43 protein-coding genes, 1 tRNA gene and 3 pseudogenes (1 of these 47 only partly in view) are annotated in these 57671 nt (G+C 65.2%); 20 read left to right on the forward strand and 27 right to left on the reverse strand.

Features of this window, described 5'->3' with window-relative positions:
* Positions 1-2276, reverse strand: a 2276-nt coding sequence (locus tag QQS52_RS03530; protein WP_472772599.1) for a putative Ig domain-containing protein, incomplete at its 3' end; no start/stop codon positions are given.
* A gap of 334 nt (positions 2277-2610) precedes the next feature.
* A complete protein-coding gene (locus QQS52_RS03535; RefSeq protein ID WP_472772600.1) occupies positions 2611-3909 on the reverse strand; it encodes an adenylosuccinate synthase in 1299 nt (432 codons plus the stop codon).
* Positions 3910-4016: 107 nt separating this feature from the next.
* Between QQS52_RS03535 and QQS52_RS03540 the strand changes: the two genes are divergently transcribed.
* A complete protein-coding gene (locus QQS52_RS03540; RefSeq protein WP_472772601.1) occupies positions 4017-4889 on the forward strand; it encodes a hypothetical protein in 873 nt (290 codons plus the stop codon).
* 3 nt (positions 4890-4892) lie between these two features.
* On the opposite strand, the gene QQS52_RS03545 is transcribed toward QQS52_RS03540, so the two are convergent.
* The 10 genes from QQS52_RS03545 to QQS52_RS03590 all read right to left on the reverse strand — a co-directional run bounded on the left by QQS52_RS03545 (position 4893) and on the right by QQS52_RS03590 (position 17723).
* Complete coding sequence (locus QQS52_RS03545) at positions 4893-6083, reverse strand: FUSC family protein (RefSeq protein ID WP_472772602.1); 1191 nt, start codon at positions 6081-6083, stop codon at positions 4893-4895.
* A 50-nt stretch (positions 6084-6133) separates the two neighbouring features.
* Positions 6134-7168 carry a class II fructose-bisphosphate aldolase gene (gene fbaA, locus QQS52_RS03550; RefSeq protein WP_070768390.1) on the reverse strand — a complete coding sequence of 345 codons (1035 nt, stop codon included), beginning with the start codon at positions 7166-7168 and terminating at the stop codon, positions 6134-6136.
* A 153-nt stretch (positions 7169-7321) separates the two neighbouring features.
* On the reverse strand, positions 7322-8521 hold the full coding sequence (locus QQS52_RS03555; protein ID WP_472772603.1) for a glycoside hydrolase family 76 protein: 1200 nt from the start codon (positions 8519-8521) through the stop codon (positions 7322-7324).
* A 97-nt stretch (positions 8522-8618) separates the two neighbouring features.
* Positions 8619-9305 (reverse strand): TrmH family RNA methyltransferase, encoded by a 687-nt coding sequence (locus QQS52_RS03560; RefSeq protein WP_472772604.1) that lies wholly within the window; start codon positions 9303-9305, stop codon positions 8619-8621.
* Positions 9298-9843: an orotate phosphoribosyltransferase gene (pyrE, locus tag QQS52_RS03565; RefSeq protein ID WP_472772605.1), complete on the reverse strand. Its 546-nt coding sequence runs from the start codon at positions 9841-9843 to the stop codon at positions 9298-9300. Before pyrE ends, QQS52_RS03560 begins: the two co-directional genes overlap by 8 nt.
* Positions 9844-9970: 127 nt before the next feature.
* On the reverse strand, positions 9971-11443 hold the full coding sequence (locus tag QQS52_RS03570; protein WP_472772606.1) for a hypothetical protein: 1473 nt from the start codon (positions 11441-11443) through the stop codon (positions 9971-9973).
* Positions 11444-11482: 39 nt separating this feature from the next.
* Entirely contained in the window at positions 11483-12337 is an 855-nt protein-coding gene (locus tag QQS52_RS03575) for a sulfurtransferase (protein WP_472772607.1), read from the reverse strand.
* 128 nt (positions 12338-12465) lie between these two features.
* Positions 12466-15042 (reverse strand): ATP-dependent chaperone ClpB, encoded by a 2577-nt coding sequence (gene clpB, locus QQS52_RS03580; protein ID WP_472772608.1) that lies wholly within the window; start codon positions 15040-15042, stop codon positions 12466-12468.
* Positions 15043-15159: 117 nt separating this feature from the next.
* Positions 15160-16218, reverse strand: coding sequence for a hypothetical protein (locus QQS52_RS03585; protein ID WP_472772609.1), 1059 nt, complete (start codon positions 16216-16218; stop codon positions 15160-15162).
* A gap of 134 nt (positions 16219-16352) precedes the next feature.
* Positions 16353-17723: a sodium/glutamate symporter gene (locus tag QQS52_RS03590; protein WP_472772610.1), complete on the reverse strand. Its 1371-nt coding sequence runs from the start codon at positions 17721-17723 to the stop codon at positions 16353-16355.
* Positions 17724-17988: 265 nt separating this feature from the next.
* Here QQS52_RS03590 and QQS52_RS03595 point away from each other — a divergent pair.
* Positions 17989-19119, forward strand: a pseudogene (locus QQS52_RS03595) (FAD-dependent oxidoreductase).
* Between the two features lie 143 nt (positions 19120-19262).
* Here QQS52_RS03595 and QQS52_RS03600 read toward each other — a convergent pair.
* The gene (locus tag QQS52_RS03600) at positions 19263-20090 is read right to left on the reverse strand and encodes an endonuclease domain-containing protein (protein WP_472772611.1); all 828 of its coding nucleotides are present in this window, start codon (positions 20088-20090) and stop codon (positions 19263-19265) included.
* 247 nt (positions 20091-20337) lie between these two features.
* On the opposite strand from QQS52_RS03600, the pseudogene QQS52_RS03605 reads away from it, so the two are divergent.
* Positions 20338-21410 (forward strand): annotated as a pseudogene (locus QQS52_RS03605) (LLM class flavin-dependent oxidoreductase); the annotation flags it as partial.
* Between the two features lie 1242 nt (positions 21411-22652).
* On the opposite strand, the gene QQS52_RS03610 reads toward QQS52_RS03605, so the two are convergent.
* A complete protein-coding gene (locus tag QQS52_RS03610; RefSeq protein WP_472772612.1) occupies positions 22653-23468 on the reverse strand; it encodes a carbon-nitrogen hydrolase family protein in 816 nt (271 codons plus the stop codon).
* A gap of 104 nt (positions 23469-23572) precedes the next feature.
* On the opposite strand from QQS52_RS03610, the gene QQS52_RS03615 reads away from it, so the two are divergent.
* Together QQS52_RS03615 and QQS52_RS03620 are read left to right on the forward strand one after the other, a co-directional pair.
* Complete coding sequence (locus QQS52_RS03615) at positions 23573-23854, forward strand: hypothetical protein (RefSeq protein WP_472772613.1); 282 nt, start codon at positions 23573-23575, stop codon at positions 23852-23854.
* The gene (locus QQS52_RS03620) at positions 23851-25029 is read left to right on the forward strand and encodes an alpha/beta hydrolase (RefSeq protein WP_472772614.1); all 1179 of its coding nucleotides are present in this window, start codon (positions 23851-23853) and stop codon (positions 25027-25029) included. The genes QQS52_RS03615 and QQS52_RS03620 overlap by 4 nt, the downstream gene beginning before the upstream one ends.
* On the opposite strand, the gene exaC is transcribed toward QQS52_RS03620, so the two are convergent.
* The 5 genes from exaC to dnaK form a co-directional block, all read right to left on the reverse strand.
* Positions 25026-26546, reverse strand: a complete 1521-nt coding sequence (exaC, locus tag QQS52_RS03625) for an acetaldehyde dehydrogenase ExaC (protein ID WP_472772615.1) — start codon at positions 26544-26546, stop codon at positions 25026-25028. The two genes, QQS52_RS03620 and exaC, sit on opposite strands and share 4 nt — an antisense overlap.
* Before the next feature lie 267 nt (positions 26547-26813).
* Positions 26814-27224, reverse strand: coding sequence for a heat shock protein transcriptional repressor HspR (locus QQS52_RS03630; RefSeq protein WP_472772616.1), 411 nt, complete (start codon positions 27222-27224; stop codon positions 26814-26816).
* A 13-nt stretch (positions 27225-27237) separates the two neighbouring features.
* Complete coding sequence (dnaJ, locus tag QQS52_RS03635; protein ID WP_472772617.1) at positions 27238-28428, reverse strand: molecular chaperone DnaJ; 1191 nt, start codon at positions 28426-28428, stop codon at positions 27238-27240.
* 126 nt (positions 28429-28554) lie between these two features.
* Positions 28555-29292 carry a nucleotide exchange factor GrpE gene (grpE, locus tag QQS52_RS03640; protein WP_472772618.1) on the reverse strand — a complete coding sequence of 246 codons (738 nt, stop codon included), beginning with the start codon at positions 29290-29292 and terminating at the stop codon, positions 28555-28557.
* The gene (gene dnaK / locus QQS52_RS03645) at positions 29292-31154 is read right to left on the reverse strand and encodes a molecular chaperone DnaK (RefSeq protein WP_472772619.1); all 1863 of its coding nucleotides are present in this window, start codon (positions 31152-31154) and stop codon (positions 29292-29294) included. Before dnaK ends, grpE begins: the two co-directional genes overlap by 1 nt.
* Positions 31155-31572: 418 nt before the next feature.
* Here dnaK and QQS52_RS03650 point away from each other — a divergent pair, with 418 nt between their 5' ends.
* The 6 genes from QQS52_RS03650 to QQS52_RS03675 all read left to right on the forward strand — a co-directional run bounded on the left by QQS52_RS03650 (position 31573) and on the right by QQS52_RS03675 (position 39722).
* Complete coding sequence (locus QQS52_RS03650; protein WP_472772620.1) at positions 31573-31764, forward strand: hypothetical protein; 192 nt, start codon at positions 31573-31575, stop codon at positions 31762-31764.
* Between the two features lie 322 nt (positions 31765-32086).
* Positions 32087-33271, forward strand: coding sequence for a sensor histidine kinase (locus QQS52_RS03655; RefSeq protein ID WP_472772621.1), 1185 nt, complete (start codon positions 32087-32089; stop codon positions 33269-33271).
* A gap of 97 nt (positions 33272-33368) precedes the next feature.
* Positions 33369-33533, forward strand: coding sequence for a hypothetical protein (locus QQS52_RS03660; protein ID WP_168166941.1), 165 nt, complete (start codon positions 33369-33371; stop codon positions 33531-33533).
* Entirely contained in the window at positions 33518-34186 is a 669-nt protein-coding gene (locus tag QQS52_RS03665) for a response regulator (RefSeq protein ID WP_472772622.1), read from the forward strand. The genes QQS52_RS03660 and QQS52_RS03665 overlap by 16 nt, the downstream gene beginning before the upstream one ends.
* Before the next feature lie 651 nt (positions 34187-34837).
* A complete protein-coding gene (locus QQS52_RS03670) occupies positions 34838-38302 on the forward strand; it encodes a proline dehydrogenase family protein (protein ID WP_472772623.1) in 3465 nt (1154 codons plus the stop codon).
* A gap of 52 nt (positions 38303-38354) precedes the next feature.
* Positions 38355-39722 (forward strand): AI-2E family transporter, encoded by a 1368-nt coding sequence (locus QQS52_RS03675; protein WP_472772624.1) that lies wholly within the window; start codon positions 38355-38357, stop codon positions 39720-39722.
* Between the two features lie 73 nt (positions 39723-39795).
* Here the strand turns inward: QQS52_RS03675 and QQS52_RS03680 are convergent, their stop codons facing one another.
* The 4 genes from QQS52_RS03680 to QQS52_RS03695 all read right to left on the reverse strand — a co-directional run bounded on the left by QQS52_RS03680 (position 39796) and on the right by QQS52_RS03695 (position 43538).
* The gene (locus tag QQS52_RS03680) at positions 39796-40389 is read right to left on the reverse strand and encodes a nucleosidase (protein WP_472772625.1); all 594 of its coding nucleotides are present in this window, start codon (positions 40387-40389) and stop codon (positions 39796-39798) included.
* Positions 40390-40558: 169 nt separating this feature from the next.
* The gene (locus QQS52_RS03685) at positions 40559-41854 is read right to left on the reverse strand and encodes a sulfate adenylyltransferase subunit 1 (RefSeq protein WP_472772626.1); all 1296 of its coding nucleotides are present in this window, start codon (positions 41852-41854) and stop codon (positions 40559-40561) included.
* On the reverse strand, positions 41854-42753 hold the full coding sequence (gene cysD, locus QQS52_RS03690; RefSeq protein WP_070768415.1) for a sulfate adenylyltransferase subunit CysD: 900 nt from the start codon (positions 42751-42753) through the stop codon (positions 41854-41856). Before cysD ends, QQS52_RS03685 begins: the two co-directional genes overlap by 1 nt.
* Positions 42753-43538 (reverse strand): phosphoadenylyl-sulfate reductase, encoded by a 786-nt coding sequence (locus QQS52_RS03695; protein WP_472772627.1) that lies wholly within the window; start codon positions 43536-43538, stop codon positions 42753-42755. The genes cysD and QQS52_RS03695 overlap by 1 nt, the downstream gene beginning before the upstream one ends.
* Positions 43539-43739: 201 nt before the next feature.
* Here QQS52_RS03695 and QQS52_RS03700 point away from each other — a divergent pair, with 201 nt between their 5' ends.
* The 7 genes and pseudogenes from QQS52_RS03700 to QQS52_RS03730 all read left to right on the forward strand — a co-directional run bounded on the left by QQS52_RS03700 (position 43740) and on the right by QQS52_RS03730 (position 52119).
* Positions 43740-44159, forward strand: coding sequence for a methylenetetrahydrofolate--tRNA-(uracil-5-)-methyltransferase (locus QQS52_RS03700; RefSeq protein ID WP_472772628.1), 420 nt, complete (start codon positions 43740-43742; stop codon positions 44157-44159).
* 82 nt (positions 44160-44241) lie between these two features.
* Positions 44242-44418, forward strand: a pseudogene (locus tag QQS52_RS03705) (ABC transporter ATP-binding protein); the annotation flags it as partial.
* A gap of 199 nt (positions 44419-44617) precedes the next feature.
* The gene (locus QQS52_RS03710) at positions 44618-47239 is read left to right on the forward strand and encodes a (Fe-S)-binding protein (RefSeq protein ID WP_472772629.1); all 2622 of its coding nucleotides are present in this window, start codon (positions 44618-44620) and stop codon (positions 47237-47239) included.
* An 88-nt stretch (positions 47240-47327) separates the two neighbouring features.
* Complete coding sequence (locus QQS52_RS03715; RefSeq protein ID WP_472772630.1) at positions 47328-48797, forward strand: cation:proton antiporter; 1470 nt, start codon at positions 47328-47330, stop codon at positions 48795-48797.
* A 10-nt stretch (positions 48798-48807) separates the two neighbouring features.
* Positions 48808-49443, forward strand: a complete 636-nt coding sequence (locus tag QQS52_RS03720; protein ID WP_472772631.1) for a DUF1707 SHOCT-like domain-containing protein — start codon at positions 48808-48810, stop codon at positions 49441-49443.
* Positions 49444-49499: 56 nt separating this feature from the next.
* Complete coding sequence (locus tag QQS52_RS03725) at positions 49500-50732, forward strand: pyridoxal phosphate-dependent aminotransferase (RefSeq protein ID WP_472772632.1); 1233 nt, start codon at positions 49500-49502, stop codon at positions 50730-50732.
* Positions 50733-50859: 127 nt separating this feature from the next.
* On the forward strand, positions 50860-52119 hold the full coding sequence (locus QQS52_RS03730) for a YibE/F family protein (protein WP_472772633.1): 1260 nt from the start codon (positions 50860-50862) through the stop codon (positions 52117-52119).
* Here the strand turns inward: QQS52_RS03730 and QQS52_RS03735 are convergent.
* Together QQS52_RS03735 and dcd are read right to left on the reverse strand one after the other, a co-directional pair.
* The gene (locus QQS52_RS03735) at positions 52058-53374 is read right to left on the reverse strand and encodes a UDP-glucose dehydrogenase family protein (RefSeq protein WP_472772704.1); all 1317 of its coding nucleotides are present in this window, start codon (positions 53372-53374) and stop codon (positions 52058-52060) included. The two genes, QQS52_RS03730 and QQS52_RS03735, sit on opposite strands and share 62 nt — an antisense overlap.
* Before the next feature lie 70 nt (positions 53375-53444).
* Positions 53445-54008, reverse strand: coding sequence for a dCTP deaminase (gene dcd, locus QQS52_RS03740; RefSeq protein WP_472772634.1), 564 nt, complete (start codon positions 54006-54008; stop codon positions 53445-53447).
* A 115-nt stretch (positions 54009-54123) separates the two neighbouring features.
* On the opposite strand from dcd, the gene QQS52_RS03745 reads away from it, so the two are divergent.
* A tRNA-Gly gene (locus tag QQS52_RS03745) sits at positions 54124-54197 on the forward strand.
* Positions 54198-54281: 84 nt separating this feature from the next.
* Here QQS52_RS03745 and QQS52_RS03750 read toward each other — a convergent pair.
* Positions 54282-55973: a VanW family protein gene (locus QQS52_RS03750; RefSeq protein WP_472772635.1), complete on the reverse strand. Its 1692-nt coding sequence runs from the start codon at positions 55971-55973 to the stop codon at positions 54282-54284.
* A gap of 122 nt (positions 55974-56095) precedes the next feature.
* On the reverse strand, positions 56096-57370 hold the full coding sequence (locus QQS52_RS03755) for a glycoside hydrolase family 3 N-terminal domain-containing protein (RefSeq protein ID WP_472772636.1): 1275 nt from the start codon (positions 57368-57370) through the stop codon (positions 56096-56098).
* A 60-nt stretch (positions 57371-57430) separates the two neighbouring features.
* Between QQS52_RS03755 and QQS52_RS03760 the strand changes: the two genes are divergently transcribed.
* Positions 57431-57671 carry the start of a universal stress protein gene (locus QQS52_RS03760; protein ID WP_070768434.1) on the forward strand. It continues 266 nt past the right edge of the window, so only the first 241 of its 507 coding nucleotides appear in the window; it begins with the start codon at positions 57431-57433; its stop codon lies beyond the right edge, outside the window.

The following is a 57671-nucleotide window of genomic DNA, read 5'->3' on the forward strand; positions in this document are numbered from 1 at the left end:
TCCAGACCCTCCGGCAGGCCAGAAACCTCAACAGAACCACCCTCCGGAACATCCTGAGCAGTCTGGAACGGATCAACGTCCTGACCCTCAACCACAGTCACCGGATCGGCAACAACAGAAGCCTCAACCACAACCGGAGTGCTATCCGGATCCTTCGGGTCAGTGCCGGCTTCCTCCTCCTGCTTATCAGTGAAGCCATCGCCGTCATCGTCAGTATCGGTGACATCCGGCTCACCATCACCATCAGTATCACGCTGAACAGTGATGACCTTCTCCTCAGAAGCAACATCGTTACCATCAGCATCCTTAACGGTCACCGTGGTGGTAACTTCACGCTCTTCTTCATCCGGACCCCAATCAGTCACCTCAGACGGAGTACCAGAAACCTCACCGGTACCCGGATCAACCTCCAGACCCTCCGGCAGGCCAGAAACCTCAACAGAACCACCCTCCGGAACATCCTGAGCAGTCTGGAACGGATCAACCTCCTGACCCTCAACCACAGTCACCGGATCGGCAACAACAGAAGCCTCAGAGGTCTCCACAGGCACTGCCTTGAAGGAATCAGCGAGCAGGAGGTCGTCGGAGCTCTTACGGATTTCTCCGTTCGCTGGATTCACAGGGTAGACGCCGGCGGTGAAGGTGGTATCTTCTTCCACATTCGGGACCGTTAGCGGGCAGGAGTCCTCGATATCACCGACCTCATTACTCTTCAGTACGCACTCTGTGCCTACCTCGGTCTTGTTACCTTCGGAATCGGTCTGGTACCACACAATTCCGTAGTCCTTGTTCGGTTGCAGCCCAGTCGCGCGGGTATTAGCTTCGTCTCCCGGATGGGCATCATTGCCGAAGCTGTCGTATTCCACAACGTCGAAGAACGGATTGGGCGAAAGAAGTGCGAAATTCACGCCATCAATGTTGGTGCCTGCCGTGATAGTAACGGGGTGGAGACCCTCATCCTCGCTACTGTTTTTAGCAAACTGGAAGATGTTGTCCTGGAACGGGCCCATCCATACATCACGGGAGTCCTCCACTACAGGGTAGACATACAGGTAATCCTCGTTGATGTGACGCTTCTTCTCCTCGTTGATAGCACCGCCGGTAAAGGCAGCATAGGTATCCTCGGCGTAGTCGGGCGCGACAGTACCAAACTCACCGGGCTCTAGCCGGTTTTGGGTCTGGCCAAGTTGGTTCTCCCTGTTACGACTATCACCGTAGGTCCCTTTAAACGGGAGGTAGTACTCACCTTCCGCATTGGTCGGCGCTGCTACTGTCTCCGCGATAGCCGAGCCAGGACCATTACCCTCCTCGGATTCATATTCCTTGATGATTCGTTCCTGAGCTGCAGTCAGCTGAGCTCGGGTATAGCCCCGATTCGCGTCCTTCCACTCATCAATCCGGCGCGCTACTTCATCATTCAGATACGAAGCAACTACGGTGACTCCTGGAGCGACGCTGTCTCCCCTAGAGGAATCGTGTTTGAGGTAAAGAGCCAGAGCTCCATTTGCTTCCCGCTCCTCAAACCAGACTTTTCCAGCAACCTTGCCTTGAGCACCCTTATCGGTGAACTGACCGTCCGGGGTCAGTTCACCGGTCTGATCGTCGGTCGCTCGCTGCCATTGATCCTCGGGCTTAGCCAACCACCCCTTCACGTTGGGGCGCTCCTGGAGAGAGATCTGCTGGCCCGTTACGGTGTTGATCCCTACCGTCTGGTTCCAACCCTCGAAGACTCGCTGCGTCGCCAAGTGGAAGCGCCCCTGCGCCGCATCGCCACCCAAAACGACGGAGTAGTTCTCCGGATCCGGGTTCTTGACCCAAGTCCTGATCTGGTAATTAGTCTTAGCGATGTTGAATTGTGGAGCGCCGTAAGGATCGGTCTTCTCCGGCCGCAGGTCGAAGATATAATTACCTTCGGCATTGGTAGTAGCAGAAAAGACCGGCGAAACTTCACCATTATTTGTCATGTACTGCAAATACACGGTCATACCTGCAAGTGGCTCATCACCCATTCCGGGTTGAAGCTCACCGTAGCGACCAGCACGATCGATAAACGCCGTGCCGCGCACCTGCCAGTTTCCCTTTTCGGAACCGGTGACATCTATGGCGGTTTCTTCCGAAGCACCTACCCCCCCGGGGGTGGCAGACTGTGCATAAGCAGCTGGGACTGGGTCAACAAAAGTAGGCACCACGGTGCCGGTGACAGCCAATGCAGACGTAACGCCTGCAGCAATGTAAGTACGCATACGCGGCTTCAGGAACAGGCCATTCATTGCCATGGCGGTAGCGCTCCTGAAAACGCGCCGAGAACTCCCTTTCACCTTACTTCCTCTCTTTAAGCCTCAGTTAGAGGGCTATCAGTAGACCGCTCGAGACCACGCTTCCAAACCTTTTTAAGCTGGCCCCAAGCTTGTCATTATCTTAGCAGACGTCTGTACACTTTTTACTATCCCCAAAGAGGGAAGAGCCCCCAAAAAACGACTGAAACTGTCCAAAAACAACTAAAGCCCCCCAGATCACTACGGAAGTTCTGCGGGTTTTCAAAAGTCCCCCAGTCGATCAAACCTTTGCCTAAATATGTACATAAATCGTCCTTTATATTTCACTGCCCTCTCATACTTGGAGATCACTGAGAACGTCGTGGCGCACGATGGTCTGGTCGCGGCCGGGGCCGACACCGATGTAGGAGATGCGGGTGCCGGACAGTTCCTCGAGGCGCAGGACGTAGTCCTGGGCCTTCTGCGGTAGCTCCTCGAAGGTCTGGCAGCCAGTGATGTCCTCGTCCCACGCCGGCATGGTCTCAAAGATGGGCTCGGCGTGGTGGAAGTCGGACTGGGTCATGGGCATCTCGTCGAAGCGCTTGCCGTCCACGTCGTAGGCCACACAGATGGGGATCTCCCCAATGCCGGTCAGGACGTCCAGCTTGGTCAGGAAGTAATCAGTGAAGCCGTTGACGCGGGTGGCGTAGCGGGCGATGACGGAGTCGTACCAACCGCAGCGGCGCTTGCGGCCGGTATTGACGCCGATCTCCCCGCCGGTGGTCTGCAGGTACTCGCCCCACTTGTCGAAGAGCTCCGTAGGGAACGGGCCCGCGCCCACGCGGGTGGTATAGGCCTTGATGATGCCCAGGGAGGTGGTGATTTGCGTCGGGCCCACGCCCGAGCCCACCGAGGCGCCGCCGGCCGACGGGTTGGAAGAGGTCACGAACGGGTAGGTGCCGTGGTCCACGTCCAGCATGGTGGCCTGGCCGCCCTCCATGAGGACGTGCTTGCCGTTAGACAGGGCATCGTTGAGCTCAAGCTCGGCCTCGATGACCATCGGGCGCAGGCGCTCCCGGTAGCTCAGGAAGTACTCAACGACCTGCTCCGGGTCGATGGCCTTGCGGTTGTACATCTTGACCAGCATCTGGTTCTTGATGTCCAGCGCGGAGGTGACCTTCTGGCGCAGGATGGACTCGTCGAAGATGTCCTGGACGCGGATGCCGATGCGCGCAACCTTGTCCGCATACGCCGGGCCGATGCCGCGGCCGGTGGTGCCGATGGCGCGCTTGCCTAAGAAGCGCTCCTGCACGCGGTCGAGCGTCTGGTGGTACGGCGCCACCAGGTGCGCGTTGGCGGAGATCTTCAGGCGGGAGGCCTTCGCGCCGCGGGCTTCCAGCCCGTCGATCTCGTCAAACAGGGCCTCCAGGTTAATCACGACGCCGTTGCCCAAAATTGGGGTGGCGTTTTCCGACAGGATGCCGGCGGGCAGGAGCTTGAGCTCGTACTTCTCGCCGCCGACCACGACGGTGTGGCCGGCGTTGTTGCCGCCGTTCGGCTTGACGACGTAGTCGACCTCGCCGCCGAGGATATCCGTCGCCTTGCCCTTGCCTTCGTCGCCCCACTGGGCGCCAACAATGACGATTGCTGCCATGGTTGTTAATTCACTTCCCCATTTTAATTGGAGTCAAATACGCACTAACTCTACCTGCTTAGCCATCCGCGTGGGCGCTCCTACCCCGGCGAAGTAGCATAGAAAACATGCGTGTAATGATCCTGCGCTGCGGAGCGCCCCAGTTTTTGCTGCCCCACGATCCGCAGTCCAACTGGGAAATCCTGGATTGCGCGGCCGTACCCACGCGCAAGGAGCTCAAGGCGGTAGACGCCGCCGCCCGGGAGATCCTGCCTGAAGATCCCACGCCGTCGCTCGACGAGATCGCCGCCCAGCCCGACGTGGCTCACCTGGGCGCGCCGGTGCCTGCGCCCCAGCCGGTGTCAGAAGCGCTGCGCGTAGTCGTCATCGGCACGGATGCGGCCCTGTCCGCGGTGATTACCCGGCTCATGCGCGCCGACACCATGTGGGTCGAGGTCGCCTACGTGCCGGTAGAAGATTCCTCCGCCGCCGCCCAGAACTGGGGCCTGCCGCAGCGGGCGGATGATGCCTTCCGTCTGGCGCTGGACGGTGCGGTCGCGCCTGTGCCCACCATCCGCAACGACGCCGGCCAGGCCGTGGCGGGCTCGGCCACCATCAGCCAGTGGAACCCCGGGGCTATGACCGGGGAGATCATCGTCGACGACCACGTGCTCGTCCGCCAGGACGGCGAGGCAGTGGGCGCGACGCAGACGGGCGTCTACGGCGCCAAACTGGTGCCCATGGTGGACGCCCCCGGCATCGTCGCCGCGGCGGCGCCAGTGGCCCGCCAGGGGCTGCTAGAGCGCCTGCGGCGGAAGCAGGCCGCACCCCAGCCCGGCCCGGTGGATCCGTCCACCGTGGCCACCGGGCGCGCGGTCCAGGCCGGCGGGCCGGAGCTGCGCGTGACCGTGGACGGGGTCTCCCGCCCCCGCCCCGTCGACCGCGTGACCTTCTACCGGCACCTGCGCGACCTGCAGGTGGTGCGGGTGGCGCACCCCTAGCACCTAGAGGTCGTGCTCTTCCTCGTAGTAGATCTCCGGCGGGTAGGCCGGGGTCTGCGAGGTCGGGATGAGTACCGCCACGGCGGACTCGCGGGACATGCCGCAAATCATCAGCAGGTCCACCACGATGGAACGCGTCTGAGCCAGGATGGCATAGGCCGAAAGCTGGCTGCTCCCTGCTACGATGTCCATGCTCGCCCGCGCGCCCGCCCGCCGCAGACGCTGGACCAGGTGGGGCAGCTCTTGGGCCTCGTTGAGGCCGCGCCGGCTGACGTAGATTTCGGCCAGCTCCTCCATGACCGAGCACAGCTCCTCGATGAGCTCAATCTGGACCGGGGAGACGCTGTCCCCGTCCTCCGTAATCACCAGCGCGCGGCGGGAGAGCACGCGCACCCCGCGCACACCGTTATCCACCGGCACCAGGATGCGTTCCAGCGAGCGAATATTGCGCCTAGAACCCCACATGAGGGGCGAGACCTCCGAAGCCTCCCTGCCCTGCTTGGCGGCATCGGCCAGCTTCTCGATGTTGGTCTGCGTGCCGAAGACGGCCTGCCGGGCCTCCTCGATGATTTCGACGTCCTGCTTCTCTAACCCGCGGGAGACGTCGTAGAGCACGCTGGCGGCGATGCTGAGCACCTTGGAGACTTCCCGGCGCGCCTGGGCCAGCGGCGAGTTTGGGATGAGGGCGATGGTGATGACACCGATGACGGAGCCGATGAGGGCATCGATAGCGCGGTTTAAGCCCCCGGCGCCTTCCGTGGGCGGGAAGATGGTGGCAATCAGGATGGAGCCAAAGACGATCTGATTGGTCAGCAGCGGCGACTTCGTCATGAACGAGCCGAGCAACAGCGTCGCGCCCACGATCAGGGTGATCTGGAACGGCCCCTGGCCAACGAACTGGAAGAGGATATCCCCCACCGCCACACCGGTGATGCCGCCGATGGACATCTCCACCGCGCGCTTTAGCCGGTCGCCGCCGGACAGGCCCAAGATGATCACCGTGGAGATCGGCGCGAAGAAGGGCTGCGCGTGGCCCGCAATGTCATTGGCCACCCAGTAGGACAGCCCCGCGCCGACTGTGGCCTGCAGGATAAACACGAAGCGCGAGCGCACGCGGTTCAACCGGGCCATTAAAGACCGGTCAATACTGCGCAGGCGCTCGCGCGTGGTGAGTCGTTTTCGTTCTTCGGCCATGGGCGCCATTCTAGGACACTTTTATGGCGCCGCGGCCCGAAAAGACTGCTTTAGCGGGAAACCGTCTTCCCCACAGAATGCAGGTCCTGGCACGCCTCGATGACGCGTTCAGACATGCCCTGCTCCGCCTTCTTGAGGTAAGAACGCGGGTCGTAGACCTTCTTGTTGCCCACCTCGCCGTCGATCTTGAACACGCCGTCGTAGTTGGCAAACATGTGGCGGGCGACCGGGTTGGTGAACGCGTACTGAGTGTCGGTGTCCACGTTCATCTTGATAACACCGTAACGCAGGGCCTCCTCGATCTTTTCCTTCTCGGAGCCGGAGCCTCCGTGGAAGACGAAGTCGAAGGGCTTAGCGCCCTCGTCCAGGCCGAGCTTCTTCTGCGCGGTCTGCTGACCTTCCAACAGGACCTCCGGGCGCAGCTTGACGTTACCCGGCTTGTAGACGCCGTGGACGTTGCCGAAGGTGGCGGCCAGCAGGTAGCGGCCGTTCTCGCCGGTGCCCAGGGCGTCGATGGTCTTTTCAAAGTCTTCGACGGAGGTGTAGAGGTTGTCACCCGCCTTGGCTTCCACGCCGTCTTCCTCCCCGCCGACGACGCCGATCTCGGCTTCCAGGATGATGTGGGCCTTGCGGGCCTTTTCCAGCAGCTCCTGGGCGATCTCCAGGTTCTCATCGATCGGGATAGCGGAGCCGTCCCACATGTGGGACTGGAACAGCGGCAGCTCACCGCGGTCGACGCGCTCCTGGGAGATGGCGATGAGCGGACGGACGTAGTCGTCCAGCACCTCCTTCTGGCAGTGGTCGGTGTGCAGCGCGACGTTGATGCCGTAGTGCTTGGCGGCCTCGTGCGCGAAGGCGGCCAGCGCCTGGGCGCCCGCTACCTTGTTCTTGACTGCCAGGCCGGAACCGAACTCCGCACCGCCCGTGGAGAACTGGATAATGCCGTCGGACTCGGCCTCAGCGAAGCCCTTGAGTGCGGCGTTGATGGTCTCCGAGGAGGTGCAGTTGATGGCCGGGAAGGCGAAGCCAGACTGCTTCGCCTCATCCAGCATGGCGTTGTAAACCTCTGGGGTAGCAATTGGCATAGAAGTGAATCTTCCTTACTTGGTTCGCGTTTGACTTACTGCACTACCAAGTATGCCTGTGATTTGGCTTGCGCGCCGCAGGTCCCGGTTAAGGAAAGGTGTGAGTTTGTACCTAGACGGTGTCTGGTCCCGGCTAGGGCTGGCTCGTGCTTGCTAGGCCCGGCGGTCTGCGCGGTCGCGGGCGACGCGGGCGGCGGCCTCCATCAGCATCCAACCGGACAGCTGCACCGACAGGTCGCGTTCGGCGATGCGGATGACGCCGACCTTCTCGCCCAGGGTGGTTGGGCCCAGGCCGAAGTTGTGGGGTAGGCGCGCGTCCGCGGTCCAGTCCGTGCCGAAAATCGGCAGGCCGTCGACCTCCAGGCGGTGCTCCCAGACCGAGGCGGCTGAGGCCATCACCAGGCGGGCGGCGAGCTTCTTCGCCGCGCGGTTGGCGGGCGAATCCCCCGGCAGGCGCACTGCCGTGTCCGCCAGGTAGCGCACCAGGATGCCCTTGAACAGGCCACCGTCGCCGTCGCCGGTATCCCAGTCGATGACCCCGGCCGGAGTGGCCATGTAGGAGGCGATGGCTTGGATGAGCCCGCGGATGCGGGTCAGGTACTGCACGGTGTCCTCGGCGCGCTCGGCCTCCTGGACCGAGTCGAGGTGCTCCAGGGAGGAAAAACCGGCACGCTTGCGCAGGGCCAGTGCTATCTCCAGGCAGGCGCCCAAAACCACGCCCTGGCAGTAGGGGTGCAGGTTGCGCACCCACTCCGGGCCGTCCATGCGCATGCGGACGCCGTCCATGATAAGCCCCTGGTCATCGACCAGGTTCTCGTAGATCCACTCCACTATCTCCTGGGCCTCGGAAAGGTGCCCGGTGCGTGCCAAGAGGATCGCCGCCGGCCCGTTGGAGGGCACGTTGAAAAAGTTCTCGCCCTCGCGCCACGGCAGTACACCCAAGTGCTCGTCGCGGCCGGCGCGGATATCGTCCTGCAGCTCCGCGAGCTTCGAATAGGGCTTGACCTTGCTGAGCTGCCCGGCACGCTGCAGGGCGAGCGCCAGCCAGGCCTTGTCATCGAAGTAGCGGTTGTTCTTCAGCGGGCTGAGGTTGCGCACCCGGATGCCGCGTACGGTCTCTGCAATCCGCTTGCGCCGCATCTTGGTGTTGTGGCGCTGGGCGGCATCCACCAGGCAGTCCAGGTAGTGCGCCTGCCACCAGTAGTGCCAGTGGAGGAAAACCTTTTCCTTACCGGTAGGCGGCCAGCGCACAATGGCCAGGTTGGTCTTTGGCAGTCCCCACACGCGTGCCGCGTGGCGGTCATTGATGGCGGTTTCTGCCAGATCCGCGCGGTGTGCCCACTTTTCGTCCACTCAGGTGCCCTAAATTTAGTCGAACTATTACTCACAGGAATTCTAGCGCGCTCCCAGCTCACCCGTGCAATTATGCGCAACCGGTTGGCGCCCCCGGCTACCAGCTCTGAGCCAGATCCGCGTGCTGGCGGATCCAGGCGTGCATGGCGATGCCGGCCGCCACCCCCGCGTTGATGGACCGGGTGGAGCCGAACTGGGCGATGGAACAGGTCATCACGGCCCCGTCCTGGGCGGACTGGCTCACGCCGGGGCCTTCCTGCCCGAACAGGAGCAGGCATTTCTCCGGCAATACGGCAGTCTCCAGCGGCACGCACCCGGGCGTGTTATCGATGGCCACGACCGTGAGCCCCGCCTGCACCGCCCACTCCAGCAGCTCCTCTACCGTCTCGTGGTGGGCCAGGTGCTGGTAGCGGTCCGTCACCATAGCGCCGCGGCGGTTCCAGCGGCGGCGGCCGACGATGTGGACCGTGTCCACCGCAAATGCGTTGGCTGTGCGCACGACCGTGCCGATATTCGAGTCGTTCTCGAAATTCTCAATGGCAATGTGCAGGCTGTGGCGCCGGCTATCGATGTCGGCGACGATCGCCTCGCGCCGCCAGTAGCGGTAGGCGTCCACCACGTTACGGCGGTCACCTTCGGCCAGCAGCTCCGGATCGTAGCGCTCTGCCTCCGGGCCGGTGGGCCACTGCCCTTCCCACGGGCCGACCCCGTGCCGGCCCTCGTTCCATTCGGTGGGGCCGGGCTGTTGGTCGACTACGGTGCCGCGGGCGTCCGGCTTAGACAAGGTCGAGGTCCTCCAGACCCAGCAGGAAGCGGTACTCCAGGCCCTCTGCCGAAATCGCCTGGTCCGCACCGGTGGCACGATCCACGACGGTAGCAATACCGACGACCTCGGCGCCGGCCTCGCGCAGCGCGGCCACAGCGGTCAGCGGGGAGTTGCCTGTGGTGGTGGTGTCCTCGACGACCAGGACCTTCTTGCCTTCCACGTCGGCGCCCTCGATGCGCCGCTGCATGCCGTGTTTCTTGGCCTCCTTGCGCACCACGAAGGCGTCGATCGGGCGGCCGTCCGCGTGCATGATGGAGGTGGCCACCGGGTCCGCGCCCAGGGTCAGGCCGCCGACGGCGTCGAAGTCCCAGTCCGCGGTCAGCTCGCGCAGCAGCGCGCCGATCAGCCGGGAGGCCTCGTGCTGCAGGGTCGCCCGGCGCAGGTCGACGTAGTAGTCCGCTTCCTTACCCGAGGACAGAGTCACCTTGCCATGCACGACGGCCAGCTCCTTGACCAGCTCGGCTAGTCGGCTCTTCTTCTGCTCGTCCAGGTTCATGAGGTTTAAAAACTCCTTTACTTTGCCCGCGCGGGGGCGAAGAATGCGTCCGCTGCTCGCGCTCCTGCGATTTTCGTCGATTTCTAGCTTAAGACACCCGCGAGTGAAACCCACGCCGAGGGGAGCCTTAGGCATTGTGGCCGTCGCCGCTATCGATGCCGCCTTCGCCGTCGCCTGCCGAGCGAGCACCGTGGTCGCTGCGGTCGCTGACGGGGTGCTCCGGGATATCGCCGATGGGGCCCAGCTCGGCCTCGATCTCGTCGAAGATCGAGGAGCCGCGGCCCAGGTCGCGCGGCAGGCGGGCGACGGATTCGTCCGCCTGCGGGCGTTCCTGCCCGTCGGCGATAGCGTCCACTTCGTCCGCGCCCAGCGCGCGGTGTTCCATAGAGCCGTGCGCGGCGCCGGCGCGGCGGCTGGGCAGCACCATCGGTTCTTCCGGGCGCTGGACCGGCGGGCGCGCCATGTCCTCGGTCGGGTTCGGCACCGCGGTCGGGCCCGTCGGCGCGACCGGCTGCGGCGGGGGCACCACGCGGGTGGGATCCCCCAGTTCCGGGTGGTAGACCAGCCCGGCGGCCGGGGGTGGCGGCAGCACGCGGGCAACATCGGCCAGCACCGCCATCGGGGCGAGCATCTCATCCCACTCGGCGCTGCGGGCAGTCTTATCCGTTTGGCCCAGCACCCATTCGTTTTCCATCCACACCGCGGTCACTGCCTCCGGCAGGTACTCCAGCCCGGTGGCCAGGCGGTCGTCGCTCATGCGCTCGACCACGCCCGGTTCCGTGGCGTAGACGCTAAAGCCGGCGATCTCGGTCGCGGCAACCAAGTCCTCGGAGGCCTCCTCCGCCAGCGGCAGGCCCGTGCGGCGGAAGTCCACCACCACGTCGGAGCTCGCGCCGGTGCGCAGCGCCATCACGTTCACCCCGCCCAGGTCGAGCAGGAAAAGCTCGTGGCCGAAGACCGTGCCGTGGACGATGTCCCGGGGACGCGCGCCCCCGGCGGCCGCGCCCCGCGTCCACTCATCCGCCAGGTAGGAATCCTCCTTGGCGAAGTCGAAGCCGTGCTGGCTCGCCCAGGCCTTGCGCTCCCGGCGCAGCGCGCCCGGCAGGAGAGGACGGCCGATCTTCTTTTTCGGCGCCGTCTTCGTAGCAGACTCCGACTCCTCCGCGGCATCGGGAGCGGGCTCCACCTGCTCCTCGGCGGCCGGGGTCTCTGGCTCCTCGGCGGCTACTGCGCCTGTCTGTGCCCCCGCCTCCGGGTCTGCCCGGTCGGCCGTGCTGGCGTCGTCGGCATCCTCGGCGCCGTCGGCATCGTCGGCTGCGAATTCGTCTGAGGGGCCCGCGGGTTCCTCGTAGACGATGTCCGGCGCCGGCGAGGTATCCGGCTCCGGTACCTCGGCCTGGGCCTCGGCTGCCTCCGGGGTGTCGTGCTCGGGGGCGGCCGAGGAGGCATCGTCGGCGTCTTCAAGGCTGTCGTCGCGGTTGTCGTCGCGCTCGGCCAGCGAGCGCTGCTGTGCGGCCTCCTGGGTCTGGGCGGCGCGCCACAAAAAGACCGCGCCCGCGGCGGCCAGCAGGGCCAGGATCAAAAGCAAAATAGGTGTCATTAGCGCCCTAGTTTACTGCCTGACGCCGGGGCGCGGGTCTTAGACACCGAGGGAGACGCGGTCGCCGCGCTCGACCGGGTTGGTGGCATCCGCCGACCACTGCGACCAGCCGCCCACGTAGTGGCGCGCGCCGGTCAAGCCCACCCAGTCCATGGTGGCCAGGGCCAGGCCGGAGTGGTTGCCGGAGCCGGAGTAGACGATAGCGTCCTTGACGTTGTCCTCGTTGATGCCGGCGTTGTGGAAGACTTCGAGGATCTCCTTCTGGGTCTTCCAGGTGCGGTCCGCGTGGTGGAGGTAGCGCTCCGGCACGTTGACCGCGCCCGGGATGTGCCCGGCCTTGAGGTCGAGGTTCTCGCGGCGGCCGGCAAAGCGGTTGGGCTCGCGGGTGTCAATCAGGATGCCGTCATGCTCCTTGACCTCGTCGATGGTAGCGACCATGTCCGGGTTAGGGTCCACGGTGGTGTTGGTCTCCACGGAGATATTGCCCGGGCCGGTCAGGGTGGGCAGCTGCTCCCGGCGCCAGTGGGCCAAGCCGCCGTCGAGCACGCGCACGTCCTCGATACCCGCCCAGCGCAGGATCCACCACGCGCGGCCAGAAAAAAGCCCGCGGCCCTCGTCGTAGACGACGACCGGGCGGTCCTTGCGAAGCCCCCAATTCACGAACCATTCCTGCAACTTGTCCGGGTCCGGCAGCGGGTTGCGGCCGTTGCGGGAGCCCGGCAGGCCCGCCATTGCGGCGGAGACGTCGCAGAGCTGGGCGATCGGGATGTGGAGTGCGTGGAACTGGTTTCGGGCGCTGTTGGCGCCCGAGCCCCACAGGCAGGCCAGAACGGTGAGGCGATCGCCGGCGTAGATGGCATCGTAAAGCTCGCGGGGAGAGACCAAAATACTCATGTGTCCCACTCTAGAGCCAAAGCGGACTCCCCGCCCGCCGGGGCGCGTCGACTAGGCCGCTCGCAGGCGAAAGGCCCCGGCCACCCCGCCTTAAGAAGTGGGACGACCGGGGTCTTAACGCGTGTGTCTTAGTCCGCCAGCTGCTCGGTGGACTGCAGATCCAGGGACTCGCCGTCGGCGGCCACGGTGACCTGCACGGTGTCGCCGTCGCGGATCTCGCCGGCCAACAGCTTGCGGGCCAGCTTGTCGCCGATGGCCTGCTGGATGAGCCGGCGCAGCGGGCGGGCGCCGTAGTCCGGGTCGTAGCCGCGCTCGCCCAGCCAGGTCTTGGCCTCGTCCGCCACGTCCAGAGTCAGGCGCTTGGCGGCGAGCCGCTCGGCCAGGTTGGCCAGCTGGATGTCTACGATGCCACGCAGCAACTCAGTCGACAGGCTCTCGAACATCACCACATCATCCAGGCGGTTGATGAACTCCGGCTTGAAGGCCTTCTTCACCGCCGCCATGGTCTCCTCCTTGGTGCCGCCGGCACCCAGGTTGGAGGTCAGGATGATGACCGTGTTGCGGAAGTCCACCGTGCGGCCCTGGCCGTCGGTCAGGCGACCTTCGTCCAGCACCTGCAGCAGGACGTCGAAGACGTCCGGGTGGGCCTTTTCCACCTCGTCGAAGAGCACCAGCGTGTACGGGCGGCGGCGGACCGCCTCCGTGAGCTGGCCGCCGGCCTCGTGGCCGACGTATCCCGGAGGGGCACCGACCAGGCGGGAGACGGAGTGCTTCTCCCCGTACTCCGACATGTCAATGCGCACCATCGCCGAGGCGTCATCGAACAGGAAGTCCGCCAGGGCCTTGGCCAGCTCGGTCTTACCGACGCCGGTCGGACCCAAGAAGAGGAAGGAGCCGGTCGGGCGGTTCGGGTCCGCGACCCCGGCGCGCGAGCGGCGCACCGCGTCCGAGACGGCCTTGACGGCCTCGGACTGGCCCACCACGCGGCGGCCCAGGATCTCTTCCATGTTCAGCAGCTTCTCGGTCTCGCCCTCGAGCATCTTGCCGGCCGGGATACCCGTCCACGCGGAGACGACCTCCGCGATGACGTCCGGGCTGACCTCCTCGGTCAGCATGGAGTTGGTTTCCGACTGGGTATGCGCCCGGGATTCGGCATCCGCCAGCTGCTTCTCCAGCTCCGGGATGCGCCCGTAGCGCAGCTCCGAGACCAGCTCGTAGTCGCCGTCGCGCTCGGCGATCTCCGCCTTGCGCTTGAGCTCCTCGAGCTCCTCCTTGGCCTCCTGGACCTCGTCGATAGCCTTCTTCTCGTTAGCCCAGCGGGCCTTGAGCTCGCCCAGCTTCTCCCGCTCGTCGGCTAGCTCCTGCTGGAGCTTGGCCAAACGGTCCTGGCTGGCGGCGTCGGATTCCTTCTTCAGCGCCAGCTCTTCGATCTCCAGCCGGCGGACGACGCGCTCGAGCTCGTCAATCTCCTGCGGGGAGGAATCAATTTCCATCCGCAGGCGCGAGCCGGCCTCATCGACCAAGTCGATGGCCTTGTCCGGCAGGAAGCGGTTGGTGATATATCGGTTCGACAGCTCCGCCGCTGAGACCAACGCGGAGTCTTGGATGCGCACGCCGTGGTGCACCTCGTAGCGCTCCTTCAAGCCACGCAGGATGCCGATGGTGTCCTCCACCGAGGGCTCGCCCACGTAGACTTGCTGGAAGCGGCGCTCCAGGGCCGCGTCCTTCTCGATGTACTTGCGGTACTCGTCCAGGGTGGTCGCGCCCACCAGGCGCAGCTCGCCGCGGGCCAGCATGGGCTTAATCATGTTGCCTGCGTCCATCGAGCCCTCGCCCGTCGCACCGGCACCGACTAGGGTGTGCAGCTCATCGATGAAGGTGATGATCTGACCCTCCGAGGCCTTAATCTCATCGAGCACCGCCTTCAGGCGCTCCTCGAACTCGCCGCGGTACTTCGCACCCGCGACCATCGATCCGAGATCCAAACTAATCAGGGTCTTGCCCTTCAGCGACTCCGGCACGTCACCGGCCACTATGCGGCGGGCCAGGCCCTCCACGATGGAGGTCTTACCGACGCCCGGCTCACCGATGAGCACCGGGTTGTTCTTGGTACGCCGCGACAGCACCTGCACCACGCGGCGGATTTCTTGATCACGGCCAATAACCGGGTCGATCTTTCCTTCCCGCGCCCGGGCGGTCAGGTCGGTGGAGTACTTCTCCAGGGCCTGGAACTGGTCCTCCGGGTTTTCAGTGTTGACCTTGGCGGCCCCGCGCACCGACGGGAACGCGCCCTTAATGGCGTCGTAGGTAGCGCCGCGGCTGGTCAAAAGCTCCGCCGCGTCCGTCTTCGAGCCGGCGATGGCTGCCAGCAGCACCTCGGTCGAGACGTAGTCATCCCCTAGCTCGCCTGCCAACTCCTGGGCCCGGGTCAGCACGTTGAGCGCGTCCCGGTTGAAGTTCGGGTTGGCCATATTCGCCCCCTCGGCCTTCGGGTAACCGTCGACCAGGCCGCGGGCCTCCTGCAACACGGTCTGCGGGTCCACGCCGGTGGCCTTCAGCACTGGGGCGGCGATGCCGTCCTGCTGGCCCAGGATGGCCGCCAGAAGGTGGGCCGGGCGGATATCCGGGTTCCCGCCCGCGGAGGCGGTCTGCAGCGCCTGTTGCAGTGCCTCCTGAGTTTTCGTAGTTGGGTTGAATGAGTTCATAATCTGCTTTCTCCTTTAAGTAAATCTCCCTACCTCGGGGCAATGATCCCACTGTAGAGGCTTCACTAGATGTAACGCAGACAAACTTGAGTATATTCCACTCAACTTTCCGAGTTCTTATTTTTCTTGGGCTTCGGCCGCCTTCTTGGCTTCGTGACTGCCCTCGTACTCATCCTCGCGCCAGCCGCTGGGCTGCTCCTCGTCGCTGTCGCGGCGCTCGTTCTCACGGTCGGAAAACGTCGCGCGCCGCACCTTGGCCGAGCCGTCGAAGTTGGACCCCAGGGCGCCGCCCATGATGCCCAGCGAGGTGGTAAACCACGCGATGTCGACGTAGTCGCGCCAGCCGACGGCCTCGCCGAGCTGCTCGGTCAGGTAGTCCGGCGGGATGACCACCACGGTCAGCGCCGCCATGCCGCAGAAGGTCACCGCGAACATCATCAGCACGGTCACCAGCACCGTCAGCCCCGTCGAGGCGTTGTCCAGCCGCGCGCGCTGCCGGGAGGTCTGGTGGGAGACCCGGTGCCACATGCCGTTGTAGATGACCAGCCAGGTGGACAGCACCATGATGGCCACCACGCTGACCAGTGCCAGGCGCTGGGGGCTGAGCGCGTGCGCCATCTGCCAGACCGAACCGTAGAAGATACCGAACCCGCCGGTGGCAACCGTGACAGCCAGGCAGCTGGCCAGGGCGGTCAGCATTCGGCCGGGGCGGTTGGTGCGCACCATGCCGCCGACGAAGCGGGCGCGCTGGCCGGTGACGAAGGTGGCATCGGCGTGCTCATCCGCGCCGTCGACGTGCGACGGGCTGACCGTCCTGCCGGGCCCCGACCACTGGCCGCTTTGCCCGAAGGCCCGGACCCGCTCGGCCAGGTTCTGGCGGCCGAGCCGGAAGCCGAAGGCCGGCAAGCTCACGATGGCGGCATCGCCCGCCTCTCCGACCACCTGCGCGGCCACCGGGTCACCGTCCGCGGTCATCGACATATCCGTGATGTATACGAACCGGTCCCAACCGTAGCGGGCACGGATCGCCTCGGCCGAGGCCGATAGCGCGATGTTGCCGGAGCCATCCGTGGGCACCGACTCCACCACCACGTCCGCATCACTTAGTTCTTGATTGACCACTCGGGCGGGCAGACCATTATCGACCAGCACTCCCCACTTGGACACACGCGTCACGCACCTTTTCTCTTCATATATTCGGGGAGGCTTATTCTACGCGCGGGGCCGGCCGCGGGTCGACCCCTGGATCTACAAAGCCGCCGCGACCCCTTTTGCGGACTTGGGGTGCGGCGGCTGGCGGCGTAGGAGCTTTAGGACTTCTGCCCCACGTGGCCGATGCCTTCCTTCAAGATGGTGCCGCGCGGCGGCAACCAGCCGGCAAACCGGAAGGTGAGGTAGATGCCGACGGCAATCGCCAGCGAGATCCAGCCCAGCCCGGCGGTGAAGCCGTAAATCACGGCGATCGGGGCGACGACGGTCATACCAATCTCGAAGGGACCGAAGCCCACGTAGGCCATGCCGTATTCCGACAGGGTGCCGGACTCCAGCTTCGGGTCGACGATCTTGAGGATGGCGATACCGGTGGCGACGGTGGCCGTCGCCCAGCCCCAGCCGAAGATGCCGCGCTCAATCCAGCGCTCGCCGAAGAACTCGGCCGGGAACCACAGCAGGTAGAAGGTGCAGTAGATGGTACCCAGCACGAACAGGACCAGCAGCGGCACCCAGTAGCTCGCGATGGCGGCCGGCACAATCGCAGCGATACCGAAAGCAATCAGGTAGTCCGTAGCAGCACCGGAGACCGTGGAGATGGCCTCGCGGTCCAGGTAGTCGTTAGCACCCACAGCGTTCATGATGGCGCGGATGATGAGGCCGACAACCATGGACATGGCGAACAGCGGGATGGAGACGTTTTCCCAGACCGAGGAGATAGCCGAGTTGATAAGGTAGGCAATCATGACGGTCAGAACGATGAAGCCCAAGTGCAGGGTCAGCGGCTCAATCGCGGATGGGTTGGTGGTCGCCCGCCCCAGGGACGGGCGGTCCTCCACGTTGCGGATGTAGCCGCGGCGCAGCTCCTCCGGCAGCTCCTTCGGGACGTGGGAAACCTTGCCGCGGCGAATGCCCCAGTTGCCGGCGACGACGCCGCCGATGATAGCGGCCAGCGTACCCACGGTAGCCGAGGTGAAGCCCAGCGACGACGCGGCCTCTGCGCCGACGCCCTCCAGCGCACCGCCGACCGCCGCGGCGGTGCCGAAGCCGCCGGTGAAGCCGACCGGCAGCATCATACCGAACCAGTTCGGGGTGTCAAAGACCGGCATGAACAGGAAGACGCCCAGCAGGATGAACAGGCCCCACTGGCCCGTGAACATCATGGTGGAAAATCCCCACATGTTGCGCGCGCCCTTGCGCATGGAACCGCCGACCTCCATGGAATACGCCATGGAGGCGAACACGACGGCGATCAGCAGGGAGGTGTAATCACCCAGCGTGTCGGAGAAATTGATCCAGCCAAGCACCTCGGGGCCCAACAGCAGGCCCAGCAGGCCGGCCGTGATCGGGGCGGGCAGGAGCAGGTCCTGGAAAATGAACTTGACCTTGTGACGCAGGACGTTGCCGATCACCATGAGCAACGAAATCCAGCCCACGTCCAACATCAGGGAATAAGCAGAAAACTCTTCCACCGGCTATCCTTTCACCTTCATCGTGGATTGCCGCCGCCCACCGTGGGCCGCGGCCGCTCCCCGCGGGGCGCCGGCCTGTGAATTCGCCGTGGAACCGCTGTCACCGCGGCACGCCAAATTCGAAAAAGCTGACTTTTGGGGGAGGTCTGTCCGTGAACACATTACTTGCTTACGGGTGATCTACAACATACCGGGGTGTTTTATTAGGACCCATTACCCCCGAATAAAAAGGGCCAATCCTCGGCAAACCATTAGACTAGCTGGTATGCACTCAGCCGAAGTTGTGGTCATCGGCGCCGGTCAGGCCGGGCTCGCGTCCGCCCAGCAGCTAAAGCGCCGCGGCGTGTCCACCATCGTCCTCGACGCCAACCGCGGCCCCGGCGGCGCCTAGCGCCACCGCTGGGATTCGCTTACCCTGGGCAAGGCGCACGGGATTGCCAATCTTCCCGGCCTAGCCGCCCCGGCCGGCGACGACTCCACGCCGGCCTCCCGCGTCGTCGCCAACTATTACGGCACCTACGAAGACCACTTCGGCCTCGACGTGCGCCGCCCAGTTCGGGTGGAAACCGTGCACTACGGCGCCACCTCGCGTATCTTCCACCTGGCGACCACCGCGGGCAGCTTCCAAGCGCCGGTACTCATCAATGCCACCGGCACCTGGGACAGCCCCTTCATTCCGCACGTTCCCGGCGCGGCCACGTTCCGGGGCCGCCAGCTGCACACCAAGGACTTCACGCGCGCGGCCGATTTCGCTGGCCAGCGCACCCTCGTCGTCGGCGGCGGCCTGTCCGCCGTGCAGTTCCTTCTGGAGCTCGAGGGCATCGCGGACACCATCTGGGCCACCCGGCGCCCGCCGGACTTCGTATTCACTGCCTTCGATGCCCGCTGGGGCCGCGCCGTCGAAGACAGCGTGCGCGCCCGCACCCAGGACGGCAAGCGCCCCGCTTCCGTCGTGTCCACCACGGGGATTCCGCCGTGGCAGGACTACCTGGACGCCGTGGAGCGCGGCCTCCTGGTCTCCAGCGGCATGTTCAGCGCCATCGATGCCACCGGCGTGATCTCCTCCGCTCCCCGCGGCTCCGCGACAGGCGGCCCGGTGGCCCACAACGCGGACGCCGAGACCCGCGCCAAGGCCTGGCACCCCTTCCCCGCCGGTACACACATCGAGGTCGACACGATCTTCTGGAACACCGGCTTCCGTCCGCACCTGGGCCACCTGGCTGGGCTGCGGTTGCGAAGTGCGCGCGGCGGAATCGAGATGCTCGACGAGGTCACCCCGGCCGCCAACCCGCGCGCCCTGCTGGCCGGCTACGGCTCCACTGCCTCGACCCTGGGCGCCACCCGCGCCGGCCGGCTGGCCGCCAACCATGCGGCGGACATTTTGTGCGGGGCTTAGGGTTTCGGGCTCGTTTCGGGGCGGTTTTGGGCTGGTTCTGCGAGTTCCGATCAACTTTTGGTCCACCGACCCACTCTGGGAGCGCAAACTTGACCGGAACTCTCGCGACCGCGGGCCGGCCGGCTCGCGCCTACTCGCATCTGCTAGCGATAGCGCGCCCAGGACACCTCCCGGATAATGCCCGAGTGCCAGTTCCACACCCCGTTGGATGACATGGGCGCCGGCCGCGGCTGCGTCACCTGCCTGACCACCCGATTGAGGTGGTAGTGCACACAGCTGCCGCTGTAGCGCAAGACGGTGTACCCCGCCAGCGTGGCTTCGTTGGCCTTCCACCGGTCGCGGATAAAGGTATCGGGCGACTCCGCGGTGTGAAACTGGTAGCCGTCCACCTCGATGAGCATCTTCAGCTCCGGCAGGTAGAGGTCGAAGAAGTACTGCCCTACCCGCACGTTGGTCTCCACCCGGTGCCCGGCGTCCCGCAAGGCCCGTACGAGTTTGCGCTCGAGCGGGGAATCGCTGCCGATCGAGGCCCGGCCAATGAGGCCGCGGGCCCGCCGGCTCAGCCTTCGGCCGGAGTTGTGCTGCTCCAGCACGCTCTTCGCCTTTCTACCCTGGTAGGCCTGCTCCAGCAGCTCGATGGCCTCGTCGTCAGCGCAGTGGTCAATCGCCTGCGCGGGTATATGCACCCGCGCCTGCTTAACCTGGAGTGCCGGCAGCCGCTGAGTGCGGTAGCCGGCCACGTACGCAGAACGCGGGAGCTTGCGCGGGGCCGCCAAGTGTAGCGGAAAGCTGAGCGGCTCGCCCAGGTAGATCTCGCGGGCGGTCGTCCCGGTCACCACCGCTTGCGGCCAGCGGCGCATGACTATCGCCAGCAGTTCCCCGGGCGTCGGCTCCCGCGTCAGGTACAGCCCCTTGGCAATCTTGATGTAAACTCCGGCCGCCGCGCGCCGCCACAGCGTCTTAGCGTCCACGCCGGAAACGACGATGTCGTCCATAAAATATTCCCCCCTGCGCTACAGGCTAGCAGCGGAGAGCGCGTCGCCGAGGCACGCGAGAATCCTGCCGGGGCGCGCGAGAGTTCCGATCAATTTTTCGCGACGGGAGCACGCCTGCCGGCCACAACTTGCCCGGAACTTTCGTTGCGTCCCGCTTGCGAGCCCCTACGCCCCCTGCACCCCTGCGCCCAGCCCCTTTCTCTTTGTTGACACGTCCACTACAATGGCGGGCACGAAAGCCTTCGGATTCTTAAGCTTCGGACACTACGCATTCGGCAACCAACACGGCCCCTCGACCAGCAAGGTCGCCCGCATCCACCTCGACCTCCCCCAGGCCGCGAACGAGCTGGGCGTGAACAACGCCTCCTTCCGCGTGCATCACTTCGTGCCCCAAGCCTCCGCCCCGATGCCCCTGCTCGGCGCGGTGGCCGGCAGCACCAAGCGCATCGAGGTGGGCACCGGCATTATCGACATCCGCTACGAAAACCCGCTCTACCTAGCCGAGGAGGCCGCCGCCCTGGACCAGATCGCCGACGGGCGCGTCGCGCTGGGCATCTCCCGGGGCGCGCCAGAGGTCGCCGAGTGCGACTGGGAGGCCTCCGGCTACCGCGCGCAGCCCCCCCCAACGGCGCCGACCTGGCGCGGGTGAACTTCGAGCGCTTCCTGGCCGGCATCGATGGCGCGGGCATGGCCACCGCCGCGCCCCTGGACCGCCGTTACCCGAACATGTTCCAGCCGGGCTCGCAACTGCCCGTCTTCCCGCACTCGCCTGGGCTACGCCGCAATATTTTCTGGGGCTCGGGCACCTACCAGTCGGCGGAGCAGGCCGCCCGCGACGGGGTGAATCTGATGCAGTCAACCCTGGTCTCGGAGACCTCCGAGCACACCCTGCGCGAAATCCAGGCCGAGCAGATCCGCTGCTACCGCGCGGCCTGGGCCGCGGCGGGCCACGATTGGGCCCCACGCGTGAGCATCTCCCGGTCCATCTTCACCATCGTCGACGGCGCCGACCACCAGCTGTTCGGCATGTAGGCCACCAGCCACGATCAGGTCGGCATCCTGCCGGACACGGGCGCGTCCACCTTCGGCCGCACCTACGCGGCGGAGCCGGACAAGCTCATCGCCCAGCTGCGCGAGGACCCAGCCATCGAGGCCGCCGACACCCTGCTGCTGACGATCCCGACCGCCATGAGCCTGGAGCCCAACGTGAAGATCCTGGAGAACGTCGCGAAGCACGTCGCCCCGGAGCTGGGCTGGCAGCCCAACACGGAAGGCCCAGTCACCGGCTACGAGATCGAGCCCGCCCGCGCCGGCCGGCCGCGCCGACCCAGTAGACTGAGGGGCATGAATTCGCGTGTGGAGATCTACGGGCTAGCGGCTGCGTTTTCCCTGGAGGAAGCCGCGGAGCTTATCGAAGCCGGCCACCCGGACGCCGAGCGCCTCCACCGCGCGGTGCACGAGAACTTGTTTGTCGACGTGGTTGAGTCGCGCCAGGTCTTCTCCTGGAACCAGCACCGCGTCCACGCAAACTTCCTGCCCGCGCTGGCCTGGCTGATGCGCTCCGTGCGCGTCGAACCGGGCGAGCTGGTCATCCCCGCTGCGGTCACGAAGCGGCTCGAGGACATGGCCCGCGCGCACCGCCGTCACGGCTTCCCCGCCGAACTCTATTCCACGCTGGCTAGCGCCTTTGAAAAGGCGCTGCGGGATGTGGGGGCGTCGACGACTATTTCGCGGCGGCTTTCCAGCGTCTTCACGCAGGTCTGCGAGGTGATGCGCGCGGCCCACCACGCCGCAGACGTCGCCGGCGTCCCACCGGCCTACGCGGGCCGCGTGGTGGCGGTAGACAAGCCCAACCGGGCGACCGCCATCGTGCACGTGGAAATCGGCACGGCCCTGGACTGTGCACCCGGCCAGTCCGTGCCCGTGACCTCCTCCCTGTTGCCCGGCACCTGGCGGGAGATGACCCCGGCCTCCCCGGTGGATGCGACCGGACAGCTGGAGTTCCACCTGGCCGCGGCCGGCGATGCCTCCACCTCCCTCATCCGTTCCCACCCAGGGGATTGGTGGACGCTCGGCGCCCCGGCCCAGGATTTTCCCGCCGGGGCCGGCAACGCCGAAGTCCTGGTCAGCCGCAGTACCGGCTGGGCCGCGCACAAGGCCCACCTCCTGGCGCTGTGGACCGACGTCGCCGCGGGCAAGGTGCCCGAGCCCGCGCGGATAGATGTCATTCGCCTGGCAGAAAGCCCCGGCGCCTTCTACGACACCCATTTCCAGGAGAACTTCGCCGCGTTGGCGCCCTGGGTGCGCTTCCACCACCTGGCCGAAAGCCCGCGGGATCCGTGGCTGCTGAGCCCGGCGGATCCGGCGCAGTCACTCGACGTCGCGGTCACAGACGATGCCGCGGCGGCCATCACCGCCATCGCCGGCGGGCGGCCCACCCACGTGGCCGGCCCGGGCATCACGCGGCTAGCCAGCCGCGTCGGGGGCGAAGCCGCGGACTGGCAGCCGACGGGTTTCCAGGCCTAGCCGCCGGCTGGCCTACGTCCGCGACTCCAGCACCGGCAGGGAGCGGCGCACCTCCGCGACCTCGTCGGCGTCGATGTCGGCGTAGATGGTTTCTTCCTCGTAGCCGGCCTCAGCCAAGCGCTTACCCTGCGGGTCCACGATGACCGAGTGGCCGATGCCCGTGGGCCCGGAGGGGTTGCCCGCCTCCTCGTTGCCGCCTGGGCGGGCCTGGCCGGCCGCGCACAGGTAGCTGGTCGAGTCCAGCGCGCGGGCGGCTGAGAGCAGGCGCCACTGCTCAAGTTTGCCCGGGCCGTCGGCCCAGCTGGTGGGCACGACGATGAGCTGCGCGCCGCGCTGGGCCAGGGCACGGAACTGGTCCGGGAAGCGGATGTCGAAGCAGACGGCCACGCCGACGGTCCACTCGCCCACCTCGAAGGTCACGAGGTCGACGCCGGGGCGCACGGTGTCGGATTCGCGGTAGTCGAAGGCGTCGTAGGTGTGGATTTTGGCGTAGCCGCGGTGGATATCCGGGCCGGTGATCAGCGCGGTGTTGTAGACGCGGTTGATGGTCTTGCCGCCCTTGACGTAGCTGTCGGCGGGGCTGAACATGCCAGCCACCACGGTCACGTTCAACTCCTTAGCGAGCGCGTGCAGGCGCTGAGCAAATTCACCATCTAGGTCTTGGGCGCCCTCATCGAGGCGGCCCGTGGCGAAGGCCTGCATGGTCGCCTCGGGAAGCACCACCAACTGCGCCCCCTCTACCGCCGCTTTGCGTACCTGACCTTCGGCTTTGGCGAGGTTTTCCGCCCAGTCGGGCCCGGTGGTTACCTGGACTGCTGCAATCTTCATGGTCTCCACACTAGGGGGATATCCGCCGGGTTGCGAGAAAACTCCTGGCCCGCGATCCGTGACAGCCCTAGCGCCGGCGTGGACGAAGCCTTCAGACTAAAGGCATGAACCAGTTAACTATTAGTAGCTCTGCCCGTGAACTAGTCCGCCGACAACTATCCGCCACCTACCCTTACCCGGCGCAAGAGACCTTCCCGCCGCTGGGGCGCTACGGCGCCCGGACGGCGGCGGCGCTCCACCGCGCACACGCCGCCTGGAACGCCCGCACCGCCGGCTGGGAGGCGCGCCGCCAGGAACAATTGACCGACCTCTCCCGCTTCCTCGACCACGCGGCAGGCATCGATGAGATCCTAGCCTCCGCCTTCGAAGGTGGGCAGCACCGATGACGACCTCGCTCGCTCTCCGCCGCGCCGCCGGGGCCCTGGACACGGCCAGCGGGACACTGAGCAAGCGCTCGGAACGCCTTACCCATGATGGGGCTGCGCTATTGTGGGCCGACCTAAGTGGCGAAGCACCGCTGGTGGCCAGCCGAAACCTGCAGCACTACGCCCGGCAGCTCGATCCCGAAGCGCAGCAGATGCGGCTGGCCGCCGGACTCCTGCACACTTACGCGGAACTCCACGCCCGCCTGGAAGACCTGGAAGGCCGCGCCGTCCTGGCGCTAGGCGGGGCTGCAGCGACGCCGCTATTAATTGCCCTGCGCGGCATCGGCGACGGGCTGGACTGGGCGTGCGCACGCAGCATCGACGCGCTGTGCACGGGCACGCTGCCGGAACCACCAAAGTGGCTGGGTGATTTCGAGGACCTAGGCGTCGATGCCATACACGAGCTCAACCTGGTGGCCTCCTCCGATTTCGTCCAGGAGCTGGCCCGGGCTAACCCGGATATCCGGCTGCTGGAGGTCTCGGAAGGCCGGATGGTGGCAATCGTCCCCCCGCCCGGAGAGCCGGTAGCAACCGAGCCGGCCAGCGTCACCACCTTCATCGAAGGGGTGGGCTCGGCCGAGCCGGAGCAATGGCAGCGCACCATCGACAGGACGCGCCAGATAGCCCAGGCCACGGGCGGGCCGGCCATCGCCTGGGCCGGCTACGCCGCCCCGCCCGGCCTAGCACACGGGGTCCACGCAGAACCCGCCCAGCGCGCCGGCCGGGACCTGTCCCGCTTCCAGCGCTCGCTGCGGCAGCGCTACCCGGAGGCGCGGCAGACGGTAGTCGGCTATTCCTACGGCAGCGTCGTCGCCGGTTCCGCCGCCACCCAGCCGGAGGGCCTAGCGGCGGACGACCTGGTCCTGCTCGGCAGCCCCGGCGCCGTGGCCGAAAGCGTGCGGGACTATCGCCTGCACGGTGACGCCCCGCAGGTACATGCGCTAACTGCGAAAGGGGATCCGATCGACGCAGTCGCCTCACCGTGGGGCGGTATCCACGGCCCCGATCCCACCAGCCGCGGTTTCGGGGCGAGCCCCTGGCCCGACTCGGTCTATGGCGATCACGGTTCGTATTTCTCGGATCCGCGGTTCTTTTCACACCTCGGCTACATAGCCCGTGGGAAGGCAGGAGGTTAGAACAGGCCAGTCGGTTTCTCGGAGTAGGACACGAGCATATTCTTGGTTTCCTGGTAGTGATCCAGCATCATCAGGTGGTTCTCGCGGCCCAGGCCGGACTCTTTGTAACCGCCGAAGGCGGCGTGCGCCGGGTAGTTGTGGTACTGGTTAATCCACACGCGACCAGCCTGGATGGCGCGGCCGGCGCGGTAGCAGATGTTGTGGCTGCGCGACCACACGCCGGAGCCCAGGCCGAAGTTGGTGTCGTTGGCAATCTGGATGGCTTCGTCGAAGTCCTTGAAAGTCGCCACGGACAGCACCGGGCCGAAGATCTCCTCCTGGAAGATGCGCATGTCGTTGGTGCCCTTGAAGACGGTCGGCTCGATGTAGTAGCCGTTTTCCAGGCCGTCGAGCTGGTTGACGTTGCCGCCGATAAGGGTCTCGGCCCCTTCGTCCGGGCCGATCTTCAGGTACTCGGTGATCTTGTCCATCTGCTCCTGGGAGGCCTGCGCGCCCATCATGGTCTCAGTGTCGAGCGGGTGGCCGATCTTGATCTTCTTCACACGCTCGATAGCCAGCTCTAGGAACTTGTCCGCGATGTCCTCGTGGACTAGGGCGCGCGACGGGCAGGTGCAGACCTCGCCCTGGTTCAGCGCGAACATGACGAAGCCCTCGACGCACTTTTCCAGGTAGGAGTCGTCCTCGTCCATGATGTCCGGAAGGAAGATCGACGGGGACTTGCCGCCCAGCTCCAGGGTGACCGGGATGACCTTGTCCGCGGCGGTCTTGTTGATGATCTTGCCGACTGGGGTGGAGCCGGTGAACGCGATCTTGGCGATCCGGTCGGAGCCCGACAGCGCAGCGCCGGCCTCGTCTCCCAGGCCGTTGACCACGTTGAGCACGCCTGCCGGCAGGATGTCTCCGATGAGGTCGAGGAGCAGGAGGATGGAGGCCGGAGTCTGCTCGGCGGGCTTGAGGACAATGCAGTTGCCGGTAGCCAGGGCCGGGGCGATCTTCCACGCGGCCATCAGGAGCGGGAAGTTCCACGGGATAATCTGACCCACGACGCCGAGCGGCTCGTGAAAGTGGTAGGCCACAGTGTCTTCGTCCAGCTGGGAGATGCCGCCCTCTTGGGCGCGGATGGCGCCGGCGAAATAGCGGAAGTGGTCCATAGCCAGCGGGATGTCCGCGGCCAGGGTCTCCCGCACGGCCTTGCCGTTTTCCCAGGTCTCGGCGACAGCGATCTTCTCCAGGTTTTCCTCAATGCGGTCCGCGATGCGCAGCAAGACCAGGGAGCGCTCGGCCGGGGAGGTCTTGCCCCAGGTCTTGAAGGCCTTCTCGGCGGCATCGATAGCCAGGTTGATATCGGCTTCTTTGCCGCGGGCGACCTGACAGAAGACCTCGCCGGTCACGGGGGTGATGTTGTCCAGGTACTCGCCGTCGACGGGCGGGACCCACTGCCCGCCGATGTAGTTCTCGTAGCGCTCGCGGAAGTTCACGATTGCGTCCGGGGTGCCGGGGTTTGCGTACTGCGTCATGGTGTGAAGTCCTTCAACTGTTAGTCGGCATCGAAAGTGGTTTATGTGAAGACTTTCGCACGGGGCCGGAGTTAGTGAGCCCAGTCACGAATTCTTGCACGCCATCATATCCAGTTGGCCCGCCGACCGCTAGGGATTTTCTTTTCCCCTGCCAAACCACCAGTTGAAAGAAACAAAATCCCTGCCCCGCAGTCGGGGAACAGGGATTGACGCGGCCGTGCACACCGCATACCGCAGACGGCACGACCTAAACGGGGCTAAAAACGCCTATGCCGGGCGGTGCTTGCCACCGCGGCGCGGGGACCACATGACCACGGAGGTCGAGCGCGGCACGTGGACTAGCTCTCCGCGCTGCGGCTGGCTGCTGCGCTTTTGTAATTCGGCGCGCAGCTGCGCGACCTCGTTTTCCAAGCCGTCGCGCTCGGCGGCCAGCTTGTCGCGCTCCTCAGTGAGCTCGATGATCGCCTTGATGCCGGCCAGGTTGACCCCGTCTTCTTGAGAGAGGTTCTGGATCTTGCGCAGCATCGAGATATCCCGGTCCGAGTAGCGACGACCGCCGCCACTCGTGCGGGCCGGGGTGACCAGCCCCAAACGGTCGTAGGTACGCAGCGTCTGGGCATGCATACCGGACAGTTCCGCGGCTACGGAGATAACGTACATGCTAGAAAACTCGTTCATAGCTATTCACCCCCTAGTTCCGCGTGGTATCCCCGGCCCATCCGGCGCGGGGATTGAACCCGGAGTCCTTCTCCGCCTGGGCGTAGGAACGCAGCGCGCTCGAGGCGGCCGCGTCCAGGTTGCTCGGCACCTTCACTTGGACGGTGACCAGCAGGTCGCCGGCCTTGCCGCCCCGGGTCGGGATGCCGCGGTTGCGCACGCGCAGCGTCCGGCCGTCCGGCGTGCCCGCCGGGACCTTGACGCGCACCGGGCTATCTAGGGTCGGAACCGTTATGGTGTCGCCCAACGCTAGTTCCGCGAAGGAGACCGGCACGGTGATTTCCAGGTCGTCGCCCTTGCGGCTAAAGACCGCATCGGGTTTCACGTGCACGGATACGAACAGGTCGCCGGCCGGGGTGCCATTGGGGCCGGCCTCGCCCTGGCCCGCCAGGCGCACCTTCTGGCCGTCGATGACGCCCGCCGGGATGCGCACGGTGATAGAGCGGGTGCGGTGAACGGTACCGGTGCCATTGCAGGTCTGACACGGATCGGTGACGGTCTGCCCGGTGCTTCCGCAGTTCTGGCAGGGCGCGGAGAACCCGAAGCTCCCGCGGTTTTCCGAGCTAAAACCGGTACCGTTGCACTGCGTGCAGGTGGTGGTGTGCCCAGTCTTCGACCCCGATCCGTGGCAGGTGGTACACGGAGCCTCGCCGCTCAACTGCAGCGGGATGGTACTGCCCTTGGCAGCCTCGCGGAACTCGAGGGTTATTTCCGTTTCGACGTCCGCCCCGCGCGTCGGCCGAGCTGCGTGGCCAGCACCACCGCCGCGGTTGAAAACGCCACTGAAGATATCCCCAAAACCACCGCTTCCAGTTTGTCCAGCGTTCCCGAAGAGGTCGGAGAGGTCGAAGTCTTGCGCCCCGTGCGTTTGGCGAAACCCGCCGGGAAATCCGGCGCCTCCTGCCCGGCCAAAACCGCCGCCCCTGCGCAGCATGGCCTTAAAGTCGTCGTACTCCTTGCGTTCATTCTCGTCGGAAAGGACGTCGTACGCCTCGGCGGCTTTCTTAAACTTCTCCAGCGCCTCCGGGTTGTCCGGGTTGGCGTCCGGGTGGTTTTCCCGGGCTAGCTTGCGGTAAGCGTGCTTAATCTCGCTAACGCTCGCGGACGAGGAGACCCCCAGATCCGCGTAATAATCTTTGTCTGCCCATTCTGGTTTAGCGCTCACTGGGCATCTCCTCCTTTCGAGGTGAAATAGTGTTTCTCATCCTCGCTATGTGGTTACTAAAAACTTTATCTAAGACTAAATAAAAGGGGCGCCGAGGATAACCTCCCCCGGCGCCACCATTAGGAACTAGCTCTGCTCGGACCCGTGCGAGTCCGCGCCGCCGTCCGCCTCATCCGTGGATGCGGACGAATCACTGGGGTCGGCGATGATAACCATCGCGTTGCGCACCAGCCGGTCGTCGACGCGGTAGCCGCGTCGCAGCACGGTGCCCAGTACCTTCTCATCGCCGCTGGAGAGATCCTGCACTGCCTCGTGGATCTCCGGGTCGAAGGCGTCGCCCTCTTCGCCGAAGGCGGCGAGCTTCTGGCCCTGCAGCACGTTGTTGAGCTTGTCGGCCATGGACTTGAGCGGTCCGTCCTCCAAGTCCCCGTGCTGGCGGGCCAGCTCGAGGTCGTCGAGGATGGGCAGCAGCTGGGTGATGACCTGCGCCTTGGCGTTGTCAATAACGCCCTGGCGCTCGCGCTCGGTCCGGCGGCGGTAGTTGGTGTACTCCGCGTTCAGACGCTGCAGGTCCTCGGTGCGCTCGGCCAGCTGTGCCTCGAGGTTCGGCTCGCCGGCCGCCTCGGGGTCGACGTCACCCTCGACGTCGGCCAGGGCCTCGTCGATATCTGCCTCGAGCGTGGGATCTAGCACGGCCTCTTCGGCGGCGTCCGCCTCCGCGTCGGCCTGGGCTTCCGCGCCTGCGGCCGACTGGGCATCGGCAGCCTCGGCGGCAGCTTCCTCAGCACGGTCCGCCGAGGTAGCCTCCGGATCGGTGTTGTCCGGGTCGCCGGGGTTATCCGGCATTCCGTTGAACTGAGTCATTACTTGTCGCCATCCTTGTTGTCGGTGTTGTCGGTGTCCTCGTCTACGACCTCAGCGTCGACGACGTTCGGATCTCCCTGGGCGCCAGCGTCCCCGGCCTGGCCTTCCTGGCCGGCCTCGGCAGCCTGTGCCTCGTAGATCTCCTTGCCCATCTCCTGGGAGACGGTGGACAGCTTCTCCACGGCGGACTTAATAGCCTCGATGTCGTCGCCCTTGAGGGCCTCGTCGACGGCATCGGCAGCCTCGGTCACCTTGGTCTTAGACTCTTCGGAGACCTTGTCGGAGTTCTCGTCCAGGAACTTGCGAGTCTGGTAGGAAGTGGATTCCGCGTTGTTGCGGGTCTCCTGCTCCTCCCGGCGCTTCTTATCCTCTTCGGCGTGCTGCTCGGCGTCCTTGACCATGCGGTCAATCTCCTCCTGGGACAGGCCGGAACCATCCTGGATCTTGATGGTGTTTTCCTTGCCGGTGCCCTTGTCCTTTGCGGACACGGAGACGATGCCGTTGGCGTCGATGTCGAAGGTGACCTCAATCTGCGGAACGCCGCGCGGTGCCGGAGCGATGCCACCCAGCTCGAAGGACCCCAGCAGCTTGTTGGCGGAAGCCATCTCACGCTCGCCCTGGAAGACCTGGATCTGGACGGAAGGCTGGTTGTCTTCCGCGGTGGTGAAGGTCTCGGACTTCTTGGTCGGGATGGTGGTGTTGCGCTCGATGAGCTTGGTCATCACGCCACCCTTGGTCTCAATGCCCAGGGACAGCGGGGTGACGTCCAGCAGGAGGACGTCCTTGACCTCGCCACGCAGGACGCCGGCCTGCAGGGCAGCGCCCACGGCGACGACCTCGTCCGGGTTAACGCCCTTGTTCGGCTCGCGGCCGGTTAGTTCCTTGACCAGTTCGGACACGGCCGGCATACGGGTGGAGCCACCAACCAGGACGACGTGGTCGATATCGCCGACGGACATGTCGGCGTCCTTAATGACCTGGTTGAACGGAGCCTTGGTGCGGTCCAGCAGATCCTGGGTGATCTTCTGGAACTCGGTGCGGGTTAGGGTCTCGTCCAGGAACAGCGGGTTCTTGTCAGCATCCACCGTAATGTACGGCAGGTTGATGTTGGCCTGCTGGGAGGCGGACAGCTCAATCTTGGCCTTCTCCGCGGCCTCGCGCAGACGCTGCAGAGCCATCTTATCCTTGGTCAGGTCAATGCCCTGGGCGCTCTTGAACTTCTCGACCAGCCAGTCGACGATGCGCTGGTCCCAGTCGTCGCCACCCAGCGAGTTATCGCCGGCGGTGGCCATGACCTCGACGACGCCATCACCGATTTCCAGCAGAGAGACGTCGAAGGTGCCGCCACCCAGGTCGAAGACCAGGATGGTCTGCTCCTGCTCGCCCTTCTCCAGGCCGTAAGCCAGTGCGGCGGCGGTCGGCTCGTTGACAATACGCAGGACGTTCAGGCCTGCAATCTGGCCGGCTTCCTTGGTGGCCTGGCGCTGCGCGTCCTCGAAGTAAGCCGGCACGGTGATGACCGCGTCGGTGACATCCTCACCCAGGTAGGACTCCGCGTCGCGCTTCAGCTTCATCAGCGTGCGGGCAGAGATCTCCTGCGGGGTGTACTTCTTGTCATCAATGTCGACAGTCCAGTCGGTGCCGATGTGGCGCTTGACGGAGCGGATGGTGCGGTCGACGTTGGTCACCGCCTGGTTCTTGGCGGACTGGCCGACTAGGATTTCCCCGTTCTTGGCGAATGCCACGACGGACGGGGTAGTGCGGGAGCCTTCCGAGTTAGCGATAACGGTGGCCTCGCCACCTTCCAGCACGGAAACCACCGAGTTAGTGGTACCGAGATCAATACCTACTGCGCGTCCCATAGTCTTTTCTCCTTCTAAGTGTTTGTTTCTCTTAAGTTGATTGCCTGTGGCTCAACTTCTGATGAGCACGTCAGCCACTCTAACAGAAGTTTGCTCCAAGTTGTTCCAAAGCTGAGTGCTGGCCACTCAATCTACACAACGCACCGACCCCCAAAGTTGTTCCCACTCGACTCAACTTTTTTAAAATATCACTGTTTGCCCAGCTCAGAGCACATCGCCCACCTTCGGCTCCGCGGTGGTGTCCGAAAGTTACCTCCAACAAGTATCCGAAAGAGGATAGGCAAGAGGCTCAAAAGTCGGCAGACTGTAAAACACAGCAGCCGGGAACGGTCGCAACAGCAACGGGACTGGCTGGTTTCGACCCCCAGGCTGCTCCTACTCGAGAGATTCAGATTCTTCGACTCCGAAAGGAACTATTATGTTCGACTTCCTGACCGACCTCAGCTCCGCTATCGACTTCGAGCAGCTCATCAAGGGCATCTCCGGCCTGATCGACAGCTCCTCCGAGGGCACTGAGGGCGAGGGCCTGTCCTCCGCTTTCGAGGGCCTGTCCTCCTCCGAGGACTCCGCTTCTGAGGCTGCCGAGTCCACCGAGGCTGCTTCCAAGTAAGCCTTTAACCTCCACTAAATAGAGGCACGAGACTCTTTCACTGAACTTCCCCCGCCGGCCGAGTTCGCGTCGCTCCCAAAAAGAGCACCGCATGGGACAAAACTTGGACGGCGGGGGTTCCTCTATCTCCAGCCCGTGGCATCACACAACACCGGCGCCAGCACCACAGCGCTAACGATGCCACCTGCCGCACCGCACCACGTCCACCTTCCTGATTCCACCACTCTGACTCCGCCTAGCTCGGACGATCTCTTACGGACTAACGTTGAATACAGAACTTTCATCAAGACCGCACCTCGTTCCGCTCGCCAAAGGAGTCCGCATGTCAGCGCTACGACCCCTGCCTGCCCTGCGCAAGCTCCGATCCGTCATGACGCTGGAACGGGCCGCCATCGTCGTGGGCGCCTTCTGCCTGCTACTCACCCTGCTCGGAGCAGCCATGGAGCCGCCGCACCTACAGCTGGGCTCCGTAGTGTTAGGAATCGCGCTGAGCTGCGCGACCGTGGGGGCCTACCGCTACCCACTGGCGATGTCGGTGTTCTACCTCATTATCTGGATGACCGCCTCGCTCAGCACTCACAACACCTACCTCAGCTGTATCCTTATCGTTCCGGCCCTGGCCGCCATCGTGGCCTACCACGGGCGCGTGTGGCTCACCGCGGGCGTCGCCCTGACGTTGTGGGTAGCCGGCCTCATCGATCCGGTCTCAGACCAAACCACCGTCAACCTCCCCACCGCCGCGACCTGGGGCATGTACGTCAGCCTGGGCGTCATCATCGGCAGCGCCTACGGGCACTCGGCGCGACGCTACAAATCAGCCATGGTGGAATGGGACCGCGACGTGCACAGGCGGCAAAACGATCTCGCCGAGATGCTGCATAATTCGGCCGTGTCCAGCATGACGGTCAACACCATGCAGCTGGAGGCCCTGAGCCTGGAGTACGCCAAGGATCCCAAGCTGGCCGAGCGCCTCGATGAGCTCAGCGACTCCATGCGCTCGACGATGTCCGAGATCCGCGCTTTGACCAGCGTCCTGCGCAGCTCCAACGACGATCCCCAGTCGGTGCTCGGCATCGGTGACAAGACCGGCAAGAAACCCAGCACTTTCGCGAAGCTGCTGACCGAAGAAGCCGCCCGGCTCCAAAAGCTGAACCGCCAGCCCCAGACGACGGTCTTGCTGGATGATTTCGATCCCAGCCTCAGCCAGGACGTTCTCGACGCGGTCGCCGCCATCGTCAACGAGGCCTGCATCAACGCCGTCAAGTACTCCCCGCCCGGCGCGAGAATTAGCCTGACCGTCCGGCCCTATCTGGGATGGATTAGCCTGACAATTTCCAACCCGATTGCGGCTTCCCGGGTGGCCGACAATTCCATGTCCTCGGGCATCGGCCAAGCCTCCATGCACCGGATCGCCACCACCATCGACGCCAAGCTCGCCAGCACGGAAAACGACGGCAACTGGGAGGTCACGTTATCTCTTCCGCCACATAGCTATACACGTCGGTAATCTCACATAACCTTGGCGAATATCATTGAACTAAGTTATGCTAACGCTTGTTATCATCTCAACCACTCTCTAGAACCCTCCCTGGAAAGGACCCCTAATGAACGCTCTCGCAGGTTTCCTCGCCCCGTTACTCCTTTCTTCCCAGCTGATCGGCGGCGCCCCCGCCCTTAGCTCCCAGGACGCACCGGTTACCGTCGCCCCGTACGAGTCCGCCGCTGAAAAGGCCTTCGGCTGCCCGTCCCCGTTTTGCCCGGGCCGGTAATTAACCTTCTGGTCGTCGACGACGACCCGCTGGTACTCGAAGCGTTAGGACACTACTTCGCTAGCGCGGACGACATGAAGGTGGGCGCTACCGCCGAAAATGGAAAAGCCGCCCTTGCTCTGCTCGGGGAGCAAGATTTTGACGTCATCGTGGCAGATATTCACATGCCGGAAATGGACGGCACGACGCTGCTGCGCGAGGTCGGGGACATGGACAATCCCCCGGTCTTTATCGCGATGACCGCGATGGACAATGACGACACCCTCTTGGACGTCATGTCCCATAAGGCAGCCGCCTACATCCTGAAGAGCTCGAAGCCCGCCTATATTTTGGAAACGGTGCGCGAAGCCGTCAAGGGAGGCACGGTGGTCACGCCGCAGTCGCTGACCCGCTTGGTCGAGCACCTGCCGGAGCTCCAGAACACCACCACTATGCGCCCGACGGCCGCGTTGGATAGCCGCGATATTCCCCCGGCGCAGCTGCGGGTGTTGGAGCTGCTGTGCGAGGGCCAGTCGAACGCGGAGATCGCGGCATCGACGGGCTATGCCGACGGCACGATTAAGAAATACATCTCCTACCTGCTGGCCGAATTCCAGGCCAAGTCACGCTTGGATCTGGCCATTAAGGCGCTCAAGGCCGGCTACGGCCAGTAATGACTACCCACCCCGCCCTACCCCCTAGGTCGGAACTTCCTGCGGAAACGAATCAGCCTTCCTACCCCCATTAGGCATTTTTGCCTACACGCTAGCGTCAGTTGTGTGGGTTTCTTATAATGACCGCAATAGCAAGCAGTATTACACCCACCCGCTTGTCGTAGCTTAGGTCACAATGGGGGTAGGGTGGCTGCACAACATAACGGTCGTTCCGCCCGGGGCGTCCGCAACCACGAGTCTTAGTCTTAGCTCTAGTGCCTGAGTGCTAGCTCTAGACCTAGTTCTATCTCTTTGTCCTCGAGCCAGGTAAGGAAGGTGAGCGTTGAACGTCTTTCTGGCGCGGATCCGCCGCGCGAGTGACCGGCCTCCCGTATAGACAGCCGGCACACTCCGCCACAAAAATTGGTCCAACCTGCGGCACGCGCACCCGCGTGCACGGCAAGCGTATGGCTGCTTCCCCGCCAGAGACTTCTACCCCACCCCTGTTGGGGCGGCGTTCGACGCGGCGGAAGCGTTAAATAACACTTTCCATTTCCACCCGGCCCGGGTAAAACCCCGGGACGCTCGACTAACCCGCACGCCAGCTGGGGATAGCCGCAGCGGGCCACCATCACCGGCCCGGGTCTCACCGCACACAGAGGTAGAACCACAATGACTTCTCCTGCCAACACCCGTTTGCCCGAATCCGACGACGTCGAAGCCATCGTCGAATCCGCCGTCCGCCAGGCCCGCACCTGGCTCGCCGCTAGTGCCAACGAGAAAGACCAGGCCACCGAGCAGCTCGCGGACCTGCTGCGCGACACCGACGGCGTCAAGTTCACCATGGACTTCGTCGACCGCGTTATGCGCCCGGAAGACGACAAGGTCGCAGCCCATGCGCTGAAGAAGATTAACGAAAACTTCGATCCGGCCTTCCTGGGCAAGATCAACGCCTCCCTGATCGGCCTGGGCGGTTTCTTCGGACCGATCCTGCCGAACCTCGTGATGCCACTGGCCCGCATGCGCATGCGCCAGATGGTCGGCCACCTAGTCGTCGACGCTGAGTCCGACGCCCTGAACAAGACCCTGGACAAGGCCGCCGAGTCCGGCGAGCAGCTCAACCTGAACCTGCTGGGCGAGGCCGTCCTCGGTGAAGACGAGGCCCGCTCCCGCGCCGAGCGCACCCTGGTTCTAATCCGCAACCCACGCGTGACCTACGTTTCCGTGAAGGCGTCTTCCATCGTGGCCCAGCTCAACCCGTGGGACATCGACGGCTCCGTCGAGCGCCTCAAGGAGCGCCTCCGCCCCCTCTACGAGGAGGCCGCCAAACGCAGCCCCAACGTCTTCATCAACCTGGACATGGAGGAATACCACGACCTCCACCTGACCATCCGCCTGTTCAAGGAACTGCTCAGCGAGCCGGAATTCAAGGAGCTGGAGGCCGGCATCGTTCTGCAGGCCTACCTGCCGGACACCTTCGCCGCCCTACAGGAGCTGGCCGACTTCGCCAAGCAGCGCGTGGCCGAGGGCGGCGCCAAGATCAAGATCCGCCTGGTCAAGGGCGCCAACCTGTCCATGGAGCACGTCCAGGGCGAGGTCCACGGTTGGCCGGTCGCCCCCTACATCACCAAGCCGGAGGTCGACGCCAACTACTTCCGCCTGCTGGACTACATCCTGCGCGAAGAGTTCGCTGATTCCGTGCGGATTGGCGTGGCCACCCACAACCTCTACACCGCCGCCCTGGCCGCGGAGCTGGGCAAGAAGCGCGGCGTCATGGACATGATGGACTCCGAGATGCTGCAGGGCATGTCCCCGGCGCAGCAGGAGGCTGTCCGCAAGGTCTTCGGCGGCCGCCAGATCCTCTACACCCCGGTCGTGCACATGGAAGACTTCGACGTCGCCGTGTCCTACCTGGTCCGCCGCCTGGAGGAGAACTCCGCCCCGCAGAACTTCCTCTACGCGCTGTTCGCCCCGGACGAGGCCCGCAACGATCACCTGACCCCGCTGCAGGATCAGGAGGCCCGCTTCCGCCGCGCCGTGGAAGACCGCTGGGATACCTTCGCCGGCCCCCGCCGCCAGCAGGACCGCAACGCGGAGGAAGGCCAGGGCCGCCAGGCCCCGGTCACCGGTCGCTTTGTCAACGAGCCGGACACCGACCCGGCACTGCGGGCCAACCGCGAATGGGCCCTGAAGTGGCTGGACACCGACCCGGGCGAGCACACCGTTACCCAGGTCACCGATCCGGCCGAGGTGGAAACCGCCGTGGCCAAGGCTAAGACCCTGGCCGATAGCTGGGGTTCCAAGACCGGTCACGAGCGCGCTGAGGTCCTGGAGACCATCGGCGATCGCCTGGCCGACTACCGCGGCCGCCTGGTCAGCGTCATGGCTCACGAGGCCAACAAGACCGTAACCCAGTCTGACCCGGAAGTCTCCGAGGCCATCGACTTCGCCACCTACTACGCGCACTCCGCGCGCCTGCTGGACGAGGCCCGCTCCAAGTTCACCCCGAACCGCGTGACCGTGGTGACCCCGCCGTGGAACTTCCCCGTGGCCATCCCAGTCGGCGGCGTGCTGTCCTCCCTGGCCGCGGGCTCGACCGTCATCATCAAGCCGGCCCCGCAGGTGGTCCACTGTGCCCAGGTCGCCGTGGAGGCCATCCACGCCGGCTTGAAGGAGCACGGCCTGGACACCGACCTGGTCCAGCTGGTCTACACCGATGAAAGCGACGCGGGCAAGACGCTCATCTCCCACGAGGACGTCGACGCCGTCATCCTCACGGGCGCTTCCGACACCGGCGCGCTCTTCCGCTCCTGGCGCCCGGAGATGAACCTGATGGCGGAGACCTCCGGCAAGAACGCGCTGATTATCACCCCGGCCGCCGACCCGGACCTGGCCATCCAGGACCTGTACCTGTCCGCCTTCGGCCACTCCGGCCAGAAGTGCTCCGCGGCCTCCCTGGTCATCTTCGTCGGCGCCGCCGGCACCTCGGAGCGCCTGCGCAACCAGCTGCTGGACTCCGTGCGCACACTGATCCCGGGCCCGGGCTACGAGGTCAAGACCACCATGAACGGCCTGGCTGAGCCGCCGAGCGAGAAGCTCTTCCGCGGCCTGACCCAGCTGGAGCCGGGCGAGAAGTGGCTCATCAAGCCGGAGAAGCTCAACGAGGAAGGCACCCTGTGGTCCCCGGGCATCCGCGACGGCGTCCAGCCGGGCTCCTGGTACCACCTCAACGAGTGCTTCGGCCCGGTGCTGGGCATCATGTACGCCGAGACCCTGGAGGAGGCCATTGAGTGGCAGAACTCCACCGGCTACGGCCTCACCGGCGGTATCCACTCCCTGGATGACGAGGAGATCGACTACTGGATCGACCACGTCGAGGTCGGCAACGCCTACGTCAACCGCGGCATCACCGGCGCCATCGTCCAGCGCCAGTCCTTCGGCGGCTGGAAGAAGTCCGTCATGGGCCCGGGCGCCAAGGCCGGCGGCCCGAACTACGTGCCACAGATGGGCACCTGGGAGGACGGCGAGCTGCGCGCCCGTGACGTGGACATCAAGGCCAACATTGCCGGCGAGTTGCGCCAGTGGACCGACCGCCTAGACTCCGTCCTAGACGAGGGCGACGCCGCCTGGCTGTGGCGCGCCGCGGAGCTGGATCAAGTGGCCTGGCAGGAAGAGTTCGGTCGCAACCACGACCGCACGGCCCTGATTTCGGAGGCCAATATCTTCCGCTACCGCCCGCTGCTGTCGGCCCTGTCCGTCCGCGTCGGCGAGGGCTACAAGGTTCGCGACGTCGCCCGCCAGCTGCTGGCCACCGCCATCACCGGCACCCCGATCGACATCTCCGCCCCGGCGAATATCGCCGCGGACCTGCGCGACATGGGCTTCCGCGCCCGCACCGCCAGCACCGAGGAGTTCGCGAACGAGGTCGCCGAGATGTCCTCGGCCCGCATCCGCGCCCTCGGCGCAGTGGAGCAGCCGGTTCAGGAGGCCGCAGTCAAGTCCAACTCGGTCGTCCTCGACCAGCCGGTCCTGGCCGATGGCCGCCGCGAGCTGCTGCCGTACCTGCTGGAGCAGGCCGTCTCCGTGACCATGCACCGCTTCGGCATCATCCGCGAAATCGGCGATATCCGCCGCTAGGGGCGGTGCCAGCGTTTCCGCAGCCGCCGCTTGTATGGCATAGTTGGTTGCTATGGATAGCCAGCATGACGATATAAGCAGCGGGCAGGCGTCCGCCTCCGGCCAGGCGGACGCCCAACCGGCCAAGGAAACCGCTCAACAAGACGCGAGGAAGGACCAGACCACCACCCTGGTCAGCCAGGACGACCACGGCCTGGGCCGGGAAACCGCGCGGGATACGCCCGGCGACCCAGACAAGAAGGCCCAGGTACTGAGCGCGGATCTGAAGTCCGCCGCGCGCACCTCCCTGCAGCTCATCGCTGTCATCGCGGGCGTGGCCGTCATCGGCTACCTCCTGCGGTTTATCTGGGTCGGGCTCCTGCCGGTCATCCTGGCCATTTTGGTCAGCACCGTGCTCTTTCCCATCACGGCCTGGCTGCGCCATCACAAATTCCCGCGTGCCCTCGCCGCGGTGACCACTCTGCTGGCGTTCTTACTCATCTTCGTCGGCATCTTCTCCGCCATGGCCCCGGTGGTCTCCAACCAGGGCGCCACGCTGGTCAGCCAGGCCGAAAGCGGTATCAATGAGCTGGGCCGCTTGGTGGAAGAATCCCCCGTCAACGTCGATAGCGGGCAGCTCGAGTCCGTCATGGACGACGCCGTGAACTTCCTCAAGGGGCAGGCCAGCAACATCGCTACCGGCGTGATGACCGGCGTGTCCGCGGCCAGCTCCATCCTGGTGGCCTTCGTCATCATGCTCTTCGTGACGTTCTTCATCATCAAGGACGGCGACAAGTTCCTGCCGTGGCTGCGCAAGTACACCGGCTCGGCAGCCGGCTGGCACATCACGGAGCTAGGTTCGCGCATCTGGTCCACCCTGGCCGGGTTCATCCAGGCCCAGGCCGCCGTCGCCTTCGTGGACGCCGCACTCATCGGTCTGGGTCTGTGGGCCCTGCAGGTGCCGCTGGCCTTCGTCATCGCCGTGGTGACCTTCTTCGCCAGCTTCATCCCGATCATCGGTGCGGTCACCGCCGGCGCCCTGGCCGTCGTCATCGCGCTGGTCTCCAATGGCTTAACCAGTGCCGTGCTGGCGCTCGCCCTCATCGTCATTGTCCAGCAGGTGGAGGGCAACCTCCTACAGCCGCTGCTGCAGTCCAAGGCCATGGGCCTGCACGCCGCCGTGGTCCTACTGTCCGTGACCATCGGTTCGACCCTGTCGGGCATCATCGGTGCCTTCCTGGCCGTGCCGGTGGCCGCCACCGTCACAGTCATGCTGCGCTACTACGCCGAGATGACCGGCCTGCGCTCCGGCGAGATCGACCCGGATGAGCTGGACATCTCCACCGGCGAGAAGCAGAAGGACAAGGACTCCGAAAGCCAGGAGCCCACCCCGCGCCAAAAGGTCGCTGAGCTCTTCCACTCCATGAGCCCGCAGCGCTAACCAAGCTGCGCGCACGCTTTAGCCCGGGCCGGTGACAACCGGTCCGGGCATTGTTGTGTTCTAAGCGTCTAGGTTAGCGCGGAAGCAGGCCCAGGTCGGTGACTGCTGACATCAGCTGGCGGGCGCCGCGGTCCAGCACCCCGGCCCAGGTGCCCACGGAAGACTCGTCGGCCGGGTCGGAGACCTGTTTGAGCAGGGTGCAGGGAACGTCGAAGCGCTGGCAGACCGCGGCCACGGAGTAGCCTTCCATGTCACACAGGGCGGATTCCTGGGCCAGGCGGTTGCGGGTCTGGGTGTCGGAGACGAAAAGGTCGCCGGTGGCCAGGGCGCGCACCGGCAGGCGCCCGGAGATGGGCAGCTCGATTCGCTCGGGCAGCAGGTACTTGCCGAGGTCGGACAGGACCTCCAGCTTGAAATCATGCTTGGTCACCGCGTCCACCTCGAAAACGCCGGCCAGGCCGTCGTGCAGGGCGCCGGCGGTGCCGATATTGACCACCCGGGAGGGCATCTCGTCGCGCAGGCGGGCCTCGGTCAGTACCTCGGTCAGGGAGATGGCGGCCGGCAGCGTCCCAATGCCGGTAATCAGCAGTGCGGCGTCGTCAGGAACGTGCGCCGCTTCAGCGTCGACGGCAGCCACAAACAGCGGTTTATCAGCAATGCATCTCATGTTTTAGATCTTACTTGGACGCCAGCGGACTTAGCACGGCGGCCGGGGTTTAACACGCGGCTCGCCGCAACAATGACGCTCCGACCTCAGTCCTGGCGGGCAAAAGCCCTCGGCTTCTTATCACCTGCGGGTTCACTACGACGGCGAAATACCGTCCCAACGCAGCGCGCTATCGCAGCCGCCGCCCCACGAAGCCGGCGGCCAGGGTGTTGCCCGTGCTTGTGTCGACCAGCAGGAAGTTGCCCACCGCGCCGCGGGCGGCGTAGTCCTCAACTGGAAGCTCGACCGGGGTCTGGAGCACGACGTGCGCGATCTCGTTGAGGGTGACCGCCTCCGGGTCTTCCTGGTCGGCCACGCCGTCCAGGTCCAGAATGCGCTCGACCTGCGTGATACGGGCCTTGACCACGGCGGTCCCGTAGCGTAGGTGCACCATCGGGCCGGGCTTTAAGTCTTTGTCGGTCAGCGCGACGACGGTGGCAGCGAACTCGCGGGTGGCTTCCGGCCGGTCCGCACCGGAGATGAGGTCGCCGCGGGCCAGGTCCACGTCGTCGGCCAGGCGCAGCACAACGGATTCGCCGGCGCTGGTGGCCTCTACTTCCCCATCGGTGGTGTCGATGTGGGTAACCGTACTGGTGCGACCCTCCGGCAGGGTCACCGTGTCGCCGACGGCGATGGAGCCCGCCTGCACGCGACCGGCGTAGCCGCGGTAGTCGCTGGCGTGATCGCGGATGACGTACTGGATGGGGAAGCGGAAGTCCAAGTCCTCGGCGCGGCCGCCGGTAACCGGCACGTCCTCGAGCGCCTGCAGGACGGTCGGGCCGGAGTACCACTCCATCTGGGTGGAGGGATCCACCACGTTGTCGCCCTTGAGTGCCGAAATCGGCACGACCTGGGTGTCGGTCAGGCCCAAGCGTTCGGCCAGGGTGCCGAATTCTGCCTCGATGGCGCGGAAGGTCGCCTCGTCGTAGTCCACCAAGTCAATCTTGTTGACGGCCAGGATGACGTGGCGCACGCCCAGCAGGGCCGCGACGTTGGCGTGGCGGCGGGTTTGTTCGACCACGCCGTGGCGGGCATCGATAAGCAGCACCACGACCTGGGAGGTCGACATGCCGGTGACGGTGTTGCGGGTGTACTGCACGTGCCCCGGGGTGTCCGCCAGGATGAAGGTGCGCTTGTCCGTGGCGAAGTAGCGGTAGGCCACGTCGATGGTGATGCCCTGCTCGCGCTCGGCGCGCAGGCCGTCAACCAGCAGGGACAGGTCCATGCCGTCAAAGCCGCGGTTGGCGCTGCTGCGCTCCATGGATTCCATCTGATCGGCCAGCACGGATTTGGTGTCGTGCAGCAGGCGGCCGACGAAGGTGGACTTGCCGTCGTCTACGGAACCGGCGGTGCACAGGCGCAGCGTCTCGCGCTCTTTGAGCTGATCCACTCCCTGGACCGGGGATGGGCTTTGGGTGGTAGGCATCAGAAATAGCCCTCCTTCTTGCGATCTTCCATGGCAGACTCGGATAACTTGTCGTCTGCGCGGGTGGCGCCCCGCTCGGACAGGGTGGAAATGGAAATCTCGGCCAGCACCTCATCCGGGGTGGAGGCGGTGGACTCGACGGCGCCGGTGCAGGACATGTCGCCGACGGTGCGGTAGCGCACGGTCTTGGTCACCAGCTCCTCGCCCTCGGTCGGCCCGCCCCACTCGCCGGGGGCCAGCCACATGCCGTTGCGGTTGAACAGCTCGCGCTGGTGGGAGTAGTAGATATCGGGCAGCTTGAGGCCGCGGGCGCCGATGTATTCCCAGATGTCGGACTCGGTCCAGTTGGAGATCGGGAAAACGCGGATGTTCTCCCCGGCCATCTTGGCGCCGTTGTAGAGGTTCCACAGCTCCGGGCGCTGGCGGCGCGGGTCCCAACCACCGAAGGAGTCGCGCACGGAGAAGATGCGTTCCTTAGCGCGGGCGCGCTCCTCGTCGCGGCGCGCCCCGCCCAGCACGGCGTCGTAGCCGCGCTCGGCGATGGTCTCAACCAGCGGGACAGACTGCAGCGGGTTGCGGGTGCCGTCGGGGCGCTCCTGCAGGTCGCCGCGGTCGATCCAGTCCTGGACCTTGGCCACGTGCAGGCGAGCGCCGGATTCCTCGACTAGGCGATCGCGGAACTCAATGACCTCCGGGAAGTTGTGCCCGGTGTCCACGTGGAGCAGCTCGAAGGGCACGGTGGCCGGGGCGAAGGCCCGGCGCGCCAGCTCGAAGACCACCACGGAGTCCTTGCCGCCGGAAAAGAGCAGCCCGACCTTGTCGAACTGGCCAGCTACCTCGCGCAGGATGTGGAGGGATTCGTTTTCTAGATCTTTCAGATGAGGGGAAAGTGCAGTCATTATTCGTGTAACCCGCATTCTGTCTTGCCGTCAGCGAATACTCGTCCCGAGCGGGCGTCGTCGCCCTCTGCCACGGGGAAGGTCAGGGGCGCGCACCCGATGGAGCGGTACCCCTGCAGCGTAAGGGGGTGGATGATGAGGTCGTGGTCGCGGATGTAGGCGTCCGTGTCATCTAGGTCCCAGGTAATCATTGGCGAAATCTTGAGCCGGCCCGTGCGGTCCAGGCTGAGCGCCGGGGCTTCCGCGCGGTGCTCGGAGTCCGCTCGCCGCAGGCCGGTAATCCAGCCCACGTAGTCATCCATGGCCATGTTCAGCGGCTCCACCTTGCGCATGCGGTTGTAGGAGGCTACGTCCCAGGAGTACATGCGCGGGCCGTAGACTTCGTCCTGCTCCTCCGGGGTCAGCAGGGGCCGAATGCGGCGCAGCGGCAGGCCCGGGTAGCGCTTTTCGACGGCGTCGGCGGTCTCCAGGGTCTCTGGGAAGTGGAAGCCGGTGTCGATGAAGAGCAGATCCCCGTCGAGCCCGGCGCAGTGGGCCAGCTCGGCGAGCACGGTGTTTTCCATAGACATGGTCACCGCCACGCGGCCCGGCGCGTGGGTCACGGTGAAGTCCATGATGTCCTCCGCGCTGGCGTTGTACAGCTTGTCCGCCCAGCGGTCCACCAGTTCCTGGTTGGCGGCGGCTACCGCGGGCGACAGCGGCGCGGTGTCCCGGGTTCCTTCCGGACTCTGGCTGGCGTCGCGATAATTCTTACCACCACCCAGCAGGTTCACGTTTGTTGTCATTATTTTAAGTGCGCTCCTTTGGGGTCAGTGCACCTTACTCTAGGTAATGCGGCCGATTCGCGCAGCCGAAGTTCCAGCTCCGCGCACCCGCGGGGGCGTTGTACTTGGGGAACGGGCAGAATATAATTGTCCCCATACTGTACCGCTCGGACTATATTTACAGACAGTACGGTCTAGACGAATTGCACTAAGGAGGTCATCATGCCTAGCGCCCTCGGCTCGCGCGTCGCTGTCATCGGCGACGGCCCCGCCGCACTTTCCGCCACGGAGCGACTCATCGGGGCCGGCATGTGTGTCGACCTCATCTCCTCCCGCCCCGCCCCCTTCGGCTTCCTGCGTCACTTCGCCGCCCCAGGCCCGCCCACCGACGGCACGCCGCACCTGCGGCTGATCGGCAACGTCCGCGTCGGCTCCGACGGCGACATCACCCACCGCGAGCTGCATGCGCTCAGCAACCACGCTGACCCCGATCTGCTGCTCCTGGAGCTGCACGCCCGCGGCCTCGCCACTACTACCTGGGAGGGCTGCTTCCACCCCGCCGCGGCAACCGCGGAACCCGCAGCCCCCACCGACTGGGACGCCGTCATCAGCCGCGCCGGCCTGGCGCCGCTGTGCTTCTAGGCACCAAGCCTTTCCGGATCCCACGCCAACTACTGTGCGCAGCTCTAGGCGGGTGTCCCAGCCTTAGGTTGCTATTGCCTGCGTGGAACTTATCCGAATTATTATGAGCCGCTCGAAGCCCTACGTTGGCTTCGTTATAGCGGTGCTCGTGCTGCAGTCGGCCTCGACTGCGGCGACGCTCTATCTGCCCTCGCTGAACGCCAGCATCATTGACGAGGGCGTATCCCGCGGCGACGTGCCCTTTATCTGGCGCACCGGCTTTCTACCATCCGGGACGCGGACGTCATCATCGTGATGGACAACGGGCGCATCGTCGAGCAGGGCAGCCACTCCGAGCTGCTCGCGCAGCGCGGCGCCTACTGGCGGATGAATATGAAATCTTGATTCCACGCCCTACCCTTTAGGCTAGGTAAGGTACTTCCCCCTGACTTATCCGCAGCCAATGAAGGAGCCCGCCCATGCTAGCCGGCTGGATTGCCGTTCTGATCTCGTTGCCCGTCTGGGCCTACTTCGGCTACCGCGCCTGGGGCATGTTTACCTTCATCCGCTCCGGCGGGCCCACCCAGCTCAATCGCTTCGACCAGCCGCTGCGCCGCCTGGGGCGCGTGCTGGTGGAGGTCCTCGGGCACACCCACTTCAAGGGGCGCCCGCTAGTCAACGCCGCGCACTGGCTGGTCATGCTCGGCTTCCTCTTCGGCATCCTGGTCTGGTTTGAGGCCTATATCCAGGCCTTCAACCCGGCCGGCGGCTGGCCGCTGCTGAGCGACTGGCCGGTCTACCACTTCCTCGAAGAGGTTTTGGCGCTCGGCACCGTCCTGGGCATCGGCTTCCTCGTCGCCGTCCGCTTAAAGCTCGGCCATACTGAGCGCGGCAGCCGCTTTTATAATTCGCAGACCACCAGCGCCTACCTGGTCGAAGCCATCGTCTTTTCCGAGGGACTCGGCATGCTGCTGGTCAAGGCCTCCAAGCTCGCCACCTACGGCGGCGGGAGCTGCGCCACCGACTTTGTCAGCCTCCCGCTGTCGCAGCTACTGCCGGCCTCCACCGGCCTTATCCAGGCCTTCGCGCTGTTCAAGCTGCTGACCGGCCTGGCGTTTATCGTGTTCATCTCCCGCCAATTCACCTGGGGCGTGATGTGGCACCGCTTCCTGGCGTTTTTCAACATCTTCTTCCAGCGCAACCCGGATGGTGATAAGGCCCTGGGCAAGCTACCGACCCCGGATCTGGAAGAAGACCTCACCCCGGGCAGCTGGAAGCTGCTGCTGGACACCGGCACCTGCACCGAGTGCGGGCGCTGCCAGGATCTGTGCCCGGCCTGGAATACCGACAAGCCGCTGTCGCCGAAGAAACTGGTCATGGACCTCGGTTCTGCCGCGGTGGATAACTACAACCCGCACGCGGGCGTGGACGTGCTGTCCATGGCCGGGGTCATCGATGACGATGTCCTGTGGTCGTGCACCAACTGCGGCGCCTGCGTCGACCAGTGCCCGGTCGACATTGAGCACCTCGACCACGTCGCGGATCTGCGCCGCTTCAAGGTGCTGGCCGAGTCCGACTTCCCCTCGGAGCTTACCGGCCTGTTCAAGAACCTGGAGACCAAAGGAAACCCCTGGGGCCGCAACAATTCTGAGCGCCGCACCTGGGTGGACCAGGCCCGCGCCGACGGCATTGAGGTTCCCATAATCGGTGAGGACGAGAGCGATTTCGCGGACCTGGAATACCTGTTCTGGGTCGGCTGCGCCGGCGCCTACGACGACGCCGCCAAGGTCACCACCCGCGCCGTCGTCGATCTGCTGCACACCGCCGGCGTGAAATTCGGCGTGCTCGCCACCGGGGAGACCTGCACGGGTGATCCCGCCCGCCGCGCCGGCAACGAGTTCCTGTTCCAGATGCTGGCCCAGGAAAACGTCGCCACCCTCAACGAGACCTTCGACGGCGTGCCCGCCGGTCAGCGCAAGATCATCACCACCTGCCCGCACTGCTTCAACACACTGCGCAACGAGTACCCGGACTTCGACGGCCACTTCGACGTCTTCCACCACACGCAGCTACTCAACCGCCTGGTGCGCGACGGGCTACTCAAACCGGTGCCCCGCACCGCGGAAAACCGCAAGCCCATCACCTACCACGACCCGTGCTTCCTGGGCCGCCACAACAAGGTCTACGACCCGCCCCGGGAGCTGCTGGAGGCCACCGGTGTCAGGGTCAACGAGATGGACGCCAACCGCGACTCCGCCTTCTGCTGCGGCGCCGGCGGCGCCCGCATGTTCATGGAAGAAAAGCTCGGCACCCGCGTCAACGAGTTCCGCACCGAGCAAGCACTGTCCACCGGCGCCGAGGAAATCGCCACCGGCTGCCCCTTCTGCAACGTCATGCTCACCGGCGGTGTGAAGACCCTCAACGAGGGCAAGACCCCCGTCACCGACGTCGCCCAGATGCTACGCAGCTCCATCGCTACCGATGCCGATGGAACCCTGCCACCGGCCCGCCCCAAGGCCTTCCTCGGCGAGCCCCTCCGCCTGACCCGCAAGACCGCCCAGCCCACCGAGAACACCACCGACACAGCAGAAACAGCGAACACCGAAACCGTCACGCCAGCACGGCCGGCAGCCCCAGCGGCACCTGCTCCCAAGGCCCCGGCAGCACCTAGCGCGCCCGCAGCACCCAGTGTCCCCACTGCCCCGAGCGCTCCAACCGCGCCGGCCGCTGCTCCCAGTGCTCCGGCTGCACCGGCCGCGCCAAGCAATCCTTCCGCGCCGGCTGCTCCTAGCGCTCCCGCTGCACCAAGTGTGCCGAGCGCACCTGCCGCTCCAGCAAGCCCCACGCCTTCGGCTCCCAAGGCACCAGCAGCGCCTGAAGCACCGGCGGTGCCCTCTGCCCCGGCTGCGCCGAAGGCTCCTACTGCACCCGCTGCGCCCCAGGCACCTGCCGCGCCTTCCGCGCCGGCAGTGCCGAGCGCACCCAAGGCGCCCAGTGCTCCTAGCGCACCCGCAGCGCCCGCTGCTCCTTCGGCCCCGGCTGCTGGTTCGGCATCGGATACCGAACCGGACGCTGAGGCAGACTCCTACCAGGACGACTAAGGCGGGCGTCGGCTGCGGCATCGTGAGTGAGCTGCGTGACGCTGCCTGAGTTCTGGGAAAAAGGCCTGTTCCGGCTAAGGTATAGCAGGTGTTTAATAGCGACTCCGGCGCCGCCCTGATTCTGGCGGCGAGTGACGAAGGAATTACGAATTCGCTGGTCTCCTTCGCGTGGATTATGGCCGCTGCGCTGGCCGCGCCCCTGGTTTCCTTCATGACTGGGCGGCGGCTGCCGGCGGTGCCGCTGCTGCTGATTTTCGGCATGATTATCGGCCCATCGGTGCTGGATCTGGCGCACAAGGACCCGGGCATTGAGATGCTCAGCGAGATTGGCGTCGGTGCGCTGTTCTTACTGGCCGGCTTCGAAATCAACATCACGTCGCTGAAGTCGAAAGAGGCCCGCACGGCGGCCTCCACGTGGGCGATGTGCCTGGCGGCGAGCCTGCTGGGCGCGTGGGCGATCTTCCGTTTCGATAACCTGCCGCTGGCTATCGTCATCGCCATCGCGGTGACCTCAACGGCGCTGGGCACCATCACGCCTATGCTCAAGCAGAACGGCATGATGGGCACCCAGGTAGGGCGTTCGGTCATGATCCACGGCGCCATCGGCGAGGTCGGCCCCATCCTGGCGATGGCGCTGCTGCTGTCCACGCGTTCTACCTGGCAGACCGGGCTTATCCTGCTGGGCTTTTTCGCCATCGCGGTGGCCCTGGCAATGGTGCCGGGCGTGGTCGCCAAGGCCATGCCGCTGGTGCGCAACGCCTTTCTACAGGGCGCCGGTTCGACGAACCAGACCATCCTGCGGCTCATCATGCTTGTGCTCGCCGTGCTGATGGCGGTGGCCGCGGTCTTCGAGCTCGACATCGTGCTGGGAGCGTTCGCCGCAGGCATGATTTTCCACCAGATCATCCCGAACGAGTTCCACCAGCGCCTCGAACACCGCCTGGACGTGCTGTGTTATTCCATGCTCATCCCCGTCTTCTTCGTGGTCGCCGGCATGTCGATCGACTGGAACGTCATCACCAGCCGGCCGCTGCTCGTAGTGAGCATCCCGCTGCTCATCCTCGTTACCCGCGGCCTGCCGGTCTTCTTGCGCGAGAACCTCCACCACACCGGCTCCGAGATCGAGACTGTCCGCGAGCGCCTCCAGGTCGCCTTCTACGCGGCCACGGGCCTGCCCATTATCGTGGCGGTGACCTCCATCGCGGTCAGCTCTGGGATCATGGACAACGAGCAATCCTCGCTCTTTATCGCCGGCGGCGCGCTGACCGTGCTCATTTTCCCCATCCTGGCCAGTCTGTGCCAGGAAAAGGACCCGGTCACCGGCAAGCGCTCCACCTACCGTGCACGCGTCGTGGAACAGGCCCCGGCGCATGATTCCGAGCCGACCTCCCTGGCCGAACTGCGCGACCGCGACAACGCCGAGCACGAGAACCTCAAACGCCACGAGGCTAGCCACAACGGGCAGGGGTCCGAGGCGGTTGGTTCCGACGCAGCTGGAGAGGGTACCGCGGCGGATGGTGACGCACAGGATGGCGACTGCGGCGGCAAGAACGGATAGACTTTTGGGTATGAGCTACGACGATTCCCTGCGCCTGTCTGATGCCGAACGCAACGACGCCCTGACCGCTTTGGCCAAGGCCGTCGGCGAGGGCCGCCTTAGCGTGGACGAATTCGAGGAACGCTCCGATTCCGTCATGGGCGCACGCACCCGCCGCGACATCGTCCCCTTATTCACCGACATCCCGGACCAGCCCATCGCCGAGCCGAAGATCTACTCCCGCGCCGACGTCGAACGGGCCTGGGAGGCCGGCCGCAAACCCAAGCTGGCCACCGGGCTCATCGGCAGCCTGCTGCTGACCATCGGCGGGACCTCCGCATTCATCGGTGCCTTCGGCGCGGCCGGGGTCGGCGCCGCGGTGGGGCTGATGTCTGCCTCCGTCGCCGCCTTCCTGCTCATCCCTGTGCTGTGGATCGCGCTGTATGTGCTCAAGGTAGGCCCCAGCTCCTGGCACGCCCCCAGCCCGCGCCAGGTCGAGCGCCAAAAGCGCAAGGAAATCCTGGCCACCCAGGCCGAGCAGCGCGCCCTGATGTGGGCCCATAACAAGCAGACCGCGGGCGAACTGACCGGCCAGGCTCTCGACTTCGCCAAGCGCCGCGTGGACAACTGGAGCCAGCCTAAGGACACCAAGAAGCACGGCGATTAGGACACTTTCCGGCCCAAATTTCGTCACCGCGGGTGAAAAAATGGCACAATTGCGGCATGACTACCACGCCGAACCGCCGAATTTTTGACCAATCCGACAAACTCAAGGGTGTCGCCTACGACATCCGTGGGGAGGTCTCGGCCGAGGCAGAGCGCATGGAGCTCGACGGCCACAACATTTTGAAGCTCAACACGGGTAACCCGGCGGTCTTCGGCTTCGACGCACCGGACGTCATCATGCGCGACATGATCGCCGCGCTGCCCACCTCCCAGGGCTATTCCACCTCCAAGGGCATCATCCCCGCCCGCCGCGCCATCGTCACCCGCTACGAGCTGGAGGACTTTCCGCACTTCGACCTCGGGGATGTCTACCTGGGCAACGGTGTCTCTGAGCTGATTTCCATGACCACCCAGGCGCTGCTCAACGACGGCGACGAGGTCCTCATCCCGGCCCCGGACTACCCGCTGTGGACGGCGGCCACCTCCCTGGCCGGCGGCACCCCGGTGCACTACCTGTGCGACGAGGAGGACGACTGGAACCCGTCCATCGAGGACATCAAGTCCAAGGTGACGGAGAAGACCAAGGCCATCGTAGTCATCAACCCGAACAACCCGACGGGCGCGGTCTACTCCCGGCAGACGCTGCAACAGATCGTGGACATCGCCCGCGAGCACAACCTGCTCATCCTGGCCGACGAAATCTACGATCGCATCCTCTATGACGGCGCGAAGCACACCTCCATCGCCTCCCTGGCCCCGGATCTGCTGTGCATTACCTACAACGGCCTGTCCAAGGCCTACCGCGTGGCCGGCTACCGCGCCGGCTGGATGGTGCTCACCGGCCCGAAGAACCACGCCTCCGGCTTCATCGAAGGCCTAGAGCTGCTCGCCGGCACCCGCCTGTGCCCCAACGTCCCGGCCCAGCACGCCATCCAGGTCGCGCTCGGCGGGCGCCAGTCCATCTACGAGCTGACCGGTACGGGCGGCCGCCTGCTCAAGCAGCGCAACATCGCCTACGAAAAGCTCAATGAAATCCCCGGCGTCAGCTGCGTGAAACCGATGGGTGCCCTTTATGCTTTCCCGCGACTGGACCCGAACGTCTACGAGATCCACGACGACTCCAAACTGATGCTGGACATCCTGCGCTCGGAGAAAATCCTCATGGTGCAGGGCACCGGCTTCAACTGGCCGGACCCAGACCACTTCCGCGTGGTCACCCTGCCATGGGCGTCCCAGCTGGACAGCGCCATCGAGCGCCTAGGCAACTTCCTGGCCAGCTACCGCCAGTAACCGCTGGACGCGCGCCCGTCCGCGGTAGCCGCGGTAAGCATGCCAGGCCCAGCCCCGAAGTGGTTTTCTTCGCTGCCGGCGCTGCTTTGTGCGCGCACAGAATTGAAAACATTTACTATTAATGGCTATGGCACGACACTCAGTAAAGCCGGCCAATCTAAACCTGTGGCAACGCCTCCTCGTGGGCGTGCTGGGGCTGGTAGTAGCCGCCACCGCCGTGGGGTTCGTCTGGCTCTGGCCGAGCTCCGGCCCGGACACCAGCGAGGACTTCGACCGCGCGTACTCGCTGAACCAGCCGCGGGTGACCGGCACCGTCACCCAGGTTGATTCCAACGCCTGCGCTTCCCCGGTCACCGGCACGGCCTTTGATACCCCGCCGCGCACCACCGCCGCGGAGGCCGCCGGGGCCCACGATGATTCCTGCCGCCGCGCCCTGGTGGACCTGGAAGACGGGCCGGATGCAGGGAAGATGACCCAGCTGGTGCACTACGGCGTGGCCGGCGAGCCGGTACTTGAGGTTGGTGACCACATCACCATGACCCTGTCGGAAAATCCCGCCGACGGGCAGGCCCACTACGCCTTCGCCGACTACGAGCGCAGCTCCGCCCTGTGGGCCTGGGGCCTGGTCGTCGTCGCCGCCATCCTCATCTTCGCCGCGTGGCACGGCCTGCGCTCGCTCATCGGCCTGGCTTTTAGCCTGGCCATCGTCTTTTTCTTCCTCCTGCCGGCCATCACCGCCGGCCAGTCTATTGTCCCCGTCACGATCGTCGCGTGCGCGGCCATCCTGGTCGTGGCCATCCCCCTGGTCCACGGCTGGAACTTCAAATCCGCCTCGGCGCTGGCCGGCAGCCTGGTCGCCCTGGCCGTGGCCACGGTGGTGGCCATAATCGCCATCCGGACGTCCCACCTGCAGGGCTTGTCCTCCGAGGACAACCTCAAACTGCTGCTCTATCTACCGCAGCTGTCCGTGGTCGGCGTGCTGCTGGCCGGGTTCATTGTCGGCGCACTCGGCGGGCTCAACGACGTCTCCATCGGGCAGGCCTCCACCGTCCACGAGCTGGCCGCTATCGATCCTGAGATGCCGCGGCGGCGGCTGTTTATCTCCGCCATGAAGGTCGGGCGCGACCACATCGCGTCCATGGTCTACACCATCGTGCTGTCGTATACGGGTGCCGCGCTGCCGCTGTTGCTGCTCATCTCCGCGGCCGATGCCTCCGCCGGCCAGGTCTTGAGCAGCGACGTCATCGCCACCGAGCTACTGCGTTCCGGGGTGGGCGCGCTCTCCCTGGTCAGCGCCGTGCCGGTCACGACGCTGATTGCGGCGTTTACACACTCCGACCCAGGGCCACGAGATCCCAACCGGCCGCCTGCCATTCACGCACATTAAGCACGTTGCGCCCGTCGATGATGTGCTGGCGGGCGACCAACTTGCCGGCGGCTACCGGGTCGAGCTCGCGGAACTGCTTCCACTCCGTGGCCAGGATGACCAGCTCGGTACCGCTCAGAGCCGTGTCCACGTCGGGGGCGTAGTCCAACGTCGGGAAGACCTTCCGGGCGTTGTCCATGCCCTCCGGGTCGTACACGGTCACCGCCGCGCCCGCCAGAGACAGCGAGCCGGCCACGGATAGGGCCGGCGAGTCGCGTACATCGTCCGAGTTCGGCTTGAAGGAGCAGCCCAGCACCGTCACGCGGTGGCCCAGCAGGGAGCCGGCAAAAGACTCCTTGGCCAGATCCACCACGCGGTCACGGCGGCGCATGTTGATGGCGTCGACCTCGCGCAGGAAGGTCAGAGCCTGGTCCGCGCCGAGCTCGCCCGCCCGCGCCATGAACGCGCGGATATCCTTCGGCAGGCAGCCGCCACCGAAGCCCAGCCCGGCGCCCAAGAACTTGCGGCCGATGCGCTCGTCCAGCCCGATGGCATCCGCCAGAGCCACGACGTCAGCGCCCGCGATCTCACAGATCTCCGACACAGCGTTGATGAACGAGATCTTGGTGGCCAAAAACGCGTTCGCCGAGACCTTAACCAGCTCGGCGGTCTGCAGGTCCGTCACGATGAAGGGAGTGTCCTGGCGCAGCGGCTCGGCGTAAATCTGGCGGGCCACCTCCTCCGCACGGGACTCCCCCTCCCGACAGCCGATGACAATGCGGTCCGGGGTGATGGTGTCTTTGACTGCGTAGCCCTCGCGCAGGAACTCCGGGTTCCACGCGATTTCCACCTCGGTGCCTTCCGGGGCCAGCTCGTTAGCCACCTGCTGCAGTTCCGCCGCCGTGCCCACCGGCACGGTGGACTTGCCCAGGATGAGGTGCTGGCCGTGGAGCAACGGGACCAGCTTTTCAATGACCGCGCGGACATAGGTCATGTCCGCCGCGTAGGAACCGTGGCGCTGCGGGGTGCCCACACCCAAAAAGTGGACGTTGGCGAATTCGGCGGCCGCGGCGTAATCCGTGCTAAAGCTGAGCGTCCCGCCGCCTAAGTTGCGCTCGAGTACCTCCGGCAGGCCCGGCTCGTAGAAGGGAACCTTGCCCGCTGCCAGGGAGTCAATCTTTGCTTGGTCCACGTCCACGCCTAGAACCTCGTGGCCGAGTTCGGCCATGCAAGCGGCGTGCGTCGCACCCAGGTATCCGGTGCCAATCACAGTCATGCGCATAAGCGGTTATCTTAAGCGCCCGAGTTGAACAGAGAATTAAATCTGGGTGCCGGGTCCTAAAACCTTAGCGAAAGTTCAGGTAGGACTTCGACGGGGTGGGCCCGCGCTGGCCCTGGTACTTCGAGCCCAGCGCCCCGCTGCCGTAGGGATCCTGCGCCGGCGAGGTCATTTTGAAGATCGCCAGCTGGCCGACCTTCATGTTCGGCCACAGGACGATCGGCAGGTTGGCCGTGTTCGACAACTCCAGGGTGATGTGCCCGGAAAAGCCGGGGTCAATAAAGCCCGCGGTGGAGTGCGTGAGCAATCCCAACCGCCCCAAGGAGGACTTACCCTCTAGGCGGCCGGCTAGGTGCGGCAGCAGCGTGAACTTCTCCAGTGTGGCGCCCAAGACGAACTCGCCCGGGTGCAGCACGAAGGCGTCGCCGTCGGCTACCTCGACCAGGCTGGTCAGATCCGGCATCTCTTCTTTCGGATCAATATGGGTGTACCGGGAGTTGTTGAACACGCGAAAGTACTTATCCAGGCGCACGTCCACGGACGAGGGCTGGATGAGGTTGGCATCGAAGGGCTCGATCTGCAGCGATTCATCCTCGATGGCGGCCCGGATATCTCGATCTGATAAAAGCACGTGTCCGAGTCTACTAGCAGGTAGGCGACCCGGTTTTCACCCGGGGTCAGCGAGGGTGTAGAGTGTTTCCTAGCGCTTGATGTATGCCCAGCAATGGGCGCACATTTCAGGCTCTGCCGGCGTAGTTTAATGGTAGAACATCAGCTTCCCAAGCTGAGAGCGCGAGTTCGATTCTCGTCGCCGGCTCCACGCATAAAAGCGGGACACCACTCGGTGCCCCGCCTTTTTCATACGCGCCCCTTAGGTCTGGGTTAAATCTGGGTTGCCGTTTGTCTAGCTGCAGGTGACGATCGGCTGCGGGTCGTAGACCGTGGTGGTGGTTTCCCGGGAGATCTCCTGGCCGCTCAGGTTGCGGATGACGCGCGTGTCCGAGGTGGTAAAGCCCGGCGCGCCTGACGACGGCGAGCAATCATCGGCATCGACCTGCTTGGGCTGCGGCTGGGTCTGGGCCCAGCGGCCGTTGTTGATGGATTCGACCTCGACGGTCTTGGTGCCCTTGAGCTGCACGGTAATTTCGCTGTTGCTGTAGCTAGTCGAAATCATCACTGGGTGCTCGGAGTTGTTGGTGAACTGCAGGTCGATAGCTCCCTCGTACACGGTGGCCTCGCGGCCGGCCGGGTAGCGCGAGATGTAGTAGGAGTGCGGGGTGTGGGCGGTATCTTCCATGCCCGCGAAGTAGGCGGCGTTGTACAAGGTGGTGGCGAACTGGGAGATACCGCCGCCGACGGCCTCGCCCGCGCGGCCGTCGATGATGATGCCGGACTCGACATAGCCCTGCGCGGTGCCGCGCGGGCCGGTGTAGCCGTTGAGTGAGAAGGTCTCGCCCGGGGCCAGGAAGGCACCGTTGACCTGGTCAGCCACGCGCTTGATGTTCTGCCCCGACGCGCCGGAGAAGCCACCGGTGGTGAACTCCCCCACGACGTCGTCGAAGCTGGCGTTTTCCGCCTGCTCGGTGGTGAACGTGGCGGGCTCGTCGCGGTACTCGGCGTCCCACTCGCGGTCCTTGTTGTCCTTGACACGCTCGTCAAAGCCGTCCATGGTCTTGTCCCAGTCGATGACCACGCCGTCGCGGTGCGGGGTGACCTGTTTGAAACCGCCGGAAAAAGAGATGGAGGCGTTCTGCTTGACTTGGACCGAAGGCTTGAGGGCTTCGCCTATCATCTCCTGGGCTCGCTCGTTGTTGATCTTCAGCTCCAGCCTGCCGTCATGCGGCTCAACCGTGACGAACTGCTCGACCTCGGCCGGGGTGATGCGGGACTCGACGTCGTCGCGGCCGTGGGTGACGAGATCACCGGCCACGGCATCGGCGGCGTCCCCCTCGGCCATCTTTTCCACCTCGTCCTGAGTAACGGCAGGCTCGGTTTCCTCCGCGTCGACCTCGACGCCCTCGGGGTCAACCCAGCCTTCGGAGACCTCCGTGGCCAGCTCCTCGCGATCGACGGACTGGCCGGTCACGGCGTCGGTGACGTTGACCTTGCCGCCAGCGAGATTGACCGCACCGTCCTTGGGCTGGATGGTCAGATCCTCAGTGAGACGATCGACGGTGGGCTGGAACGCGGCCTCGTCGACCTCGGTGTCGACGTCGTATTCGCGCTGGGGCGCGAAGAAGCTGTAGACGCGGGCAAACGGGTTCAGGGAAGCATCCTCGATGCCGTCCACGACTTTCTTGAAGTCCATCTGCAGGCCGGCCTCGTGGGGGATGAACTCCGTGGTCTTTTCCCCGGCGGTGACCGTCACGGGTTGGTTTTCCACGTCCCCGAGCTCGTCCTCCAGTTTCGCCACGGCGTCGCGGCGTTCCATGTTGGAAATATCTACTCCACCGACGGAGACGGCCCGGGGCGTCTTGCCTTGGTTCGCCACGACATCCATGGCGTAGGCAACGCCCGCGATGACGAAAAGGCCGACCATGATGCCCAGGGCAATGGCCCAACCCCTCACTCCGCGTTTTCCGTTCGCTTTACTCACACGCACTACAGTAATGGTTTACCGGCCCTAATTCCTAGTCAGGAGGCCTAAAGTATTATCAAGGCAACCGCGCCGGGCGGGTAAGGGGACACCGGGGGTGACACATGTAGCGTCCTCGGAGGCTACTCCGCGTGTGGTCCCGTTCCGGGACCCGCGCCTGGGGTGGGTTCGGGTTCCGTATGAGATTCGGCCACGCGCAGGGCGGATTCGGCCACCCGCTCGGGCGGGAGTTGGCCGGCATCCACGGCCGCTTCCAGGTGGTTTAGGACGCTCTGGAAGTCCACGGCGGTTGACCATAGCGCCTGGTCTGCGCCGGCGGCCAGGGAGGCGGTGACGGCTTCCTCTGGGGACATCTGGTCCGTAATCGCCTTCATACCGGTGAGATCATCGGTATAGGTCAGGCCGCGGAAACCGGCGTGCTCGCGTAGCAGCCCGTAGGCGTGGTTGTTAAGGCTAGCCGGGGTGACCCCGTCGCCCAGCCCCGGCACCACCAGGTGCCCCACCATGACCCCGGTGCCCGGCGATTGGGGCAGCGCGACGTCGAAGGGCACCAGGTCGTAGCCCACCAGCTGGTCCAGCGGCGGGGTGGTCGCCATTCCCTGGTGCGTGTCCCCGCTGGCGCGGCCGTGCCCCGGGTAGTGCTTGAACACCGGCCGTACCCCGGCGTTGTGCAGGCCCCGGGCAAAAGCGGCGCCGAGCTCACCCGCCGCGGCTGGGTCATGGGAGAAGGAACGGTCGCCCACCACGTTCAGGCCACCGCCATCGACGTCGATAACCGGTGCGAAGTCCACGGTAATACCGTGGGCGGACAGGGTCTGGCCCACCGCGAAGCCCTGGCGCTCGGCCTCGGCGGTGCCGCCGGCGGCCATGTCCCGCGGGGTGGGGAAATCCCCCAGGATTTCCGAGAAACGCTGGACCCGTCCTCCCTCAAAATCGATGGAGACATCAAAGTCGCGACCGACCGCCGCGCGCAGGGCGTGGATATCCCGCCCCGGGGTCTGCAACAGCTCCGGGTCCGCCCAGCTGGTGATGAAGATACCACCGGCCCCGGCCTTGAGTTTCGCCAGCGCGTCGTCGTAGTTGACCACGCCCGGCATCAGCAACGAGGCGAGCTGCTCGCGCCGGGTGGCGGGCAGCTGCACCGCTGGTGCCGGTTCCGTCTCGCTCGTGAAAGAGCTCGTCTGCGGGGCCGAAGAACTCGTTTTAGTTTCGCTGCTGGCCACACCAGCCGAAGGCGCTGCCTGCTCCGCCTCGTCCGACGAGCAGGCGCTGAGCGCGCCACCACCGGCCACGACGGCTACCACGGCAACCAGCGCAACCCGCACAAGCGCGGCACTGATGCGGGTGGCAGCTGGCAGGCGACGACGCCACTCCGCGGGCCGGGGAAACGGAATCATGGCCTATAGTCTGCCATTAGTCAGCCACAACACGCCCGAATGCCGACTAAGATGGCGGGCATGAGTAACGGCCAAACCATGTTAATTGCGTTCGACGGCTCGGAGCGCGCCGCCCGCGCCATGCAGCAAGCCGCGCAGCTGCTGCGCCCCAGCACGGTAGAGATCCTCACCGCCTGGGAGCCGGCCGCCCGCCAGGCCGCCCGTGCGGTTAGCCGCACCGGCCTGCACCAGTCGACGGTCTCCCCGGAGACCACCGAGGAAGACCCGGCCTACGAAGAGGCGCTGGCTATCTGCCGCCGCG

This window comes from Corynebacterium sp. 1103A, assembly GCF_055700955.1.

Bases quoted from the DNA above. Each gene is read 5' to 3' on its own strand.
- QQS52_RS03535 (WP_472772600.1), bottom strand. From the start codon at position 3,909: ATGGCAGCAATCGTCATTGTTGGCGCCCAGTGGGGCGACGAAGGCAAG.
- QQS52_RS03540 (WP_472772601.1), top strand. From the start codon at position 4,017: ATGCGTGTAATGATCCTGCGCTGCGGAGCGCCCCAGTTTTTGCTGCCC.
- QQS52_RS03545 (WP_472772602.1), bottom strand. From the start codon at position 6,083: ATGGCCGAAGAACGAAAACGACTCACCACGCGCGAGCGCCTGCGCAGT.
- fbaA (WP_070768390.1), bottom strand. From the start codon at position 7,168: ATGCCAATTGCTACCCCAGAGGTTTACAACGCCATGCTGGATGAGGCG.
- pyrE (WP_472772605.1), bottom strand. From the start codon at position 9,843: ATGAACCTGGACGAGCAGAAGAAGAGCCGACTAGCCGAGCTGGTCAAG.
- QQS52_RS03570 (WP_472772606.1), bottom strand. From the start codon at position 11,443: ATGACACCTATTTTGCTTTTGATCCTGGCCCTGCTGGCCGCCGCGGGC.
- QQS52_RS03575 (WP_472772607.1), bottom strand. From the start codon at position 12,337: ATGAGTATTTTGGTCTCTCCCCGCGAGCTTTACGATGCCATCTACGCC.
- clpB (WP_472772608.1), bottom strand. From the start codon at position 15,042: ATGAACTCATTCAACCCAACTACGAAAACTCAGGAGGCACTGCAACAG.
- QQS52_RS03610 (WP_472772612.1), bottom strand. From the start codon at position 23,468: ATGAAGATTGCAGCAGTCCAGGTAACCACCGGGCCCGACTGGGCGGAA.
- QQS52_RS03615 (WP_472772613.1), top strand. From the start codon at position 23,573: ATGAACCAGTTAACTATTAGTAGCTCTGCCCGTGAACTAGTCCGCCGA.
- QQS52_RS03620 (WP_472772614.1), top strand. From the start codon at position 23,851: ATGACGACCTCGCTCGCTCTCCGCCGCGCCGCCGGGGCCCTGGACACG.
- exaC (WP_472772615.1), bottom strand. From the start codon at position 26,546: ATGACGCAGTACGCAAACCCCGGCACCCCGGACGCAATCGTGAACTTC.
- QQS52_RS03630 (WP_472772616.1), bottom strand. From the start codon at position 27,224: ATGAACGAGTTTTCTAGCATGTACGTTATCTCCGTAGCCGCGGAACTG.
- grpE (WP_472772618.1), bottom strand. From the start codon at position 29,292: ATGACTCAGTTCAACGGAATGCCGGATAACCCCGGCGACCCGGACAAC.
- dnaK (WP_472772619.1), bottom strand. From the start codon at position 31,154: ATGGGACGCGCAGTAGGTATTGATCTCGGTACCACTAACTCGGTGGTT.
- QQS52_RS03650 (WP_472772620.1), top strand. From the start codon at position 31,573: ATGTTCGACTTCCTGACCGACCTCAGCTCCGCTATCGACTTCGAGCAG.
- QQS52_RS03655 (WP_472772621.1), top strand. From the start codon at position 32,087: ATGTCAGCGCTACGACCCCTGCCTGCCCTGCGCAAGCTCCGATCCGTC.
- QQS52_RS03660 (WP_168166941.1), top strand. From the start codon at position 33,369: ATGAACGCTCTCGCAGGTTTCCTCGCCCCGTTACTCCTTTCTTCCCAG.
- QQS52_RS03670 (WP_472772623.1), top strand. From the start codon at position 34,838: ATGACTTCTCCTGCCAACACCCGTTTGCCCGAATCCGACGACGTCGAA.
- QQS52_RS03675 (WP_472772624.1), top strand. From the start codon at position 38,355: ATGGATAGCCAGCATGACGATATAAGCAGCGGGCAGGCGTCCGCCTCC.
- QQS52_RS03680 (WP_472772625.1), bottom strand. From the start codon at position 40,389: ATGAGATGCATTGCTGATAAACCGCTGTTTGTGGCTGCCGTCGACGCT.
- QQS52_RS03685 (WP_472772626.1), bottom strand. From the start codon at position 41,854: ATGCCTACCACCCAAAGCCCATCCCCGGTCCAGGGAGTGGATCAGCTC.
- cysD (WP_070768415.1), bottom strand. From the start codon at position 42,753: ATGACTGCACTTTCCCCTCATCTGAAAGATCTAGAAAACGAATCCCTC.
- QQS52_RS03695 (WP_472772627.1), bottom strand. From the start codon at position 43,538: ATGACAACAAACGTGAACCTGCTGGGTGGTGGTAAGAATTATCGCGAC.
- QQS52_RS03700 (WP_472772628.1), top strand. From the start codon at position 43,740: ATGCCTAGCGCCCTCGGCTCGCGCGTCGCTGTCATCGGCGACGGCCCC.
- QQS52_RS03710 (WP_472772629.1), top strand. From the start codon at position 44,618: ATGCTAGCCGGCTGGATTGCCGTTCTGATCTCGTTGCCCGTCTGGGCC.
- QQS52_RS03720 (WP_472772631.1), top strand. From the start codon at position 48,808: ATGAGCTACGACGATTCCCTGCGCCTGTCTGATGCCGAACGCAACGAC.
- QQS52_RS03725 (WP_472772632.1), top strand. From the start codon at position 49,500: ATGACTACCACGCCGAACCGCCGAATTTTTGACCAATCCGACAAACTC.
- QQS52_RS03730 (WP_472772633.1), top strand. From the start codon at position 50,860: ATGGCACGACACTCAGTAAAGCCGGCCAATCTAAACCTGTGGCAACGC.
- QQS52_RS03735 (WP_472772704.1), bottom strand. From the start codon at position 53,374: ATGACTGTGATTGGCACCGGATACCTGGGTGCGACGCACGCCGCTTGC.
- QQS52_RS03755 (WP_472772636.1), bottom strand. From the start codon at position 57,370: ATGATTCCGTTTCCCCGGCCCGCGGAGTGGCGTCGTCGCCTGCCAGCT.